Raw genomic sequence first — 50,795 nt, 5'->3', positions numbered from 1 at the left:
GCTGCGGTAACTATCAAACAGTAGAAATTTTCTACCAGGGATTTCATCCGAGCCGATTTTTCGCGTTGTAATTTTTTACACACACCCAGCGAAAGAAAGCGGCAAAGAGCCCCCGGCCAGCTCAAAATGAATGAACTGGCCGGGGGCTTCGCGGATAAGCAGGTGTTTAGTCTTCGACAGGCACGAGCGAGATCTTGCCGCGGTTATCGATGTCCGCGATCTCCACCTCGATCTTGTCGCCGACGTTGACCACATCTTCCACCTTCTCGATGCGCTTGTCGCCGCCGAGCTTGGAGATGTGCACCAGGCCATCACGACCCGGCGTGAGGGACACGAACGCACCGAAAGCAACCGTCTTCACAACGGTGCCCAGGTAGCGCTCCCCCACCTTCGGCTGCTGCGGGTTAGCAATCGCGTTGATCTGCTCAATCGCAGCATCCGCGCTCTCACCGGTAGCAGCAGCAACGTAGATGGTGCCGTCATCCTCGATGGAGATGTCAGCGCCGGTCTCCTCGGTGATCTGGTTGATGGTCTTACCCTTCGGGCCGATGACCTCACCGATCTTGGACACGGGCACGTGCACCGTGGTGATCTTCGGTGCCAGCGGGCTCATCTCATCCGGACCCTCGATGATCTCAGCCATCGTGTCCAGGATGGTCACGCGAGCGTCCTTGGCCTGGTTCAGAGCGTTGGCCAGAACGTCCGACGGGATGCCGTCGAGCTTGGTGTCCAGCTGCAGGGCGGTGATGAAGTCCGGGGTACCGGCAACCTTGAAGTCCATATCGCCGAAGGCATCCTCGGCACCGAGGATGTCGGTCAGGGCGACGTACTTGGTCTCACCATCAACCTCGCCAGAGACAAGACCCATGGCGATACCAGCGACCGGTGCAGCCAGCGGCACGCCAGCGTTGTACAAGGACAGGGTCGATGCACACACGGAACCCATGGAGGTAGAGCCGTTGGAGCCCAGGGCCTCAGAGACCTGGCGGATCGTGTACGGGAAGTCCTCCTTGGACGGGATCACCGGCACGAGGGCACGCTCAGCAAGCGCACCGTGGCCGATCTCGCGGCGCTTCGGGGAACCGACGCGGCCGGTCTCACCCGTGGAGTACGGCGGGAAGTTGTAGTGGTGGATGTAGTGCTTGGAGGTCTCCGGGTGGAGGGAATCCAGCTGCTGCTCCATCTTCAGCATGTCCAAGGTGGTCACGCCGAGGATCTGGGTCTCGCCACGCTCAAACAGTGCGGAGCCGTGGGCGCGCGGGATCAGTTCAACTTCGACGCCAAGGTCGCGGATGTCGGTGACACCACGGCCGTCGATACGGAAGCCCTCGGTGAGGATCTTCTCGCGCACGATCTGCTTCATCAGCGCGTTGTAGGCAGCACGGATCTGCTTGGATGCATCCTCAGCGGTGAAGGAGGACAGGAGGGACTCCTCGATCTCCTCCATGTACTCGTTGGTCGCATCATCGCGCTCAGCCTTGCCCGCGATGGTGAGCAGCTTGGCCAGCTTCTTGGAGGCCTTCTTCTCCACAGCGTCAAAGACCTCGTCGCTGTATGCCGGGAAGAGCGGGAACTCCTGAGCGTCCTTGGCGGTCTTCTCAGCCAGAACGTTCTGCGCCTCGCACAGGGTCTTGATGTACGGCTTAGCAGCCTCCAGGCCCTCCGCGACGGTTGCTTCCGTCGGTGCCGGTGCGCCATCGGCAACCAGCTTCATCACGTTCACGCCAGCGCCCGCTTCCACCATCATGATGGCTACGTCCTGGACCTTGCGGCGGCCCTTCTTCTTCTCAACGATGCGGCCGGCCACAACCATCTCGAAGACAGCCTTCTCATGCTGCTCGTGATTCGGAAACGCGACCCACTGGCCGTTCGGGTGCTTCTCATCAGCGATGAGAGCCATGCGCACACCACCAACGGCGCCGGAGACCGGCAGGCCGGACAGCTGGGTCGCAGCGGATGCGCCATTGATAGCAACGACGTCGTAGTACTCCTCTGGGTCCCAGCTCATCACGGTGATGACAACCTGGACTTCGTTGCGCAGCCCCTTGACAAAGGTCGGGCGCAGCGGGCGGTCAATGAGGCGGCAGGCCAAGATCGCCTGCGTGGACGGGCGGCCTTCGCGGCGGAAGAACGAGCCGGGAATCTTGCCGGCGGCGTACATGCGCTCTTCCACGTCAACGGTGAGCGGGAAGAAGTCGAAGCCTTCGCGCGGCTGGTTGGATGCGGTGGTGGTAGCCAGCAGCATCGTGTCGTCATCGAGGTAGGTGGTCACCGAGCCGTCAGCCTGGCGCGCCAGCTGGCCGGTTTCAAACCGGACGGTGCGGGTGCCAAAGTCCCCGTTGTCGAGGATGGCGGTAGTTTCGGTCACGCCGAATTCCTCATCAACATGGAATTCGACAGAGTTGTCCGGTGTGTGCTTTGTGTTCTTGCTCAACGGATCCCTTTCATGGGTTCGTGGCGGTCGTCGGTGCCGCCGTGGTGAATCTTTTCGTTGCACCCAGGGACACTACCAGCTAGTCACACAAAAAGCCCTATGCACACGAAAAAACGGCCGCCAAAAGTGACGGCCGTTATCCAAGGTTGTCGCGAAGCTAATTGCTTATCGACGCAGACCCAGACGAGCAATCAGATCACGGTAACGCTCAACGTTGTTCTCGCGCAGGTACTTCAGCAGACCGCGACGACGACCAACGAGCAGCAGCAGACCACGACGGGAGTGGTGATCGTGCTTGTGGTCCTTGAGGTGCTCGGTGAGGTTGTTGATGCGCTCGGTGAGCAGTGCAACCTGAGCCTCCGGGGAACCAGTGTCGGTCTCGTGCAGGCCGTACTCCTTGAGGATTTCGGCCTTCTTCTCAGTGGTCAAAGCCATGGGAATTATTCTCCTTGGTTATTTCAGTTCGCATTCATCGGAAATCAGTGGCGGGGACTGCTGCGAACCACAGTCACGCGAGCCGCTACCGAGTTGAAAAGAGTACCGCACCGTGGGCGGAAACTGGTAATCCCACCCGATGATCTAGTGATCTAGCTCTTCTCCGCCAGGCCGGTCAGACGGCGCATGAACTCCTCGAGGAAGCGCTGCTTGTCCACGGCCACGGCGACCTTGGCGGTCTTCGTCTCATCGTTGAGGCGAGTTTCATCACCGATGGTGCGTCCGCGGGTCTCCCCTTCGGTGTCGACCTTGAGGTTGATGTCCAGGGTGGTCACCAGCGACGGGTCGATCGCCACACCAACAGCCAGCGGATCGTGTAGGCCACAGCCACCGAGGTGCGGTGCGGTGGTGTCATAAGCGCCGATGTAGTAATTCGTGGCTGCTGCCAAGAAGTCACCGCCCGGGGTGCCCAGGGCTTCCCACTTCGCGGTCTCAGCGGTGGTGAGAAGAGTCTGCAGCGTGACGTCCAGACCGATCATGGTGATGTCTGCCATGCTGCGGAAGATCGCGTCCGTTGCCTCCGGGTCCTGGTTGACGTTGGCTTCTGCCCACGGGGACACATTGCCTGGGACGGTGAGAGCGCCGCCCATCATGACGATGTGGGCTTTCTCCGCAAACGTCTGGCTCACCTTCGCAGCAGCAGCGATCGTCGTGGACGGGCCAGTGGGGACGATCACGAGCTCATCGCCGTACTTCTCCACCGACTCCACGAGGAAGTCCACCGCGGACTTGGCCTCCACCCGGCGCGTGGGCTCGGGCAGTTCTGCCTCACCGATGCCGTTCTTGCCATGGATGAACTCGGAGATTTCCAGCACCTCGAAGGAATCCTTCGCGCTGGCGTGGCCGGGGCCGGCGAACACCGGAACGTCGGTGCGGCCGAAGAGTTCGAGGATGGCCAGGGTGTTGCGCACACCGGTTTCAACGAGAACGTTGCCGTAGGTGCCGGTCACACCAATGAGGTCTACTTCCTCAGAGCCCAGTGCGTAGGCGAGAGCGAGGGCATCATCGATGCCGGTATCAAGGTCCAGAATCATTTTGCGGGTCATGGCGCCCAAGCCTAACTGGTCATGCCTTAAGCGCGCTCAAGGAGGGTGCGCGTGGTTGCTACGTCGCGCGCCATGTTTTCCAGGAGCTCGTCCACAGAATCAAACTTCACCATGTCGCGCACCTTCGCCACGAATTCCACGCGTGCGAGTCGCCCATACAGATCCGCGTCACGGTCCAGCACGAAGGATTCGACACTGCGGCGCGAATCACCAAAGGTCGGGTTCGTGCCCACGGAGATCGCCGCTGGGTAGCGCACACCCAACTCCATGTCACCGTCAATGGGACTTGTCCCCTCCTCAGGCAGCACGGTGAACCAGCCGGCGTACACGCCGTCACCTGGCACGGCTTCGTTATCGCAGACGTACTGGTTCGCCGTCGGGTATCCCAGCTCACGGCCACCACGTCCAGCGCCGCGCTCCACGCGTGCTGTCACGGAGAAGGCCCGGCCAAGGAAATCAGATGCCTGACCCACATCGCCCTTCTCGAGTGCGTCGCGGATGGAGGTGGAGCAGACGCGGGAGGAGCCGTCGAAAAGCAAAGACACGATGTCCACGTCGACGCCGTATTTTTCACCGAGCTCCTGCATCGTCTGCGCGGTGCCTAAACCGCCTGCACCGAAGGTGAAGTTCTCCCCCACGACCACGCGGGAAGCATGAAGCTTGTCCACGATGACCTGCACGAAGTAATCCTCCGGGCTCTCCCCCGCGAGCTCCTTGGTGAAGTCGATGACCAGCATGTAATCCACGCCGAGCCCTTCGATGAGACGAGCGCGCTCTTCCAGCGGCATGAGCACATCCGGGGTGTACTCGGGGGCGAAGACAGCAACTGGGTGCGGGTCAAAGGTCATCAGCACAGTGGGCACACCAGCGGCGCGGGCACGGTCCACCGCATGCCCAATGAGCTTTTGGTGGCCACGGTGCACCCCGTCGAAGACCCCAATGGTGACCACCGGACCATTCAGACCGGCGGGAACCTCAGCGAGCCCTGACAAAATATCCACTCGCGCTAGCGTAGTGCATAGGGTTAGTCACATGAACCTTGGCCAAAACCCTGATCCTCTGTCCACGTCCGGCATCGTCGTTGTGGACAAACCTGCCGGCATGACCAGCCATGATGTTGTGGCGCGTCTGCGGCGCTTCTTTGGCACCCGCAAGGTGGGGCACGCGGGCACGCTTGATCCGATGGCAACCGGCGTGCTTGTTGCTGGCATTGAGCGGGGCACGAAGCTGCTGGCTCACCTCGTGGCCGATGACAAGGTGTACTCCACCACTCTCCGCCTGGGTGCTGCCACCACGACGGATGATGCGGAAGGCGAGGTCGTCTCACAGGCGGATGCTTCCGCGCTCACTGATGAGGCGATCATGGCTGAAGTCGCCGCGCTCACCGGGGACATCATGCAGGTGCCGTCCAAGGTGTCTGCTATCAAGATCGACGGCAAGCGCGCCCACGAACTCGTCCGCGAAGGCAAAGAAGTGGTCATCCCGGCGCGACCCGTGACAGTGTTCTCCTTCGATGTCTCGGAGATCACCCGCGAGGGGTCTTTCGTGGATGTGCACGCCCGCGTGCACTGTTCGTCGGGCACCTACATTCGCTCGCTCGCCCGCGATATGGGTGAAGCACTCGGGGTGGGTGGGCATTTGACCGCGTTGCGTCGTGAAGCATCTGGGCCCTTCACCCTCGCGCATGCGCGCACGCTCGATGAGCTCGAAGAATCCGCGGCGCTCTCCCTCTCACTCGATGAGGCTTTGACCGCCGCTTGGCCTGTCCTGGAGGTCACGGCGGATGAATACGCGGCACTGGCGATGGGGAAATGGTTTGAACCGCGCGGGCTGAAGGGTGTTCACGCTGCAGTGGGCCCTGATGGCCGCGCTGTCGCGCTGGTCAAGGAGAAGGGCTCTCGCTTATCGACGATCTTCGTCGCTCGCCCTTCCACCCTCTAACGCGCCACCCGCGGCACGAAGGTCCCAGCGCACACATAGCCGCCGCGGACAACCCACCGGCCTTCAATGAACGGCACCGGGGTGGGGCGGGCAAGGATATAGGCGATGAAGGTGCCGTCTGGGCGAATTTCAATCTCCGCGTCCTCAAAACCGAGCCACCGCAACGTCATGGGGAACCACGCCTTGTACGTGGCTTCCTTGGCACAGAACAGCAGGCGGTCAGCCCAGTCCTTGCCTGTTACCTTCTGGGTGTCCACCCAGTGTCGTTCCTGCGAGCGCGCAATCTGATCTAGCACCCCCTCCGGCAGCGCCTGGGCAGGTTCTGCGTCGATGCCGACGGAACGCAATTGGCTCGTCGGCGCTGCCACCGCGATGCGCAGCCCCTCCGTGTGTGTAAGAGAGCCCGTGTACCCCTCTGGCCACAACGGCATTCCCCGCTCACCGCGCAAGATCGCGTGCACGGAATCCACACCGAGTTCGCGCAATGCCTCATGGGCGCACCAGCGCGCGTCGCCGAACTCGCCCTTCCGGGAATCCACAGCGCGACTGACCACGATGCGTTCTTCCGGGTGCAACTCGTGGTAGTTGCTTAAATCCGTGTCACCGTTGCTCTGGTCGGTGTACATGTACACCACGCGGGCAGGCTCGGGGAACAGGTCGCGGTCAATCACTGTTCCACCTCCATCACCGGGAATGGCCACTGCGGGACGTGGCCACGCCTCCGCCACTCATCGGGGTACCCCAAGGAGACCTCGATGTGATCCACCCCGTCATACGTTTCCACCCCTGGCATATGCAGGTGACCATAGATGACAGCGCGGGCGTTATAGCGCTTCGCCCACCCACGTGTGTGCCGGGTGCCGCACCACAAGGCGATCTCACGCCACAGCATCTTGTCCGTTGGCTCCTGGATGAGCGGCCAGTGATTCACCAGGATGGTCTCCCCCTCCACGCGGGAGAGCCGCCTAGTGGTGTACGTCAACCTGTCCCAGCACCACGCGCGGATGTCCACGAATGGGGCGATGGCCACCTCATCAGTAAGCACAATTTCCCGGGCTCGTGCGGAGGCAAGTGCCTCTTCCACGCTCATCATCGGCGCGCGGAAAGAATAGTCATACAGGGTGAATAGCGGCGCGATGGTCACTCCCCCGAACACCGGGTACGGGTCTTCCGGAGTGATCACACCAATGGCGCGCAGCCTGCTGACCAACTGGTCATATTTGTCACGCCCCGTGTAGCGGTCCATGCCACGGCTGAACAATTCGTGGTTGCCGGGCACCCAGATGACCGTGTGGAAGCGATCCACCAGCTGCTGCATCACCTGAACCACAAGTTCGGTGCGTTCTGCTACGTCCCCGGCAACAATGAGCCAATCAGAAGGATCATTCGGCTGGATCTCCTCCAACCGTGGCTGGTTTGCTTTCACCGCCGCATGCAGATCAGAGACCGCCCACAAGGTGGTGGTCCGCTTCTTCCTTGGCCGTTTAATCATCGTGCTTATGTTCCTACCACCGTGCGTGCCCACCGCATGGACTTAAATCGCCACACCACACCAATCAATCGCAAAGCGATCATTGCGGCCAAACCACACCAGATACCCGTGAGCCCCGTTCCTGCCCAGTACGCCACGGCGATACCCGGCAAGAAACCAAAGACCACTGATGCCACCGTGAGGGTGCGCAGAAATGCAGCGTCGCTTGCGCCCAACAGCACGCCGTCGAGCGCGAAGAGCACTCCCCCGGCCACGATCATGGCGATGAGCACCCACCAGGGCACCGCCATGGCGTTAAGCACCGCCTGATCAGAGGTAAAGATCATCCGGATCGCCGGACCACCAACGGCGAAGACAGCCGCCAGAATGAGGGCGAATCCAGCAGAGAGACGAATCACTTGCTTGCCCACATCACGGGCTGTATCCACCCGGCCGGTACCCAATGCAGCGCCGGTGAGGGTCTGCGCGGCGATAGCCAAGGAATCAAGCACCAGCGTGAGGAAGTTCCACAGCTGCAGCATGATCTGGTGTGCTGCGAGCGCTGCTACCCCAACGCGGCCCGCCACAGCCGCGGCGGAGACAAACGCCACTTGGAATGACAAAGACCGCACGATCAGATCACGGCCCAACACCAACTGCTGCTTGATCACGCGCCACTGTGGCTTCCACGACCCGTTGTGTGCGCGCATCAGCGCCACGATGAAGCCCGTAGCCGTGAGCCCCATTCCAATGATATTGGCCACTGCTGAGCCCACCAGCCCGAACTTGGCTACGAGGAACGGCAGCGCAATAGCGCCGGGGATCAGCCCGAACAACGTGAACACGAACGGCAAACGCGTGTTCTGGATACCCCGTAACCAGCCATTACCAGCCATGATCACCAGTGTCAGCGGGATGGCAAAAGCAGCGGTGCGCATCCACCACACCGCCTGCCCCGCTGCCGCAGGATCGTTGGTGAGAAACAGTGCGATCGGCCGCGCGAAGATCCACACCAGCGTGGCCAGAATGGCGCCAACGCCCAGTGCCACCCACGTTGCCTGCACGCCCTCAGCAATGGCTTGGTCTTTCTTGCCCGCCCCATAAAAACGCGCAGACCGCGCGGTAGTCCCGTAGGACAAAAACGTCAACTGCGTGGTCACCGTGGATTGGACAGTGGCGCCTGCCGCCAGTGCAGCGAGTTCCACCGCACCCAGGCGGCCAATCACGGCAGTATCAAGCAGCAAATACAGTGGGTTTGCTGCCAGCACACCTAATGCAGGAAGCGCAAGAGCAAGTACCCGTTTAGCGGTTACTTCTGTCACGGAAGCTCCGACACCGACTTCTGCAGAGCGCTAATCGCATCATCCACAGAACCAGCAACGGAATAGCCAGCAGCCGGGATGTGTCCGCCGCCACCGTGAATCGCGGCCACCTCAGCCACATTCACCACGCTCGAGCGCAATGACACCGACCAGTAGCCCGGATGAATTTCCTTGAACACCACGCCGATATCGCTGCCGGTCAATGCACGGGAATACTCAATGATGGACTCGATCGCGGTCTGGTTCATGTGGCGCAAATGCGCATCATCAATAGCCAAAACAGAGATGGTGTAGCGCCCAGCCGCACGCGTTTCCATCCCCGCCATCACGTCGCCCATGAGCTTCAGGTCATCCGCTGACACCGCATCCATGAGGTCCATCGCAGCGGCACGGGTATCCACACCGTGCTCCATCAACTCGGCAGCGAGGATGTGCATGCGGGAGGTGCCCCAGCGGAAACTTCCGGTGTCCGTGACAAGGCCCGCGTACAGGCAGTACGCAATGTCAGGGGTGAGCTCAACATCCAGGTACGACAGCAGCTCACGAATAATCACCGTCGTCGATTCAGACGGCAACACAAGATTCAGTGCCCCATACCCTGGATTCGACGCATGGTGATCAATCACCACAACGCGTTCTGGATGCGCTGCCAGTTCCTCCTGATACATGCCTGTGCGGTCCAAGGACGCACAATCGGTGGTCACAATCAGGCCTGTTTCCGGCAGCGGCTTCCCCAACGCCACCGTTTCCACACCTGGCACCGTCCGGATATTTTCCGGAAGTTCCACGTTCTGGCCGATGTACACCTTGGCCGGCACATCAAGAGCAGCGAGCGCGTACTTTAGGCCGAAAGCAGAACCTACCGCGTCCGCGTCGGGGCGAATGTGGGTGACAATATGTACCTCATCCGCAGCGCGAAGCTTCTCAGCGACCTCAGTGAAATTACCTTCACCAGGGCCGAACAAGGCCGGGTATTCGGCCTGAATACCACCGGCCATCTACTCGTCCCTCGTCTTATACGGGTCCGCGTCCCCCGCCGGGGTCGCGTTCTTCTTCAGCTCCGCGAGCTCCTCATCGCGGGCGCGAGCACGCGCGAGCAACTCCTCCATGCGGGCCGACGCCTCCGGGACGGTATCCAGCTCAAAAGCCAGCGTCGGGGTGAAGCGCACACCCAACTCATCACCGACGATCTTGCGCAGCTGGCCACGAGCACGGTTGAGGGCCTCAGCAGCCTGGTCATAATCCGGCTCATCTTCAATATTTGCGCCACGCACCGTGTAGTACACAGTTGCGTCGTGCAGATCGCCCGTCACGCGGACATCAGTGACGGTGACCAACTCCAAGCGGCGGTCCTTGACTTGGCGCTCAATGGCGCTCGCCACGATCGTCTGGATCCTCTTCGCCAGTCGTTGTGCACGCGTGTTGTCAGCCATAACGTCACTCCTTTGATGTCAGCAGCAGAACAGGCTCATAGTCTACAGGCCTAAAGAGATCGTCGATAAGCATGTGCTTATCGACGATCTCCTTACAGCCCACACCTACGTCCTTGGTACCTCGACCATTTCGTAGGCCTGAATTTCATCGCCCACCTGGATATCCGGGTAGGACAGGACCATACCGCACTCGTAGCCCTTGGCCACTTCGGTGACATCGTCCTTCTCCCGGCGCAGGGAGGTGATGGTTGCGTCCGGCGTGATCACGTTGCCATCGCGCACGAGACGCAGCTTCGCACCACGTTTGACGCTGCCGGTGGTGACCATACAACCAGCGATGAGACCCACAGCGGATGCCTTGAAGATCTGGCGGATCTCCGCGGTACCCAGGTCGCGCTCCTCGTAGACCGGCTTGAGCATGCCCTTGAGAGCGGCCTCGACGTCCTCGATGACCTGGTAGATCACCGAGTAGTAGCGGATCTCCACGCCCTCCTCGTTGGCTTCCTCCGTCGCCTTGCCATCGGAGCGGACGTTGAACGCCACGATGACGGCGTCCGACGCAGCAGCGAGCGTGACGTTGGTCTGCGTGACCGCACCGACGCCACGGTCGATGATGTTCACATCCACCTCGTCGTCGATCTCGATCTTGAGCAGCGCCTCCTCCAGGGCTTCCACCGAACCGGCGTTGTCGCCCTTGAGGATGAGGTTGAGCGTGTTCGTCTCCTTGAGAGCCTGGTCCAGGTTCTCCAGGGACACGCGCTTCTTCTTGCGCGCCTGCATAGCGGCACGCTGACGGGCGTCACGCTGTGCAGCGATCTGGCGAGCCACGCGGTCATCCTCGACCACGAGCAGGTTGTCACCAGGACCCGGCACACCGTTGAGGCCTTGGACCTGGACCGGGCAGGACGGGCCTGCCTCTTCCACGTCATTGCCCCACTCGTCAACCATGCGGCGGACGCGACCGAAGTTGCCGCCCACCACGATGGAATCGCCGACGCGGAGGGTACCGCGCTGGACGATGACGGTGGACACAGGACCACGGCCACGGTCGAGGTGAGACTCGATGGACAGACCCTGCGCATCCATGTCCGGGTTCGCGGTGAGCTCAAGAGCTGCGTCTGCGGTGAGCAGGACAGCCTCCAACAGCTCATCGATACCGGTGCCGTTCTTCGCAGAGATGTCGATGAACATGGTGTCACCGCCGTACTCCTCCGGCACGAGTTCGTACTCGGTGAGCTGGCCACGGATCTTGTCCGGCTGAGCTTCAGGCTTATCCACCTTGTTCACAGCAACCACGATCGGCAGATCAGCAGCCTTCGCGTGGTTGATAGCTTCCACGGTCTGCGGCATCACGCCGTCATCAGCTGCGACGACGAGGATGGCCAGGTCCGTGGACTTCGCACCACGGGCACGCATGGCGGTAAACGCCTCGTGGCCCGGGGTATCCAGGAAGGTGATCTTGCGTTTCTCACCATCGAGGGTGACCTCAGTCTGGTACGCACCGATGCCCTGGGTAATACCGCCAGCCTCACCGCGGCCAACATTGGCGTTGCGGATGGAGTCCAGCAGGCGGGTCTTACCGTGGTCAACGTGACCCATGACGGACACGACCGGCGGACGCTGCTCAAGCGCTTCTTCGCCGCCCTCGTCCTCACCGAACTGCAGATCGAAGGACTCGAGCAGCTCACGGTCCTCATCCTCAGGGGAGACGATCTGGACTTCGTAGTTGATCTCCGCACCCAGCAGCTGCAGGGTGTCCTCGGAGACAGACTGCGTTGCCGTCACCATCTCGCCGAGGTTGAACAGAGCCTGGACGAGATTCGATGCCTCGGTACCAATCTTCTCTGCCAAGTCAGACAGAGTTGCACCCTGGCGCAGGCGAACGGTCTTGCCGCCACCATCCGGCAGGCGAACGCCACCAACGACGTTCGGTGCGTGCATCTCCTCGTACTCATTACGCTTCTGGCGCTTGGACTTGCGTCCGCGGCCAGGTGCGCCACCTGGGCGACCGAAAGCACCGGCAGTGCCACCGCGACGACCGCCACGGCCGCGGAACCCGCCACCGGGACCGCCAAAACCACCCGGTGCGCCCGGTCCGCCGTGGCCACGACCACGGCCGCCACCGCTGCCACCCTGACCACGGCCACGGCCGCCACCACGTGTAGCAGCACGCGACGGCATCTGGCCTGGGCTCGGCGCATTAGCCATATCTGCCGGGCTCGGTGCGCCCGGACGTGGTGCGCCTGGACGGGGTGCACCTGCACCACGCTGGCCCTGTCCACCCTGGCCGCCCTGGCCACGGCGCTGACCGCCGCCAGCACCGGCACCGCCACCACGGTTGCCACCTGGACGCGGCTGCGGACGCGGGCCACCGGTGTTGGACGAGAACGGGTTGTTGGCCACACGCGGACGGCCACCCGGCTTGGGCATCGGACGCGGCATCGCGGATGCAGCATCGCTCTTTGCAGCCGGTTTCGGCGCTGCAGGCTTCGGGCCTGGCGCAGCCGGCTTGGGGGCAGCAGGCTTTGCAGCCTCTGCCGGTTTCGGTGCAGCCGGCTTCGGCGCAGCTGGTTTCGGAGCGGCTGGCTTCGGCGCGGCTGGCTTTGCGGCAGCCGGCTTCTTCGCCGCTGGTGTCTTCGGGGCCTCTGCAGCCTTAGTGGACGATGCCTTTGCAGGCGCGGGCTTCTTCTCAGCCTTTTCATCCTTCGCGTCGCCGGCAGCGGCACCGCGCTCTTCGTAGAGCGCAATCATCTTCTTCACCACCGGGGGTTCGATGGTGGAAGAAGCAGTCTTGACGAACTCGCCTTCCTCTTTCAGGGTGGCGAGTAGTTCCTTACTTGTTACGCCGAGCTGTTTTGCCAGTTCGTGAACGCGTAGCTTTCCGGGCACGTGTCTCCTCTTGGTCAGGCTAGAGGCGGCACGGCAGCTTGAAGAGCTACGCGAGCGACCTCTAGACGATGGTCATGACGTTCATCGCTGATGCATTTTCTGCTTCATGGTTGAAGACTCATCAGTTCTTTAGTCCTTTTCACTTACTGTTTTGCCAGCCGACATGGTGGTTTCCATATCGGCGATGTACTTGCGTACACGGCTAGTGTCCACTTTCGCAGACACGCGGAGGGCCCGCCCGAAGGCGTGGCGCGATTCCGCCTGCTCACACGCATGGAGGGTGGGAGTAATCCACGCTCCGCGTCCCGGCATTACCCGCTTGGGATCAGGGATAATCTGCGTTGGATCATCTGGATCGACGACGACGCGCAAGAGCTTCGTTGCTGGTAGCAGTTGGCGCGTGGCTATGCACGTGCGAACTGGTTCATGTTTCTTGCTCATTTTCGCTTATCGACGACCCCTACCCCAGCAGTTCTGCCAGATCGAAGCCAATGAACCACCTTACGCCACTTTTGCGTGAACTGTTACTTCGCTTAGTCCGCCTGATCAGCAGTACCCACACCGGAATCCGAGTGGATATCAATCTTCCAGCCGGTAAGGCGTGCCGCTAGGCGAGCATTCTGCCCTTCACGGCCGATAGCCAAGGAGAGCTGGTAGTCCGGCACCGTGACCTTTGCTGTCTGGGCATCATGATCCAGAACTTCCACGCGGATCACCTTGGACGGGGCAAGCGCGTTGCCCACGTACACGGCTGGATCATCGGAGTAGTCGACGATGTCGATCTTCTCCCCCGCCAGTTCTTCCATGATGTTGGTCACGCGGGCACCGCGCGGGCCAATGCAAGCGCCCTTGGCGTTGATGCCCTTGGCCACGCCCTTGACAGACACCTTGGAGCGGTGACCAGCTTCACGGGCAATGGAGACCAGCTCCACTGCCCCATCGGCTACCTCAGGCACCTCAAGTGCGAACAGGCCGCGGACGAGCTCTGGGTGCGTGCGCGACAGATTCACCGTCGTACCCCGCTCACCACCGGAAACACCGACGACGTAAGCCTTCACGCGGTCGCCGTGCTCCAGCTTTTCACCTGGGATCTGTTCCGCCGGAAGCAGAATGCCGTCCTGTGGATCAGCCTCTGTGCCCAACTGCACGACAACAATGCCGCGGGCATTCGCCATCGCATCACGCTGCACGACACCGGAGACAACCTTGCCCTCAAGCTCTGAGTATTCACCAAAAGCGCGCTGCGATTCCGCTTGGCGCAGACGCTTCAGAATGGCGTCGCGCACAGCGAGTGTGCCCACGCGGGAGAAATTCACCGGGGTGTCATCGAACTCAGAAACGGCATTGCCCTCTTCGTCCAACTCGCTGACGATCACCGCGACATCACCGGTTTCGGTATCGATGTCCACGCGTGCCTTGGAGCCCTCATCCGGCTGCGTCGGTGCGATGCCGTCGTTCTTGTGCTCGCGGTAAGCGTGCAGCAGAGCGGCAGCAATGGTTCCCAAGAGATCCTCAACCGGAATACCGGCTTCCTTCTCAATGGATTTCAGCGCTGCAATGTCAATATTCACTTGTCGTCCTTCCCGGTGGTGGAGTCCTCGGCAACCTCGCCGAAAGACTTCTCCGCCAATTCGATCTCTGTTTGCGGCGGAGTGTTGAACTCAATTTCTACCACTGCGCCCGACACATCCGAAATAGGAACCACGCGCACACCGGGTTCACCCTTCTTCACCGGCACGATGAGCACCACCTGCTCCGTCGCCTCATCACACGGCCCTACCCGGAAGGTTTCCCCACCAACCTTGACCAACCGGCCGCGGTTCCGGCGCCAGTGGCGCAGCTCCGTCAGCGGCAGATCAATGCCTGGGGTAGTCACTTCCAGGGTGTAGCCGGCACCGAAGTTGACGGTGCCGCGTTCCTCGGCGTCGTCGAAAAGCTCCGAAAGCTCATTGGACACCTCTTCAAGCTGATCCAGCGTCGGCGCTTCATCACCAGAAACTGCGACGACAACCTGCGACTTCTTGCCAGCCTTGACCGTTTTCACGTTTTCAATGTCAAAGCCGCGCGCGTCAGTGACGGGACGGATGAGATCAGTGAGTTCTTCAACTTTCGGGAATGCCATGCAGGCCACTGTACTTCCCGGCCGGTAGGGTCGACCACGTGAAGTCCCCCCGTCTCGCCATCATCTGCATCGCGGCCGCACTGCCGCTAGCCGCCTGCTCCCCCGTCGACATCTTTGGCCCGCACGCCAACGGCACAATCATGGAGCTGGCCAAGCAGGCCTCCGCCGATCGAATGGATGGCGAGGGCGAGTGGAGCGAACTCCGCGCCACCCACGCGGAACAGCTCCAAGAAGAAGCACGCCGGCTCTGCGGAACCGATGACAGCGGCCAGGTGCCATCCTCGTGCAACGTCACGTACGGCGACACCGACCTGCCCGCTAGCAGTGACGCTCGGGCGCTTGTCACCCAGACCGCTGAAGCCGCGGGCAAAGTCCCCGAAGAATCCCGCGACCTGATCATTGCCCAGGCGATCGATGCTGTCGCGACCGCACAACTCGACATCGAGAACCCGACTCCTATCAACGAGAAGGACACCGACGCGCTCGAGGCAGCACAACAGCTCATCAGCGCTGAGTACGCGGCGGAGTTCGGACTCGACATCGCCAGCGCGTACGCCGATGATGCGCTCCAGGCGCGCATCGATGAGCTGCGTGTGCTCCATGACGCGCGTTTGGCTGTCCTCCATCACGCCTTCCCCAACGCCGAGCTTCCCTCCCGCGAAGCTGGCTATGAGGTGCCTGGCGGTTCACCGACGACGACGGAGGAAGCCGTGGCGTTTGTCGACGCGCTTGAAAGCGACCTCATCACCCGCTGGCGCGCTGCGGCTGCGAACGCGGATTCCCCCGAATGGCGTGAACTAGCCATCCTGCTGGCTGGCCACGCTAGCCGTTGACCAGCTCGCGCACCTTGTCCACGATCTGATCCGCCGGGACCTCCAGCGTTTCACCACCGCGGATACGCAGTTCAATGATGCCGTCGGCGAAAGAACGACCGAGGATCACAATGAACGGCATGCCCAGGAGCTCAGCATCCTTGAACTTGACGCCTGGGGAGACCTTCGGGCGATCGTCGAAAAGCACATCGATGCCGGCCTTCTCGAACTCACCCACGAGGCGCTCACCCTCTTCAAGCGCGGCCGCATCCTTGTTGGCCACGGCGAGGTGCACCTGGTACGGCGCGATCTCCTTCGGCCAGACCAGCCCCTTCTCATCGTGGGTCTGCTCCGCAATCACCGCAAGCATGCGGGTCACGCCGATGCCGTAAGACCCCATCGTCGGCACAGCACGCTTGCCATTCTCGTCGAGGATCTGCACATCCATCGCCTCGGTGTACTTGCGGCCAAGCTGGAAGATGTGGCCCAGCTCAATACCGCGCGCCAGCTTCACAGTGCCGTTGCCGCTTGGCGACGGATCACCTTCCTTAATCTCCGCTGCCTCGATGAACTCGTCCACCTGGAAATCACGGCCAGCCACCAGGCCGACAACGTGCTTCTGCGGCGCATCCGCACCAGTGATCCAGGACGAACCAGCAACCACGCGCGGATCGGCATACACCTTCACGCCGTTGGCATTGAGTGCCTTCGGGCCAACGTAGCCCTTCACCAGGAAGGAATTGTTCTTGAAGTCCTCCTCGCTGGCCAGCTCAAAGGTGGCCGGCTCGAGGGACGCCTCAAGGCGCTTCTCATCCAGCTCGCGGTCACCCGGGATGAGCACACCAGTCAGCTGCGGGCCGACCGGCTTGCCATCCTCATCCACTTGGCGCGGGTCGTTGACCTTCACAACCATGCACTTGAGGGTGTCGGAGGCTTCGACCGCACGCCCGTCGATAAGCACGCCCGCATTATTCGCCCACTCAACGAGTGTGTCGATGGTCTCCGAGGCCGGCGTATCGTGCACGACTGCTTCCGGCTGGCCCTCGATCGGCTGCTCTGCCGGCGGTACCGTCACCACAGCCTCCACATTCGCCGCGAAATCACCCGCGGTGGAGACAACGAACGTGTCCTCGCCGTTATCCGAGTATGCGAGGAATTCCTCGGAGGCGGAACCACCCATCGCACCAGACGTGGCCTGGCAAATTTCATACTTCAGGCCCACGCGGTCAAAGATCCGCTGGTACGCGCCACGGTGCTTCGCGTAAGACTCATCCAGGCCCTCGTCGGACATGTCGAAGGAGTAAGAGTCCTTCATCACGAACTCACGGCCACGCAGAATGCCTGCGCGCGGACGCGCCTCATCGCGGTACTTCGTCTGAATCTGGTACAGCGTCACCGGGAAATCCTTGTACGAGGAGTACAGGTCCTTCACGGCAAGCGTAAACATCTCCTCATGCGTCGGGCCCAGCAGCATGTCCGTGCCCTTGCGGTCCTTCAGACGGAACAGGTCATCGCCGTACTCCGTCCAACGGTTGGTCGCCTCATAAGGCTCACGCGGCAGCAGCGCCGGGAACAGCAGCTCCTGCGCGCCGATCGCGTTCATCTCCTCGCGCACGATCTCCTCAATATTGCGCACGGCCCGCAAACCAAGTGGCAACCACGAGTACACGCCCGGCGCCGCACGGCGGATATACCCGGCGCGCACCAGCAGCTTGTGGCTGGGCACTTCAGCATCGGCAGGGTCTTCGCGCAGCGTGCGCAGGAACAGCGTGGACAAACGTGTGATCATGCCCGTCATCTTAACCCTGCCCGCCGGCATGTAGTTTGGACGGCATGCTGATTGTGCTTCCGCCTTCTGAAACCAAAGCTCCCGGCGGCGAAATGGACGGCATCGACGTGTCCTTTCCTTCCCTCGACCCGATCCGCGACGAGATCATGGATGACCTCGCAGCACTCGAGGTCGATGAGATGATGTCTGCTCTCAAGCTTCCCCCCACCAAGCGCGAGGAAGCCGAAGAGAACCTCGAACTGCGCTCAGCGCCCGTCATGCCCGCCATTTACCGCTACACGGGCGTGCTTTACGACGCGTTGTCCGCCGACACCCTCCCCGACCCCGCCCTAGCACGCCTGGCCATCGGCTCCGCCCTTTTCGGCGTGGTCCGCGCCGGCGACATGATCCCCCGCTACCGGCTGTCCGGTGGCTCCAAGCTTCCGTCTCAGCGCAGTACCCCCACCATGAAAGCCCGCTGGGGCTCTGCGATCACCGACGCTCTGCTCGCCGTGGACGATCTGATCGTGGATATGCGTTCCGGTGCCTACCAGCAGCTCGGCCCCGTTCCCGGCGCAATCACCGTCCGCGTCGAGTCGGTGCAGGAAGACGGCTCCCGGAAGGTGGTCAGCCACTTCAACAAGCATTACAAGGGTGAGCTCGCCCGCGTCCTTGCCACCGCGCCCGACGCCGACTCCGTGACCGACATCGAAGGGGTCGCCGCCATCACCGAAGCCGCCGGCATGACGGTGGAAGTGGACGGGAACCAGCTGACGCTCGTCGTTTAGCTATTGAGCGGTTTGACTATGGCACCTGAAGGCCAAAACTGACCTGGGGTTTTAGGCGTCGTCGCTCGCCATAGTCAAACGGACCCGTTAGCCCTCAATGCCGCCATGACCCCCGCGACGAAACCATCTGGGTCCCGTAACAGGTCTGCCGGCTTCACCCGGCGCACCACATAGCCACTGTTCTGAATCTGCACTTCCCGCTCACGCTCACGCCGGAGGGTCTCCGCGAGCGGCCGATAGGTGGCGTCGTCGTATTTCACTTCTCCGTCGACCTCGATGACAACCCGGCCGATCAGCAGATCTACCAGGTACGGCCCGATAGGGGCTTGGGTGGACGGAGCCAGACCAGCACAAATCAGCAAAGCTCGCGCGTAGCTTTCATACGGCGACTGCGAGTTCGCCACCGCGTGCGCGAGAGCTTTCCGCACCACTGCCACTCCCTTCTTGCCACGCATCGCATCGACGGTGGCTTCCAGTTCATCGCGGGTCGTGGTGCGCGATGCGAGCAGCCAGTCGAATGCCACGAGCCCTTCGGCGAATCCGTGGCGGATAGCAATGTCGACCGCGGTGCGGATAGGCGTGGTCACTGCGAACCCGCCATAGGCTTCGATGTAGCCAATCTCATGTGGTGCAAGGGTGCCGCGGTGGTAGCTCACCCCTTCCGCCCACCGCGACCGTTGTGGCACTCCACCGCTGGGCAGCATGAGCTCCACGGTCTCTTCACTAGTCGCAACAACCCACATGTTGGTCAGCCGCGCAGCCGCACGCCCCGTCAGCACAGCCTTCGGATGGCTGTGTGCCACGGCCGCCGCGCGCAGCCAGCGCTTTTCATAGCTGGTCAACCCACGGTGAACCTCCGCACTAATCGCACGCAGTGCGCTCACTGCCACCATGTGCTCATCGCTTCTTCGCTTATCGACGAGCCCTTCCACCAAACCTATTCCCCTATCCACGTTCATATGTCCCCCTTTAGTGAATCGTTGTTCTCACTTACTTGGACTGCCCTAGACCCCGGTTTGGTTCCCTCCGCGGATAAAGTTGTTCTATGTCCTCCCGAACTATTTATGGTGTCGCCGTCGCTTTTGCGCTGTTCAGCTTCGCGTTGATCGTGCTGAATATTGATGCTGCGCCGGACAATATTCCCGTACACGTGGGACCTGGCGGCGAAGTCAACCGGACCGAGCCGAAGTCCGTGCCCAGCGCCACCTTCGGTGTGTGGTACTCCGTGCTACTCCTCGTGCTCGTGGTGTTCGCCGCACCCCGGCCGGCTATTGCCCACATGCGATTTCCTGTCGCTACCGAGGAACCGGCCATCCCCTTCTCCAACACCGCGGCCGACAAGACTGCCGCCCTGCTCAGCATCACTGAGCGCTCCCTCGCATGGCTGGCGTTGGCCACCGTGGTGCCGATGTGTCTGATGCAGTTCACTCTCACCTTCCCCACCTACCGGGGATACCTCACAGCGACCATCATCCTGCTGATCATCAGCATCATCGCGGCAGCGGGATACACCTATCTTCAGATCTCCCGCTGGCCGAACCAGCTGGAAGCCATGCCCACCGATGATGAGGAGCGCGCCCGTCAGAAGCTCTTCGGCTTCGGCGGTGGCATGGGTTTCTACAACAAACCGAACGATCCGATGGCGGCCTGGGTCTCCCCCTTCAACCAAAGCAAGGTGGATCTGAACTGGGCTCACGCGCCGGTAAAACGGTACATCTACACGATGGTCCTGCTGATCGTGGTTGTAACGGTGGCACCGTTCTTGACCTTCTAGGTGGACTGCATGAAGAAATGGCTTGTAGCTGTGGCAGCAGCCGCCCTCGTTGGTACGGGAGTGATGGTTGCGGATGTCATGCGTGGTGACACGACGGTGGACCGCATCATTGATGGCGACACCATTGATGTCACCATGAAAGGCGAAACGAAACGGGTGAGGCTGCTCAACATCGACACCCCTGAGCTTGGGCGTGACGGTGTGTCCGATGAGTGCTTCGCCCGAGAAGCCAAAGCACGCCTGGAAGAACTTCTGCCTGTCGGCACGAAGGTCTCCTTGGAGTATGACGTTGAGCGACAGGACCGCTACGGGCGCGAGCTGGCTGGTGTGTTCAAGGAGGCCACCTTCATCAATGAGGTGATCGTGCAGGAAGGCTACGCCCGCGCGGTCGTCTTCGAGCCAAATCGGAAGTTCTACGACCGGATCCTTGCTGCGGAGGCCGGCCCGAAGCACAAAAAGTCCGGGATCTTCGGCGCCGGGGGGGGGCTGTTTCGCGCCGGTCCCGCAGGACAAAGAGAAGCTGGAAGCTCTGCAGCAGGATTCAGAAAACTTGGATGATATCGACCTTTCGGATCCGAATCGTCTGCGGGATGCGCGAGAGATCGTGGACCGTATGCGTCACACCGTCGACGAAATGCGAGCCTTCATCCAGCGCGATGAACAAGCCGGTCGCTCACAGAAATTCTTCTACGCCACCGAGCTAGCTGAATTCCTCGACCGCACTGCTGCCCAAGTAGAAGACGCGGAGAAAACTCTGGAGAAGACGGAGAAGAAGGAACAAAAGCGCCAGAGTCGAGAGCAACACGAAGGTGCAGATCGGCTAGTCACGCAATAACCTGGGTAAATATGAGCATCACTCGGGCACAGGAAATTCTCGCGGGCGCCGCGCACATCGAGGTCTTCACTGGCGCTGGCATGAGCGCGGACAGCGGGATCGCTACGTACCGCGACGCGCAAACAGGCTTGTGGGAGAACGTCGACCCACAGGATATGGCGTCCACCGACGCATGGCACAACGACCCGGACACGATGTTCGCGTGGTATTTGTGGCGCGCACGTCTCGCACAAGAGGCGGAGCCGAACGCCGGGCACCTCGCCATCGCGCGCTCACCGAAGACGACAGTGACCACGCAAAATATTGACAATTTGCACGAAAGAGCAGGCAGCACGGAGGTCGTGCACCTGCACGGTTCGTTGTTTGATTTCCGTTGTTCGCTTTGCGACGAACCGTATACCCGCCCCATCCCCTTCCCCGAGCAGCCAGTCGCTGAGATCACCCCGCCGCCCTGCTCGGAATGCGGTGGCCCGGTGCGACCAGGCGTGGTGTGGTTCGGCGAATCCCTTCCGGAAGCAGAGTGGCAGGAAGCAGAACGCCGCATGCGCACGGCTGATGCGGTACTGATCGTGGGCACCTCAGGCGTGGTCTACCCCGCTGCCGGGTTGCCTTTGCTGGCACACGCCAATGAGATCCCGATCATTGAGGTCACTCCCATGCGCACGGACCTATCGCACCTGGCCGAGGTGGTCATCGAGGACACCGCCGCCAATGCCCTGCCCAAGCTCCTGGGCTAGTTGGCGGCGCGCAGCACAGTGAACTTCTGGTTCCGTGCGACCTCAGTAACGCGCCGGAACCGTGCTTCCACTTCCCCGCGGTAGCGCAGGTGTGAATTGTGCACCAGGTACAGCGAACCACCCGGTGCGAGCAATCGCACAGACGCATCAAGTAGGTGCTGCACCAACGTCGCATCGACGGCCGTTCCATCGTGGAATGGCGGGTTGAGCGCGATAGTGTCGAAGGAAGCGTCCGGCAACTGAGAGCCTGCATCATCCCACGTGGCCTCCAGGCCGATAGCGCGGGCGGAGAGCATGGCATCGGCATCGGAGTCAGTCGCCTGGGCATCAAGGCCACGGGTAACGGAGCCGTTGCCACACCCAAGGTCAAGTAGCCTGCCCGGTGAATCAGGCAGGCAAGAACGCAGGAATTCCCCACCACGGTCCGGCTTCGCACCGGAGAACACGCCGCCGATGGCGACGAGACCGTCACCATGCACCGGTGTATAGGTCACAGCGCGAGGCCCGGAAGCAATGAGACAGCGGAATTTCCCGCGACCACGGGACGCCGCAACATTGGTGAAGGATTCCGCGAGCACGCCGTTCATTCCGCGCGAAAGGTGCTTGTTGTTCGCGCCCAGCACGATACGGACCTCATTGAAACCAGCACCGGCAATCGAGCGTGCCAGGTAGTCCAGGCGTGCCAGGGACTTGGGCATCTCCCCGATCGCTACTGCTGAACCAGCGGACCCAGCTAGGAATTCATCCAGACGAACATCGCCGGCGATCACAGCCCCAAGCGAGGCAGCCTGCTGGCTGCGCGAGTAGTCCGAGTCCAGGAACACCACCGACCCACCGGATTCCAAGGCGGTGCGGGTGAGATCCAAGGTGGGGTCGTGGCAGATGAGGGTGGTTGCGGCGCCGTCGATAAGCGCCTCATCCACGATGAGGCTATCCAGTGTGCGCAAGACCTGCGACCTCCCCAATGACATAGGTGGCTGGGTTAGACACATTCTCGCGTTCCATCGTGTCGGCGAGGGATCCGAGCGTGGTGCGGAAGTCACGCTGATTAGCAGTTTCCCCGTCCTGAATGATGGCCGCCGGGGTGTCGGCGGGCAAGGTACGCAGCAACGCCTCCGCAATCGGGCGGGCCTGGCGTACACCCATCACAACAACGATGGTCCCGCCGAGCCGGCCGAGCGCATCCCAATCCACAAGCGAGCGTGGATCATCAGGCGCAAGGTGTCCCGAGACCACCGTGAACGCATGATTCACACCCCGCTGCGTCACCGGAACACCCACTGCTGCGGGCGCAGCTACCGCGCTGGTCACTCCCGGAATCACCTCGCACGGCACACCCGCAGCAGCACATGCCTGCACTTCCTCAAAGCCACGGCCGAAGATGTATGGGTCCCCGCCTTTCAGCCTTGCTACGCGCTTGCCGGCCTGCGCATGGGTGACGATGAGCTCGTTGATCCGCTCCTGGGCCACCTGCTTGGCATAGGGCAGCTTTGCTACATCAATGACCTCTTTGCCCGTCAGATCCAAAAACTCGTCGAGCTGATTCGTTGGGCCAAGGTGATCCGCAAGAATGACATCGGCAGCCTCCAACGCGCGTAATCCGCGCATTGTGAGGAGGTCCCACTCCCCTGGGCCACCACCGACCAACGTGACAGTTCCGTTCATGGGTTCCAAGTCTAGGGTGGTGCACATCAGTAGTGGTAGCGGGCCTGAAGGATGATCAAATCATCGCCGTCCACCAAATAAATGAGCCGGTGTTCCTGCGTGATCCGCCGCGACCACGCCCCCTCAGCACCGTACTTGAGAGGCTCCGGTTTCCCGATCCCCTCGAACGGGTCACGCATAGTGTCCCGGATCAACTGGTTAATACGCTTCAGCGTTTTACGATCCTCCCGCTGCCAATACTGATAGTCCTCCCACGCGTGGGCGACCCACACCAGACGCATTAGTCCTCGATCGCGTGCTCTACGAACTCACCTGCACGTGCCGCTTCGTAAGCATCGAGCACGCGCCGCGCATTCACGGGGGAACGGAAGATGTGAGCGGTCTCTTCCCACGCGGCGTAATCATCCGCCGACATGAGGACCGCGTTGCCGGAACGGGACGTTATTTCCACGACTGAACGATCGTTGTTGACGCGCTCAATGAGTGGGAACAGTGTCCGCCGCGCTTCACTAGCGCTGAGTGCCATGACCCCTCCTTAGTTGTACCGCTTTACCGTACCACACGGTCGGCCTGTCTACGCTGGCCATATGCTCGCTCTGAATCACTCTTTCGCCGACGCACTGCCCTCCATGGTGGCCGAAGCACGCGGCGCGGACTTCCCGGACCCGCAGATCGTGGTACTCAATGAATCGCTTGCGCGTGAGCTCGGCCTTGATCGCGAATGGTTGCGTAGCGAGGACGGTCTTCGCTGGCTCACCGGGGCCAACGGCGGTCACGCCACCGCGTATGCCGGGCACCAGTTCGGCCAGTTCGTGCCACTGCTTGGCGACGGCCGCGCTCTCCTCCTCGGCGACCTCCCCACCGCGGATGGCCGTGTCGAAATCCAGCTGAAAGGCTCTGGCCCTACGCCGTTTTCCAAACCAGGTTCGGACGGCCGCGGGGCGCTCGGCCCGATGCTGCGTGAGTATCTGGTCAGCGAGTTCATGCACGCGGTGGGTATCTCCACAACCCACAGCCTCGCGGTGCTGACCACCGGCGAAACGGTTCTGCGGCAGCAGGGATACGTTCCGGGTGGGATCGTGGTGCGCGTAGCACGCAGCCACCTGCGGATTGGATCGGTTCAGTATGCAGCGGTGCGGTCACCGGAGCTCGTCGAAAAGCTTATCGACGTCGCCGGCTTCGAAACCCCCGAAGACCTCCTAGCAACCGTGATGGAACGCCAGCTCAACCTGGTTGCGCAGTGGATGCGCATCGGCTTTATCCACGGGGTGATGAACACCGACAACGTGGCCCTGTCCGGCGAGACGATCGATTACGGCCCCTGCGCTTTTACGGAGAAGTTCAAGCCTTCGGCCGTGTTCTCCTCCATTGATACCCGCGGCCGCTACGCGTTTGGCAACCAACCGGACATCATGGCGTGGAACCTCACGCGCTTGGCGGAAGCGCTACTTCCGGTAAGCAACGAGGATGCCATGCGCGAAGTCCTCGCGGAAATGGAACCCATCTGGCACCGCGCGTGGGAAAAACACGTGCCTGCCCCGCAGGCGCTCGCTGCCGCAGATGACATGACCACGTACAACCGTGAGCACCACGGTGGGCCGCTGTTCATCCCGCGCAACCGGATGCTTGATCGCGCCATCATGAGTGCTGAACGCGACAGCGACGTGCAGCCATACTTCGAGCTGCTCACCGCCGTGACGGACCCCTATAACGCAGAAGCGGGCTCGACCTGGATGGCCGAGCCCGAGGGGGACGAAGGTGGGCCCTTCGTCACATACTGCGGTACTTAAGCGTTTAGTTGTCCAGCTTCAGTGCTGCCTGGGTCTCTGCCCACTGCTTCTCGTACAGGTCGCGCTCACGCATGAGGGTCTTGCCGTACGTTGGGATCATCTCGTAGAGCTTCGGGCTCCACTCAATCATGCGCTCACCGAAGCAACGCTCAAGCAGCTCGAGCATTGCGGCCGGAGCGATGGACGCACCCGGGGAAGCACCGAGGATGCCCGCGATGGTGCCGGACTGGTCGTTGACCAGGGCGGTGCCGAACTCGAGGGAACCGAAGTGCGGCGGGGTGGCTGGTTTGATGATCTGGACGCGCTGGCCGGCAATGACTGCCTCCCAGTCCTTACCATCAGCGGACGGCATGTACTCGCGCAGGTGATCCACGCGGCCGTCGAAGGACTTGAACACTTCCTCCACCAGGTACTTGACCAGGCCGAAGTTCCAAGCAGCAACACCCAGGTAGGACGGGATGTTGTCCACGCGGATGGACTTGAACAGGTCGAGGTAGGAGCCTTCCTTCAGGAACTTCGGCGTCCAGCCACCGAACGGACCGAAGAGCAGGGACTGCTTGCCGTCAACGACGCGCAGGTCCAGGTGCGGAACGGACATCGGCGGGGCGCCCACCTTTGCCTTGCCGTACACCTTGGCCTGGTGCTTAGCCACGAGCTCCGGGTTGGTGGTACGCAGCCATGCACCCGAGATCGGGAAGCCAGCGTAGCCACGAACCTCCGGCACCTTTGCCTTGCGCAGCAGGTCGAGGGCGTAGCCGCCGGCACCCACGAAGACGAAGCGTGCCTTGGTGGTTTCCTTGGAGCCGGTGTGCAGGTTCTTAGCGGTGACGTGCCAGAAACTGCCCTCACGCTTGATGTCCACGACCTCGTGGCCGTAGCGGACCTCGGTACCCTGCGTCTGAGCGTGGTCGATGAACTGGTTGGTCAGTGCGCCGTAGTTGACGTCCGTACCAGCGTCCACCCAGGAGATAGCCACCGGCTCAGAGTCGAAGTCACGCTGCTCAGCCATGAGAGGCAGCTTCTCAGCGAACTTCTCACGGTCATCGGTGAACTGCATGTCCGGGAACATGTAGTTATCCGACAGCGCCTCGTAGCGGCGCTTCAAGTAATCAATCTGGTCTTGGCCCTGTGCGAAGGACACGTGCGGGACCGGGTTAATGAACTCGGTCGGATCAGTCAGAACACCTTCATTGAGCTGGTGGGCCCAGAACTGACGGGAGACCTGGAACTTCTCATTGATGGCAATCGCCTTGGTCACATCAATGCGGCCGTTCTTCTCCGGCGTGTAGTTGAGCTCACAGAGTGCGGAGTGGCCGGTACCCGCGTTGTTCCACGGGAAGGAAGACTCCTGGGCTGCACCGTCCAGGCGCTCGTAGATGAGCTGGGACCAGGAGGGCTCGAGCTGGCGGATCATTGCTCCCAATGTCGCGCTCATGACACCCGCGCCAATCAGGAGGACATCAACCTCGTCCCCTTTAGAGTGGTTCTTCGCCGTTTGGGGCTGCTTCGTTGACACCTTTTGACCTCTTCGATCTTGTCGCCGTTTTTGCTTTACGTGAATCCTACTCCTCCCCACTATTCCACCCGAATTGCGGTATGGGGCCAAATTGAAATGTCCGCATCGCTCTCACCCCCGATCGCCCTATGATGTGTGACATGAATCTCGACTCCTTGAGCTGGACTACAGATGAACTTGGTAGCAACTACCGTCGCGCCACCATTCCCCTGGGCCCCGACCCCGACAACGAGGGCGATGTGTCTGCAGTGTTGGTGCAATCAGTCCCAGATAAGACGACGGACAAGCCCGCTCTGCTGTGGGTACACGGCATGTCTGACTACTTCTTCCAGGACCACGTGGCGCAGCACTATAAGGAATTGGGCTACCCCTTCTACGCACTGGATCTGCGCAAATGCGGCCGCGCCCACCGCAGCGGTCAACGCTGGCACTACACCACGGACATGCGCTACTACTTCGAGGAGCTCACGGAAGCTACCAAGCTCATCGGCGAGAAGCACGGCAGTGTCATTCCTCTTGCGCATTCCACCGGCGGCCTCATCACCCCGCTCTGGTTGGATCATCTGCGTCGGCATGATCCGACAACGCACGCTCTCGTCGCCGCCCAGGTGCTCAACAGCCCGTGGCTGGATATGCAGTTCCCTTCCTGGGTGGTAGCGGTAGCAACTCCCCTTGTGAATGCCACGGGCAAGCGCTTCCCTTTGTTCCCACTCCCCGCGATCGGTGAGGGAACCTACGGGGAATCTATTTATAAAGGTGCGCACGGTCGCTGGGACTATGACACGGAGAAGAAGGCCATGGGCGGCCACAAGAAATTCCTCGGCTGGTTCCGCGCGGTCATGGTCGCTCAGAAGGACATCCACGAAGGCGCAGTGGACTCCGGCGTGCCCACTCTCACGCTGTGTTCCTCGCATTCGTACCTGAGCAAGCCGTATTCCGCGGCCGCCGATACGGCAGACACGGTGCTCGATGTGAAGCAGATTCAGCACTGGGCACCGCATGTCTCCAGCGCACCTGGTTCCACCACTGCCGTCATTGACGGCGCTCTCCATGATGTTTTCCTCTCCGCCCCACTCGCCCGCCAGAATGCGTTCCGGGAGCTGGACGGGTGGCTGGAGGGGCTCGTCGATAAGCGAAAGGCTCAATAATGACGCACTACGACTACATTGTGCTGGGCTCTGGCTCCGGCAATTCATTTCCCACGCCCGAGTTCGATGACAAGAGCATCGCGCTTATCGACGAAGCCCCGCGCTTCGGCGGCACCTGCCTCAACCACGGTTGCATCCCCACGAAGATGTTTGTCCTCGCGGCGGACACAGCTGACTCAGCTGCGGATTCAGCGCGTCTCAACCTCCAGACCTCCTTTGATGGTGCGGATTGGCCGGCGATCGTTGACCGCGTGTTCACCGACCGCATCGACGCGATCTCGCGCGGCGGCGAAGAGTACCGGCGTGGCGGCGAGTGCCCGAACATTGATGTCTACGACGGCCACGCCGAATTCGTCGGCCCGAAAACAATCCGCACCTCCCGCAATGGCGAACCCGGGGACATCACCGCCGACACCATTCTCCTGGCAGCTGGGTCCCGTTCTTTCATCCCGGATGTCATCGCTGAATCCGGTGTTCCGTACCTGACCAACGAATCCGTCATGCGCCTGCCTGCACAGCCCGAATCCCTGACCATCCTCGGTGGCGGGTATATCGCGATGGAATTCGCGCACATCTTCCAATCCCTGGGCACCCACGTGCGCATTGTCAACCGTTCACCTTTGCTGCGTCATCTGGATGGTGACCTGGCCAAACGCTTCAATGCGCTGGCTACGGAGCGCTACGAAGCGCATCTTGGCCGCACCGTTGCCTCCGCCTTCCACGATGCAAACTCAGTCACGCTCATGCTTGACGACGGCACTGCAGTCACCTCCTCCGCCCTCCTCGTTGCCACCGGCCGTGTGCCCAATGGCGACCGCCTCGGCGCTGCCGCCGGCGGTGTGGAACTGCATGAGGATGGCCGCGTGAAGGTCGACGAGTTTGGCCGCACCACCGCTGAGGGCGTGTGGGCCTTGGGCGATATCTCCTCCCCCTTCATGCTCAAGCACGTGGCGAACGCTGAGTTGCGTGCCGTACGTCACAACATCCTGCACCCCGACGCAATGGTGCCCATGCCCCATGATGACGTGCCGTCTGCGATCTTCACCTCCCCGCAGATCGCCACCGTTGGCCTGACTGAGCAGCAGGCCATCGACGCCGGTTACGACGTCACCTGCAAGATCCAGAACTACGGCGACGTTGCCTATGGCTGGGCCATGGAGGACTCCACTTCCATCGTCAAACTCATCGCCGATCGGCGCACCGCCCGCCTTTTGGGTGCCCACTACATGGGCCCCCAGGCATCCACCCTGATCCAACAAATGATCACCGTGATGGCTTTCGACCTCGACCTGCGCGAAGTCGCCCGCCACCAATATTGGATTCACCCCGCTTTGGGGGAGGTGACAGAAAACGCTCTCTTAGGTCTCGACCTCGAGTTTCCCGAGGTTTAACACGTTTCCATCAGCCGCCGTTTAGGAACCTGAGAACTTCCCTGAGATAATCAAAGGTTCCTCAACAGCCTTTTGTAAAAGCATCTGTTGTTGCGTTAACCTACACTGGTTCCCTGGAAGCGAACCGGGTTCCCACAACGTTCCCGTTCCCCAACTCGAACTAGAAAAGGAATCGTGAATATGCGTAACCTTCGCAACATCGCCCTCGCAGGCGCAACCGCAGTCGCACTGACCTTCGGCGGCACCTCCGTCGCAGTCGCTGCTGATGGTGACATGGCAACCAAGCAGAACCAGTCCTCCACGCAGGACTCCAACAAGGGATCCTCCAAGGAAGGTGCCTCCTGGCAGCACAAGTTCGGCCGCGCCCTCGGCATCGACCCGAAGGATGAGAAGACCTACAAGGTCAAGGGCCAGGACATGTGGGGTGTTAAGAAGGCAGAGGACCTCCCTGACTCTGCTAAGACCCTCTACGGTCTGACCATCGCCCTTGGCGTGTTTGCTGGCCTGACCGCCCTGGCCGCACCGATCTACAACTTCTTCAAGTTCGGCCCGTTCGCTAACTAACTGCGTTCGAACTCCCATCCCCATTTCGATTTCACAGAAAGTAAGGACATAACATGCGCAAGTTCCGTAACGCAGCACTCGCAGCAGCAACCGCAACCGCTCTGACCTTCGGCGGCACCTCCGTCGCAGTCGCTGAAGAGGGCAACCAGGCTCCGAAGGCTCAGACCTCTTCCACCTTCATCTCTGGCTCTACCCGTAATGCTGAAGGCGACGCTCCGCTCGGCGACATCATCAAGGCTTTCTTCCAGGAAGGCCCGAAGGGCGTCGGCAAGCTGACTGGTGCTGACCAGCAGGCTGACTTCACCAAGCTGTGGGGCGCTAACGTCGACGATGAGGGTCAGCCGCAGTGGGCACTCCTGTGGCGCGACGGTGTGAACTGGCTCGGCCTGCTCTCCGGCATCGGCATCGTCATCGCACTGGGCAACGCAGCTCTGCACGAGGGCCTGCTGCCGCAGATCAAGTTCTAAGCACTTCGCAGCACCAATAGCTGCAAGCTAGAAACTTCTAAGAAGACCGCGTACACCGCGGTCTTCTTTTTGTGTTGGCACCCTTGCACCTGCATCCCAGGCAAACCGTGATGAATGAACTCAAATAAACCAGGTGGGCGCATCAGTTTCCGTAAGAATTTGGTGCCCCATCCTGGTTTATTTGAAAACGTTTATTGGGGTTTGCGTTTCGGCGGGGTCCAGCCAAGTTCCTCCTACTTAACCCGGCTTAAACGCCGGGGCCGTATTCATAGGACTATGTGTTTAGCGCTGGGAATCCGGGAGGGTGAGGATCTCGTTGCCGTCCTCGGTGATGAGGATGGTGTGCTCGAACTGGGCGGTGTACTCACCGTCGGTGTTCTGGACGGTCCAGCCGTCGTCCCAGATCTCGTAGTCGAGCCCGCCGAGGTTGATCATCGGCTCGATGGTCAGCGTCATCCCTGGTTCCAGCACGTCTGTGTAGGCATCCGAGTCGTAGTGGAGCACCACCAGCCCATTGTGGAAGGTTGGGCCAACACCGTGGCCGGTGAAGTCCGTGACCACGTTGTAGCCGAAGCGCTTGGCGTAGGACTCAATGACACGACCGATCACGTTAACCTGACGGCCCGGCTTAGCGGCGCGGATGCCGCGCATCATCGCCTCATGTGTGCGCTCAACAAGCAGCTTGTGCTCCTCAGCAACCTCGCCGGCAAGGAAGGTGGCGTTGGTGTCACCGTGGACGCCGTTCTTGTAGGCGGTGACATCGATATTGCAGATGTCACCTTCCTGGATCACGGTGGTGTCCGGGATGCCGTGGCAGACGATCTCATTGAGGGACGTGCAGCAGGACTTCTCAAAACCGCGGTAACCAAGCGTTGACGGGTAGGCGCCGTGGTCGAGCATGTACTCGTGGGCGATGCGGTCAATCTCATCGGTGGTCACGCCGGGGGCGACAGCCGCTCCGGCAGCCTCCAATGCGTTGGCAGCGATGCGGGACGCCTCGCGCATCTTCTCAATAACCTCCGGTGTCTGCACAAACGGTTCGCCAATGTTCTCGGCGACCGTGTCCTTCCAGACGTATTCCGGGCGCTCAATGGAGTCCGGCACAGTGCGGATCGGGGTGGGTTTTCCAGGTGTCAGTTTTCCGCGTGGGTTCATGGGTGCCATGGTAGTCCCGCGGCATGCGGGCTAGGCACCGGCCTCATCAATATTGCGCAGCATCGCGTCCGTGATGCGCACGGCAGCCTCGGATCCACCACCGAGAACGATGAGGGTGGCAAAGGCAATGTCATCATCGCGGTAGCCCGTGAACCAAGAGTGGGAGCCACCGTTGATCTCAGCCTCACCGGTCTTGCCACGGATGTCGCCGCCAGCGCTCATGCCACCAGCAGTACCACCAGGGCTAACCACTGCCTTCATCATTTGCTGCAGTCCCGCCACGGCGTGTGGCTCTAGCTTCGGCGACTGTTCACTCGCCTTGGTTTCCTTGCCCTTGATCAGGTACGGCGTTGGTACCTCACCGCGGGCAGCCGTCGCCGACACGAGTGCCATGCCAAACGGACTAGCTAGGTCGTGGCCCTGCCCGTAGCCGGCCTCGGTGCGGTCAAGCGGCTCCTCACCAACCGGGATGGAGCCAGTCAAGGTATCCAGGCCCATGATGTCGTAGTCCACCCCAAGGCCGAATTGCTTCCCCACGTCCCTCAGCTCCCCCGGCGCCAACTTCGTCGAAATATCCGCAAATGTGGTGTTGCACGAACGGGCGAACGCGGTCTGCAGTGGCACATTGCCAGCACCGGAACCGGCATAGTTGGTCACGATACGCCCGTAGATATTCATCGTTCCCGGGCACGGCACGATGGAATCCGGGTTGAGCCCCTGCTTCTCCAACCCAGCCGCCGCGGAGACTATCTTGAACGTCGAGCCCGGCGGGTATTGGCCCATGAGGGCAAGGTTGCCGTCCTTATCCGCCTCAGGCGTTTGCGCGACGGCGAGGATCTCACCCGTCGACGGACGGATAGCCACAATCATCGCTTTCTGCCCCGCGATCGGCTCAAGGGCCTTCTCGGCTGCAACCTGAACCTTGTGGGAAAGACTGATACCGATAGACGGCGACGGCTTCGCGTCGTGCTTCTCCACGTCCTCGAGCTCGTTGCCGTTCTCATTCACGATCGCGATTTTCCAGCCCGCATCGCCTTCCAAATCACCGCGCACCACTTCCCCGATGCGCGCCATGATGTCCGGCGCAAAACCAGGGTTCGCGTTCACCATCGCAGCTTCCTCATTCAGCCGCACCCCGGGGATGCCTTTCAGCGCGGCATCAGCGACCGCGTGGGCGGTAGCCGGGACCATCGCAACGGAGTACACGCCGGAGGCGGCCTCCAGCTCCTTCTGCAGGTCCCCCGCATCACGCGTGGGCACAGCTTTGTCCACCGAGTGCGCATTCGCCAAAGCGTTAGAGATCGAGATCGCGGTTTCCCCGACGCTGCGCACAGAGCCCTTATCCACGAGCACCCGATACGCCACCCCCGGACTCAACAACGCCACGCCGTCTGAGGACACAACACTCGCCTGCTCCGCCGGAACCGTCCGCAGCTCCAAATGCTGGTTCGCACCCAACCGCGGGTGCAACACAGACGGCTGCCAGCGCACAGTCCACTCCTCGTTGGACTGGGTCAACGTCATCGACGCGTCATAAGTGACGTGCCGGTCACGTGGCAGTGCCCACTCCAAGGTGTAGTGGGCAGTAGCGATGTTCTCTTTTTGGTCGATGTAGTTCAGCGTCGCGGTCAACGCTTCTGCCTGCAGGCCACTGACGGTGGCGGAGGCGGAGTCGGCGGCTTTCTGGGGGACGTCGACAAGCTGCGCAAGAGCCTCATAATCGAAGTCCTGCAGTGCGTCGAGCAGATCCTGCGCCACTGGCTTCGCTGGATTCGGCTTCGGCGTGCACGCGGTCACGCCCAACGCGACAACCAGAACCGCAAACAGCGCAAGGACCCGAGACTTCATCGTTTTACTTCGTCACCTTGACTTCCGCCTTGGCGCCTGCGATCTCCTCGAGGCCTTCCTCTTCCGCAATGCGCATCGCGTGCGCAATCAGCGTTTCGACGATCTTCGACTCCGGCACCGTCTCCACAACCTCGCCCTTGACGAAGATCTGGCCCTTACCGTTGCCAGAAGCGACACCGAGGTCAGCATCGCGCGCCTCACCGGGGCCATTAACGACGCAGCCCATCACCGCTACACGCAGCGGGTATTCCATACCCTCCAGACCGGCAGTGACTTCCTCGGCGAGCTTGTACACATCCACCTGGGCGCGACCACACGACGGGCAGGAGACAATCTCCAGCTTGCGCGGGCGCAGGTTGAGCGACTGGAGGATCTGGTCGCCGACCTTGATCTCCTCCACCGGGTCGGCGGAAAGCGACACGCGGATGGTGTCACCGATCCCCTCGGCGAGCAGCGCGCCGAAGGCCACGGACGACTTAATCGTGCCCATGAACTTCGGGCCCGCCTCGGTGACACCGAGATGCAGCGGGTAATCCGTCTGTGCGGCGAGCTGGCGGTACGCCTCCACCATGAGAACAGGGTCGGAGTGCTTCACGGAGATCGCGATATCACCGAAGCCATGCTCCTCGAACAGGCTGGCCTCCCACATCGCGGACTCGACGAGCGCCTCCGGCGTCGCCTTGCCGTACTTCTCCAGCAGGCGCTTATCCAGGGAACCGCCGTTAACACCAATACGAATCGGGATACCCGCATCGCTGGCAGCCTTGGCTACCTCTTTCACACGGCCGTCGAATTCCTTGATGTTGCCCGGATTAACGCGGACGGCGGCACAGCCAGCGTCAATAGCCGCGAAGATGTACTTCGGCTGGAAGTGAATATCCGCAATAACCGGGATCGGCGACTTCTTCGCAATCGCCGGCAGCGCCTCCGCATCCACCGTCTTCGGGCAGGCGACACGCACAATGTCACAGCCAGACGCAGTCAGCTGCGCGATCTGCTGCAAAGTGGAGTTGACGTCGTGCGTCTTCGTCGTCGTCATCGACTGCACGCTGATCGGGTGATCGGAACCAACACCTACCCCACCCACGAACAGCTGGCGGGTTTTACGACGCGGAGCAAGGGTCGGAGGCGGGCCTTCCGGAATGCCCAAACCGATGGGAAGATTCATAGCCCTAAGACTAACACCGGTTGCCTCAGCCAAAGAGGCGCACTGGGTTGACCACGTCCGCAATAATCACCAACACACCAACAACCAACAAAAGCGCAGCCATCGCGTACGTCACCGGCGCCAGCTTCTGGTAGTTCACCGGCCCACCCGGCGGCAGGCCACGCATGGCGCGTAGGCGATCACGGATTGTTTCGTACAACACCACCGCGATGTGCCCGCCATCCAGCGGCGGCAGCGGGATCAGATTGAACAGCGCCAGGAAGAAGTTCAAGGAGACCAGCAAGAAGAAGAACACTGTCCACATGGAGCGCTCCACGAGCTCACCGCCGGCGCGCGACGCACCGACCACACTGATCGGTCCTTCAACGTCTCGCTCCGCACCGAATATCGACGCCACCACGCCCGGCACCTTGCCCGGGAACGCGATGATCCCCTTCACGGACGCTGACAGCATCTCCCCCGATACACGCGCGGTTGCCGGCACTGCTTCGACCGGCCCGAAGCGCTTCACGGCATCTTCCACCGGCGCGTTGCTCACGCCGATCGCGCCGGCTTCAAAAGCGGTTCCCTCGGGGGTGAGGCGGGTGACGGAGGCAACGGGGACGTCGATAAGCATGCGCTCCCCTGCGCGCTCCACATCAAGCGTGACCGTCTGGCCCGGGCGTGTGAGCACGTACTCGCGGATCTCCACGAAGGTGCGCATCTCCTGGCCGTCGATGGCCAAGATCTGGTCGCCGGGGCGCACTCCCGCTTCACCGGCCGGACCAGGGCCCGTGCAGTCGGCGACCGTCGTGGCATCCACCTGGTCAGACGTGCACGACACCTCTCCCACCGTCGGGGTGCGATCTGCGTATGGGTTCGGAATGCCGGACGAGACTGCCAGTAGGTACAGCACCATGAACCCGAGAAACAGGTTCATCACAATGCCACCGCTCATCACTGCGACCCGCTGCCACCACGGCTTGCGGTACATCGCGTGCGGCTCCTCTTCGGGAGTGAGCGAATCCATCGCGGTCATGCCGGCGATGTCGCAGAACCCGCCGAACGGCAGCGCCGCAATGCCGTACTCTGTCTCCCCCTTCTTCACGGACACGAGCTTCGGCCCGAACCCCACGAAGAAACGGCGCACTCGCATGCCAAAGGCTTTCGCCGTGAGCATGTGTCCTGCCTCGTGCAGCGCAATCGACACAGCAATACACAGCGCGAAGGCCACGATGCCCAGGATGAATGCTCCCACGAACTGCCTTTCCGTCCGGCGCTACGCGCTGATGGTTTTAACCCGCTCCACTGCGCGGGCACGGGCCTCGGTTTCCACGGCCACGATGTCGTCGAAGGATGACGGTACCACCGCGAACTCCGACGCCGAATCGAGCACGAAGTCGATGGTGTCCACGATCTGCGGAAAGCGAATCTTTCCGGCGAGGAAGGCTGCGGCCGCTTCTTCGTTAGCAGCGTTGTACACCGCCGGGAAAGTGCCGCGGGCGCGGGCCACCTCACGTGCAAGGCGGACTGCGGGGAACGCCTCCTCATCGAGTGGCTCAAAGCGCCAGTCCATGGCTTGGGTGAAGTCGAGCTTCGGCTGGACGTCCGCCACGCGGTTCGGCCATGCAAGGGCATGCGCGATGGGCATCTTCATTGACGGCGGCGAGGCCTGCGCGATCGTCGCGCCATCCACGAAGGTCACCATGGAGTGCACGATGGACTGCGGGTGCACGGTCACGTCGATGATGTCTGGGGAGATGCCAAAGAGCAGCGTCGCCTCGATGAGTTCAAGGCCCTTGTTCACCATCGTCGCGGAATTCAGGGTGTTCATCTGCCCCATCGACCACGTCGGGTGCGCGGCCGCCTGCGCGGGGGTGGCGTCCCACATCTGCTCGCGGGTTTGCCCGCGGAAAGGCCCGCCGGAGGCGGTGAGCACGAAGCGCTCCACGTCCCCGGCACGGCCCGCGCGCAAACACTGCGCCATCGCGGAGTGTTCCGAATCGACGGGGACGATCTCGCCGCCGCGCGCCATCACAATGTCACCGCCCGCGACGAGGGATTCCTTGTTCGCCAGCGCCAGCACCGCGCCGCTATCCAAGGTGGCCAGTGTCGAAGCAAGACCCAACGAGCCGACGAGCGCATTCAACACAACGTCCGCATGAGCGGTGCGCACCAGCGTTTCCGCGGCCGCGTCGCCACGCAAGACCTCGCCGCCGAGCTCACGGCTGACTTCTTCAGCGGCTTCTTGCTTAGCGACGCCAACCTGACCCGCCTCCAGCCCCCACTCCCGAGCCTGTGCCACGATGGTGGCCGGGTCCGACCCGGCAGCGGAAATACCAACCACTTCAAAGGCGTCGGGATTATCCCGAATCACCTCCAGGGCCTGCGTACCGATGGAACCTGTGGAACCCAAAATCACAACTTTGCGCACCGTTTCATTCTCACACAGAGCGGGCAAAAATCGCCGTGGGGTCATACTAAGGGTGAGGTTCGGGGTGTTTCGGGGGGATGAATCGGAAACACAGCACCACGTGTGCCAAAATAGGGGCATTGACTCTTTTCCCTAACCCGTGTCAAGGAGTTTGTTGTGAGCGCTAAGGATGACGCACCCCAGGTCTACAACGGTGTTTCCGAGGCTGATGTGCCTTCCGCCAAGTGGGGCTGGTCTGAACTGACCCCGAAGACCATCCAGATCGCTGGCTGGGTGTCCGTGGCTTTCCTCATTGCCTACAACTTCGGCAACCACCAGGGCCATGTTGAGACCATTTGGCTCATCGCACTGGCTGTCCTCATTGCTCTCGGCCTCGTGCTGTTTGCCATCCGCCCGGAGCTGTCCCAGGTCCGCACCGTCACCGCCTTCAACCAGCCGGTCGGCTACCAGGAGAAGGACTGGACCGAACTCCAGCGCACCATGACCGGCCCGTACGCTGAGCTTACCGACGGTCAGCTGCGCGCCCTCAACATCGAGCCGGAAGCCTTCCGCGCTTCCCAGCAGGGCCGCCACGAGCTCAGCAACTAATTAACGCTAGCTCCCCTCGGGCAAAGCTTTAACCCCAGTCAGCACATGCTGGCTGGGGTTTGTTCTGTTCTGAAGAAGTTAGGCTTCGGCCTTTTCGTCGGCGGCGAGCTGGCCGCACGCCGCGGCGATTTCTTGGCCCTTGGTGTCACGCACCGTGCACGTCACGCCCTGGGCGATGACGCGGCGAACAAACTCGTCCTGACGCTCACGCGGGGAGGCATCCCACTTCGATCCCGGTGTCGGGTTCAGCGGGATGAGGTTGACGTGGACGAGGGGGCCCAATGCGTCGTGAAGCTTCTTGCCCAGCATGTCCGCGCGGAAATCATGGTCATTGATGTCGCGGATCAGTGCGTACTCGATGGACACGCGACGGCCGGTTTGGTCCGCGAAGTATCGGGCGGCGTCCAAGACGTCGGCAACGGAGAAACGGTTGTTCATGGGGACGAGGGTGTCCCGGAGCTCGTCATCAGGCGTGTGCAGCGAGACGGCGAGGGTGACGTTGAAGCCTTCGTCCGCGAGCTTGCGAATCGCAGGCGCGAGCCCCACCGTGGACACGGTCACGTTGCGCTGGGAGATGCCAAAGCCTTCCGGCGCCGGCGAAATGATCTGACGCACCGCTTGCACCACGCGGTTGTAGTTCGCCAGCGGCTCCCCCATGCCCATGAAGACCACGTTGGTCAGACGGCCACCTTCAGCCTCCATCATGGCCGCGGCTTCACGCACCTGGTCGACGATCTCCGCCGTGGACAGGTTACGGTCCAACCCGCCCTGGCCGGTCGCACAGAATGGGCACGCCATACCGCAGCCGGCCTGGGAGGAAATGCAGAGAGTCGCGCGGCCCGGGTAGCGCATGAGGACGGATTCCAACAGGATGCCGTCGTGAAGCCGCCACAAGGTCTTGGTGGTGTCACCGTTATCAGTCTCCACCTTGCGTACGGGGGTGAGCAGGCGCGGGAACAGTGCTTCCTTGACTGTCTCACGCTGGGCCGCGGGCAGATCCGTCATCGTGGACGGGTCCGCCTCATAGCGGCCGTAGTAGTGGCGCGCGATCTGGTCGGCGCGGAACTTGGGCAGGCCAAGCTCCCCGAGCGCGGTAATGCGTTCTTCGACGGTCAGGTCCGCGAAGTGCTTCGGTGGCATGCCGCGCTTGGGGGCCAGCAACTGGATCTTTGGAAAATCACTCATGACGTGGCCCATTGTGCCCGGTTTGGCACCGCATAGCCAATTTTTACAGCACGACGACGCTCATCAGCAGCCACGTCGCGGCTGCCGCAGGCAACAGCCCGTCAACCCGATCCATCATTCCGCCGTGGCCAGGCAAGATCGCGGACATGTCCTTGATTCCCAGCTCACGCTTGAATTGGCTTTCCACCAGGTCCCCCAAGGTGGCGCAGACAACGGTACCGAGGCCGAAGACAAGTCCTGCCCACCACTGCGTGTCCAACAGGTACATGCCCGTGAGCACACCCGTCACCGCACCGAAGAGGACGGAGCCAGCAAAGCCTTCCCAAGACTTCTTCGGGCTCACTGCCGGTGCCATCGGGTGGGAACCGAAGAGAACTCCAGCGGTGTACCCACCCACATCGGAAGCGACCACGCACGCGATGAACGTGATGATGAAGAACCCACCTGATACCCCCGGCGCCTCGAGACGGGAAATCATGGCAGCGAACGCGGCGAACATGCCGATCCACACGAGGACAAAAATGTTCACCGCGGTATCACGCACATAGTTCCGTGGCGCCGTATCCGGCCCATGGAAGAACAGGCGCGCAAACATGAGCGCCAGAACACTCACGGTGAACGTGGCCAGCAAACCGGTGTATCCAAACGGCCAGGTAGACACGATCATGCACAGGCCCAGCACGATGCTGGCAAAGCGGTACACCCCAAAACCATGCTCACGCAGGCGGGTGAAGGTCTCCCACATCGCCAGCGCGGCGGCCACGCTGACGACGGGGTACCACATCACGGGCCCGACATAGATGGAGACGAGCACCAAGGCGACGAGTACCACGCTCGTGGCAATGGCCACGGGCAAGTTGCGCCCCGCCGAGTTCTTCGGCTTAGGCAGGTGCACCCGGCGCTGGTGTGGGTTATCGATGCTGTCCGTCACGGAATTTAGACCTCGAGGAGCTCTGCTTCCTTCTTGCCCACCAGGTCGTCGATCTGGTCGACATACTTAGCGGTGACCTTGTCCAGCTCCTTCTCCGCTGCAGTGACTTCGTCCTCGCCTGCGTCGCCGTCCTTCTGAATCTTCTTCAGTGCATCCATGCCGGAGCGACGGACATTGCGGATAGCAATCTTGCCGTCTTCGCCCTTGGCCTTAGCCTGCTTCACCAGGTCGCGGCGACGCTCCTCGGTGAGCTGCGGGATGGTCACGCGGATGACATGGCCATCATCGGTCGGGTTCACGCCGAGGTCGGAGTTGCGGATCGCGTTCTCAATCTCGCCCATGGTGGACGGGTCAAACGGCTTGATCAGCAGCATGCGCGGTTCCGGCACGGAGATGGTGGCCATCTGGTTGATCGGGGTGAGTGCACCGTAGAACTCAGCCATGACACCGTTGAACATGGCGGGGTTAGCGCGGCCAGTGCGGATGGTCACCAGCTCGGAGCGGGTGTGCTCTACAGAGTTGGTCATGCGCTCTTCGGCGTCAAGCAGTACGTCGTCGATCATGGGGGTGTTCATCCTTTCATCGCGCGCGTTGTGCGCGCCGTTGTCGTGTACTAACTTAGCAGCCGCTTCTACACTGATCTCCACGATGCATCCTGCTTTTACTTACCTCGACGATTCTGTGCGCCCCCGCCCTGTTGGCCGGCTGGCGGGTTGGGTGATTCCTGCGAAGGATTTGTCGGATGTTGCGGGGATGCCCACCACGATGGGGAACCCCGCGCGCGAGTACGTAGCGCGCACGACATCGCAGTTTCTCAGCAAGCTGCAACACCAGGGCGCGGCCATCAATGGCAAGACCGTCACCGCGGAATTGGGTGCCACGGTGTACGCGGAGCGCGTGCCTGAGCTTGTGTCCCCGGCCTATCCAGGTGCTACGCCGGGTGGTTCTTCCTCGGGTGCCGCGGTTGTCGTTGCTGAAGGCCTGCATCGCGCGGCTCATGGCAGTGATGCGGGTGGGTCCCTGCGCGTGCCCGCCGCCGCGTGTGAGGTCGTGAGTTTCAAGCCTTCCGGCAGGGGCACGGTCGACGGGTTCTTAACCCGCACGGTCGCAGATCAACTCACTCTTCATCGGCTCACCCCGCATGCTTATCGACGTCTCCGCCTCGGCATCTGCACCTCCCCCCTCTTCACCCCCGGCGCACCCGTGGATGAGAAGCGCATCGCGGTGGTGGAGCGCGCGGGGGAAGTGTTGGAGGCTCTAGTGGGCGTCGATAAGCATGTGCTTAAACCGTTCTCTGGCGCTGAGCGTGCGTTTGGCTACTTCCGTACTCTGATCACCCATAAATTTGCGGACGTGGACCCGGCGGACAGTGAGTATGTGGCGTGGCTGCGCCGTGAGGGCCGGGCATTGACTCCGGGCGATGTGACCCTGGCTCAGCAGCAAGCAGCGGGCTTGGCCACGCATGTGGCTGCGCAGTGGGACGTGGATGTCCTGCTGACACCGACGATTGCGACGGACCCGCCCGCGGTGAACTACTTCCCCGGTTTGTCTCCGGCGGACAGTTTCATGGCGCAGACCGAATGGACACCATGGTGTTCCTTGTTCAACCTCACAGGCGGGCCTGCCATTGCGGTGGGGCCTGTTCACCTAGGCGGGCTGACCGTGGATGATGCGACGGTGCTCCAGCTGGCGCAGGCCATTGAGCCGGTTGTGCGTCAGTGGCGCTAAAGCGCGCGTACTAAGACCGCGCCCAGGAAGACCAGGATGAGGCCAAGCACGCGGTTTGTTTGAAGCAAGGTCTTCGGGCTGCCGAAGAGACCGAAGCGCTCGATGAGCTGACCACACATGATGGTGCCGGCGAGCTGGCCGACAACCGTTGCACCGGTACCGATGATCGGTGCGAGAGTTGCCATGCCCACAACGAAGATCGCGCCGAACACACCGCCGAGCCACATCCACCACGGGCCCGGCTCGATAGGAGACAGCAGTGCCCTGCGGGAAGAGCTGAAGGTCAGGCTGAGGAGCAACAGCAGAGTTGCCCCGACCACAAGGTTGACGGCGCCCGCTTGAATGGAGCTTCCCAGGACGGTGCCCAGATACCCATTGGCCGCGGTTTGGGTGGCGGAGCACATGCCCATGAATACGCCGAAGGCACGCCAGCCCCACAAGGAACCGCCTCCCGCATGGCCACTTACCCCGCCGCCGCTCCTACGCCCCAGTACGTGAATACACAAAATGCCGGCAACAACCACCACTGCGCCAAGGAAACGCAGCGGACTGGCCGCCGTCTGCGGCGCACCAAACAGGCCGAACTGGTCGATAGCCAAGGCCATGATCACTTGGCCCAGGATCGGAATGACCACGGTTTCCACGCTGCCCAGCTTGGGAAACAGCACGACGCTGCCAGTGAGGAACACGGTGCCCATCACACCGCCAATCCACACCCACCACGGCTCCGCGGCAGCAGCCGCGAAATCCCAATGGAAACCTGTTGTGGCTACCGCCAGGGACACCGCGCAGAGAAACGCGATGCTGAACGAGTAAAAGCTCGTCGGAAGAGGTGCGCCCACGCTCGCGCGCAGGCGACTATTCACGGCGGTCTGGGCAGGGATGACCGCCCCCACCGCCATCGCGGCGAGAATAAGCATTACTGCACGAGGGTGCCGATGCGCTCCCCCGCAACCGCCCGCGCAATATTGCCTTCCTTGAGCAGGTTGAACACCAAGATCGGCATGTTGTTGTCCATGCAGAGGCTGAACGCGGTGGCGTCAGCGACCTTGAGGTCTTTCTCCAGTGCCTCACGCGGGGAGATCTCGGTGAACAGTTCCGCGTCCGGGTTGGTGCGTGGGTCATCGGAGTACACACCGTCCACAGCCTTAGCCATGAGCAGAACGTCACACCCAATCTCCAGTGCACGCTGTGCTGCGGTGGTGTCGGTGGAGAAGTACGGCATACCCATACCTGCTCCGAAGATGACTACGCGGCCCTTCTCTAGGTGGCGGGATGCGCGCAGCGGCAGGTACGGCTCCGCCACCTGCGCCATGTTGATCGCGGTCTGCACACGGCAGTCCACGCCCTCCTGCTGCAGGAAGTCCTGCAGCGCCAGGCAGTTCATCACGGTGCCCAGCATGCCCATGTAGTCCGACCGCGCACGGTCCATGCCGCGCTGCTGCAGCTGCGCGCCGCGGAAGAAGTTACCTCCACCGATCACCACAGCGATTTCGGTGCCGCCACGGGCAACCTCGGCGATCTGCTTGGCCACACTTTCAACCACATCAGGGTCAATGCCGACCTTGCCGCCACCAAACATCTCACCACCAAGCTTCAGCATCACTCGCTTGTAGCCTGTACGCATGGGTGCCGTGGCTTCGGTCACGTTTGTCAACTCCTTTGAAAAGGGGATCAGATACACTCGGCGACAATCTTACGCTGCCGGAGGAAAAGGACCCAGATGCGCGTCAAACTCACCACTGCTGCCCTCTCCTGTGTGCTTTTAACCGCCTGCGGCACACACCCGGAGCAGCACGCGCTGCAGGACGCGTTGGCAGAACACGCGGCTGACGCTTCTGTCACGCTGCATGTCAGCGACGTTTATCCCAACGCCTCGCAAGTCCTCCTTGTTTGCCCGTACGCGGGCCACGCTGCAAATGACACCCTCGGCACTCGGGTGTTTCGCAACTATGAGGACTCATACGACTCCACCAACTGGGTACTCGTCCAAAAACCCAACGGCAAAGTGTCAAAGGTGGCTTTGGAACGATCCCAGGTCGACTTGTGTGCAGGCGACGCCGAGGCAGTGTTAGCGCTAAACCCGGATGCGCAAATGCGGTTTGAGAGGCGGGACGGGGTGTGGGCGCTGAGACGTCGATAAGCAAAAAGCCCCAGGCGAACCTGGGGCACATGCTGCGTTAGGGCTTTGAGCTAGGGCTTAAGCCTGGCCAACCTCGAAGCGGACGAAGTCCTTGACCTCAATGCCGTTCTCCTCAGTGAACTGACGGACGGTCTTCTTGGAGTCAGCCAGGGACGGCTGCTCGAGCAGAGCAACGTCCTTGAAGAAGCCGCCGAGACGACCCTCGACGATCTTCTCGATAGCAGCTTCCGGCTTGCCCTCGTTGCGGGTGATCTCTTCCTGAACTGCGCGCTCCTTCTCCACGACGTCAGCCGGGATGGAGTCCTTGTCCAGGAAGCGAGCCTTCATAGCAGCGATCTGCAGAGCAACCTGGTGTGCTGCCTCAGCGTTGTCACCGGTGTAGGACACGAGCACGCCCACTGCCGGCGGCAGGTCTGCAGCCTTCTGGTGCAGGTACTTAGCGATGTTCTCGCCCTCAACGGTAGCCGCACGACGCAGCTCGAGCTTCTCGCCGATCTTTGCGGACAGTGCCTGCAGGACATCAGCAGCGGTCTCGCCGTTGACGTCAGCGCCAGCGAGCTCCTCAACGGAGTTAGCCTTCACAGCGGCTGCAGCGTCAGCGATCTGCTGAGCGATCTGTTTGAACTCGTCGTTCTTAGCCACGAAGTCAGTCTCAGAGTTGATCTCAACGATGGTGTTGCCGGAGACAGCCACCAGGCCCTCGAGAGCGTTGCGCTCAGCGCGCTTGCCCACGTCCTTTGCACCCTTGATGCGCAGGATCTCAACGGCCTTGTCGAAGTCGCCGCCGGACTCCTCCAGTGCCTTCTTGCAGTCGAGCATGCCGGAGCCGGTGGTTTCGCGCAGCTTCTTCACGTCTGCAGCGGTGTAGTTCGCCATAGTGGGGCGACCCTCCTCGTGGTGGTTAATCAAAGTATGTAAAAGGACAGTTGCCAGCGTAGTGGACACATGCCGGTCCGGCATGCCCAGCTCGCTAGAGCCAACTGTGTTGTGAGGAAAACCCCCGTGCCCGGGCGTCCGTCACAGCCTCATGTGAGGCGGGGCGGGGCGCTTGTGTCGGACGCGGGGGTTACCTTATGAGGTCTGGCCTCAGCTTAGTTTTCGGAAGCTGCCTCAGCTGCCGGTGCTTCAGCTGCTGCCTCAGCCTGCTCTGCTGCCGGTGCGTCGCCTGCTGCTTCGCGTGCCTTAGCCAGTGCACGCTCTTCGCGCTGCTGCTTACCAGCAACAACTGCCTCACCGATGATGTGGGTGAGCAGCTTGACGGAGCGGATTGCGTCGTCGTTGCCCGGGATCGGGTAATCAACAACATCCGGGTCGCAGTTGGTGTCCAGGATTGCGACAACCGGGATGCGCAGCTTCTGTGCCTCAGCGACAGCGATGTGCTCCTTGTTGGTGTCCACGATCCAGAGTGCGGACGGGGTCTTGGACATGTCGGAAATACCGCCCAGGACGCGCTCCAGCTTGGTGCGCTCGCGGGTGAGCATGAGGATTTCCTTCTTGCCGCGACCTGCGTAGCCGTCCTCGGCTGCGTCCATGGCCTGCAGTTCCTTCATGCGGGCGAGGCGCTTAGACACGGTCTGGAAGTTGGTCAGCATACCGCCGAGCCAGCGGTGGTTGACATACGGCATGCCCACGCGCTCTGCTTCTTCCTGGACCGGTTCCTGAGCCTGCTTCTTGGTGCCCACGAACAGGATGGTGCCGCCGTGTGCGACGGTCTCCTTGACGAATTCGTATGCCTCATCGATGTAGGTCAGCGTCTGCTGCAGGTCGATGATGTAGATGCCGTTGCGGTCGGTGAAGATGAAGCGACGCATCTTCGGGTTCCAACGACGCGTCTGGTGGCCGAAGTGCACACCTGCGTCGAGGAGTTCACGCATGGTTACGACTGCCATGGGAATGTCTCCTTTGGAGTAAATGATCTCGGTTTCTTGTCTTGTTGTGTGGGTTTGCCCCACACCCTGGCGGTGAGCCGGACTCGCACCTTCCGTGGAATCAAAAAATTTTCCGTGGACGTGGAACCGCCCGCAGATAATTCACGGAAGGACCGGTGCAAGTGACGGCGCCTGCTTCACTGCCCCTATCGAAGATAGGCTGTGACCAGGCATTTTCACCGCGCGTAGTCAACTCGCCCGAATGGACGCGTTGCTGCCGTGTAAGTCTACATTGCTCCAGCGTATGCGCCAATTTACGGCGCGCACCTGTGGATAACTTCTCGTTTTCCACAGGCCCTTTTCGCTTATCGACGCACCCCCTCCCCCACATCCCCCACAATCGAACCCATGACTACTTTTCAAAAAGTTTTAGCAACACTCACAGTCGTATGTGTCGGAAGCGCCGCCCCCGCGTGGGCCTATGTGGATCCCACAACGGGCGCCACGACTGCCACGCGGGTGACACGGGGCGCGGATATTCCGGAGAAGAACTGGATGCCCGGCCACCGTGGCGTCGACCTAGCAGCACGACCCGGCCAGGACATCTTGGCGGCCGAGGACGGCGTGGTGGCATTTGTCGGCGTGATTGTTGGGGTGCCGGTGATCTCCATCGACCACGCCGATGGCATTCGCACGACGTATCAGCCGGTGTTCCCCACCGTGGCGGTTGGGGATTCTGTCCGCGAAGGGCAGCCGATTGGCCGGATGGCGCCACCGAATGGGGACCACGACGGGCTGCATTGGGGCGCCAAGACCGGCCCGGATGCCTACATCAATCCGCTGTCTCTGTTGGAAGCCCCGACTATTCGTCTTAAGCCCGTGGATGGGCTTGGTCGTACACCGATTTCAAGCGTTGCGCGCTGACGTGGGTGTAAATCTGCGTGGTCTGCAAGGAGGAATGGCCTAATAGTTCCTGCACGACGCGGAGGTCCGCACCACCTTCCAGCATGTGGGTGGCAGCACTGTGGCGCAGCGCGTGCGGGCTTAAGTCACTATCACCAGTGCGCTGGGCGGCGCGTTCGACAACGCGACGCACCTGGCGCACATCAATGCGCCCACCGCGGGAGCCCAGGAACAAAGCGTGGCCGGCTGTCCCCTCTTTATTCTTGGCAGCCAGCTCACCCCGGCGCGTCAGCCACGCGTTGAGCGCAACCTGGGCATTGTCCCCAAAGGGAACGACGCGCTGTTTATTACCCTTGCCGGTGACCTTGGCCAGGCCACGACCAAGATCGACATCATCCACATCAAGGCCGGTGAGTTCGGAGACGCGCATGCCTGTGGCATACAGCAGCTCGAGCATCGCCCGGTCGCGGGCTGCCTCAGGCCCATCGGCATCGGGGTTGATCTGCGCCTCGACGAGTTCCCCGGCGCGCTTCGGGCTCACCACATCGGGTAGGTGGCGGTTGATCTTGGGTGTGACCAGGCGGGCAGCCACATCGGATTCAAGATGGCCGTGTTCATAAGCCCAGGTGGAAAACGCCCGCGCAGCAGCGGTGCGTCGCGCCATAGTGGAGCGCGCCAGCCCGGCGCGCACGCCCGCAGCGAGCCAGGAGCGAAGGGTGGGGAGGGTGAAATCGTCGAAAAGCGGGGCGATTTCCGCGAGTGACCGTAAGTCACTGCGGTAGCCCTTGACCGTAGCTTCAGAGCGGCCTTTCACCAGGAGAGCGTGGTCAGCGAAGTCATCGATGGCTGCTTCAAGTTGCGTCATCGTGCCCTCCTGCCGTTCGTTGCTCTCCTGGCAGTATAAGACCGCTCGGTATTTCGGGCTTAGCCGTTGATGATGTGCGGGTAGGCCAGGCCCTTGAGGCCCTCGGTGCCGAACTCCACGCCGTAGCCGGAGGCCTTGATCCCGCCGAAGGGCACGCGCGGGTCCACCGCACCGTGGCTGTTGATCCAGGTAGTGCCTGCCTCCAGATGTGCGGCGACGTCCAGCGCACGCTCGCGGTTGGAGGACCAGACGGAAGAACCCAGACCCACGTCGAGCTTGTTGGCCTGCTCAATGGCCCAGTCCAGGTCCGTGTATTTCACGATCGGCAGCGCGGGGCCGAACTGCTCCTCCACGACCAACGGGTTGTCCGGGTCAATGTCCGTAACCAAGGTGGTGGGATAGAAGTAGCCCGGCGCGTCATAGTCGGGGTCACCGCCCAGCAAAACGCGGGCGCCTGAGTCCTTGGCAGCTGTGACGAGTTTGTCCACGATGTCGAACTGCTGCTTGTTCTGCAGCGGGCCGAGCACGTTCTCTTCTTCCAGGCCCACTCCCATCGGGGAGGCCTGCGCTACTTCGACGAGGGCTTCACAGACAGCGTCATACAGCGACTCCGGTACGTACACACGCTTCATCGCCGCGCAGGTCTGGCCGGTGTTAATGAAAGCACCCCAGAAGAGGTCGCCGGCGATCTCCTTCGGGTCAGCGTCATCCAGCACGATGCCCGCGTCATTGCCGCCGAGCTCCAGCGTGAGGCGGGTGAGGCTATCCGCGCTGGCCTCCACAATCTTCTTGCCGGTGGCAGTGGAACCGGTGAACATGATCTTGTCTACGCCCTCGTGCGTAGTCAGCGCCGCGCCAACCTCACCGGTCCCAGTGACAACGTGGAGAACCCCCTCCGGCAGCACGGAGTTCACAATCTCAAGCAGTCCCAGCACGGACAGCGGGGTGTACTCAGATGGCTTTACGACGACCGCGTTGCCCATTCGCAACGCCGGCGCAATCTGCCAGATGGTGATCATCATCGGCCAATTCCACGGGCCAATAGCGCCGACGACACCGAGCGGGCGGTAGTTGACGGTGGCCGTGATGTCATCATCCACCGCGGTGTAGTTGGGGTGCTCGAAGGAGGCAGTGGCATTCAGCCACCCGGCGCAGGCACCGACTTCGAAGCGGGCATTCGGACCGTTCAGCGGCTTGCCCTGTTCGCGGGAGAGCAACTCCGCGAGGACCTCTGCATTGGCCTCGATGGCGGCAGCCGCCTTCGTGAGCAGCTCGCAACGCTCTTCATCGCTCAGCTTGGCAAAGTCCTTCTGCGCCACGCGTGCAGCATCAACTGCAGCGTTGAGGTCCTCAACGGTGTTCTCCGGCGCGCGGCCAACAACCTCACCGGTGGCGGGGTTGAGGATGTAGCGCCCACTTTCGTCCGTAATGGCGTTGAGCAGATCAGCGTAGGTAGCAAACTGAGTCATGAGATCTCCTTGTGAATAGGTCGTGGGCCCGCAAGCAAAGACCACAGAAAACTTTTGTCTCGGATACTACCGTTGCCACGCGGCATGGTTTGGCTCTCAATGAAAAACTGCTCCCCGTAGGGAGCAGTTCACTTTTCAGCTAGGCGGGTATCTACGCGCTATCGGCCCTTTCCCACATCTGGCCCTTCCGGATCACTAGCCCTTTGTTGTTCAGGTCCATGAGCAGGTGAACCGTAAGCCCGATGGTGAAGCCGCATGCTTGGGCGACCTCCGCAGCTTCCAGTCCCCCTGTGTCCGCGAGCGGAAGCGAGTCATAGACCCGCAGCTCATTGCGGGAGAGCTGCTGGACGGCGTTGGCGGCATAGTCGATCTCATACTGGCCGTCTACATCCGTGGTGCCGATGGGGCTGAGTTTCTCGTGGGCATCATCGGCGCTTAACACCATCGCTGCACGCTCATCGCGGATGGCCAGATTCGTGCCCAAAGATCCCGGACCCAGAATTGGCCCCGGCACCGCCATGCCCACCCGGTTGAACACTTCCACCCACTTCAGGGTGTTCAGGGCGCCTGAGCGAAACGCTGCTTCCACCACGATCGTGCCCTGTGTCAGCGCCGCAACGAGCCGGTTCCGAGTGAGGAAGCGATGGCGGTCCGGGGTGATCCCGGGCGGGTATTCCGTGACAATCGCGCCACCCTCATTGGCAATCCGCGTGAACAACTGCTCATTGCGCCGCGGATACACCTGACCAGCACCACACGCCGCGACAACGACGGTAGCCCCGCCCTCATCCAATGCGGTGGAATGCGCAACCGTGTCAATGCCCAAGGCCCCACCAGACACGATCGTGTGCTGGTGCCGCGCGAGCCCCTTGCACAGATCCGTCGTGGCGTGATGCCCATACGCAGAGGCCGCACGCGTACCCACGATCCCCACCGAACTGGCAAAGAGCTGCGCCAGGTTCGTGTTCCCCCGCACCCACAGAGCATGGGGCGCATAGGCATCGGGTGGCAGTTTGATCACATCCCCGTTTTCGTCCCGCTCGCGTCGCGCCTCCTTGGCGCGGACTGCTTCAAAGGAGGCTGCAATCTCATCATGCGGCCATTCCGGTGATTCGGGAGTGAGCAGCGCGTAACCTTCCCGTTCTGCCACCGCGAGATCTTCAGCGGGCTGATCCCACGTGTACCGCGATTCAGTCGCCGGACCCAAGTCACCGAGCCAACTCGCGCGAGTGCGAATGCCGTGCGCGAGCTCATCCGCATCGCGCCCCGCATCAAGCAGCGCCAACAAGTGGCGGTTTGGGCCTTCCACCACGCGGTTCAGGTATGCCCAAGATTCAAGCGAACTCATGCTGCCACCCCCTGCTGTTCCTCTTCACGCAGGTTCAGCGCGTCCATCACCTCAGACAGCCGCGGCTGATCCACTCCGGCAAGATCCGCCAGCGTCCACGACAGGCGGAGCAGGCGATCCACCCCGCGTTGAGTGATGTGCCCTTTGGACAAGGCTCTGCTGATCACGCCCATGCCGTCTTCTGCCACAGGGAAGTCACGCCGCAGTACTGCGCCGGGGACGCGGCCATTTGTCGTCATTGGTAATCCCGCTTTCGCCCACCGCCATTGGGATCGGTCCCGCGCGGCCAAGACGCGCTCCGCAATAACAGCAGAGGATTCCTGGTCCGCTGCCGTGACCACACCACCCACCGAGGTGGTGGTCAGGCTGATATCAATGCGGTCCCGCAAAGGCCCCGACAGGTTGCGCAGGTACTTGGCGCGTTCGCCAGAAGAGCACGTGCATTTCGCCGCATTGTCCACGCCACACCGGCAGGGATTCGCAGCCATGATCAGCTGGAAATTCGCCGGATACACCACCACCCGGCGCGCACGTGACAGCTGGACTTCGCCTTTCTCCAACGGCACGCGCAGGGCGTCAAGAGTGCGGGCGTCGATCTCACTGACCTCATCGAGAAAGAGCACCCCATGATGAGCGTGGCTCACCGCACCGGGACGCGGAATGCCAGAGCCGCCGCCAATCAAGGCAGCTCTGCCTAACGACGGATGCGGTGCCACAAACGGCGCCCTCATGATCACCTCACCGGAGGAATGACCGGACACTGAATGAATCGCGG

Annotated in this window: 52 protein-coding genes (1 of these 52 cut by a window edge); 16 read left to right on the top strand and 36 right to left on the bottom strand. The window is 61.7% G+C overall.

Annotated elements, in window-relative coordinates:
- Positions 1-166: 166 nt before the first annotated feature.
- The 4 genes from L8U60_RS02585 to L8U60_RS02570 form a co-directional block, all read right to left on the bottom strand.
- The gene (locus tag L8U60_RS02585) at positions 167-2,434 is read right to left on the bottom strand and encodes a polyribonucleotide nucleotidyltransferase (protein ID WP_269964830.1); all 2,268 of its coding nucleotides are present in this window, start codon (positions 2,432-2,434) and stop codon (positions 167-169) included.
- Positions 2,435-2,599: 165 nt separating this feature from the next.
- Positions 2,600-2,869 carry a 30S ribosomal protein S15 gene (gene rpsO / locus L8U60_RS02580; protein WP_269964829.1) on the bottom strand — a complete coding sequence of 90 codons (270 nt, stop codon included), beginning with the start codon at positions 2,867-2,869 and terminating at the stop codon, positions 2,600-2,602.
- A gap of 152 nt (positions 2,870-3,021) precedes the next feature.
- Positions 3,022-3,975 (bottom strand): nucleoside hydrolase, encoded by a 954-nt coding sequence (locus tag L8U60_RS02575; RefSeq protein WP_269964828.1) that lies wholly within the window; start codon positions 3,973-3,975, stop codon positions 3,022-3,024.
- Positions 3,976-4,001: 26 nt separating this feature from the next.
- The gene (locus L8U60_RS02570) at positions 4,002-4,976 is read right to left on the bottom strand and encodes a bifunctional riboflavin kinase/FAD synthetase (RefSeq protein WP_269964827.1); all 975 of its coding nucleotides are present in this window, start codon (positions 4,974-4,976) and stop codon (positions 4,002-4,004) included.
- A 31-nt stretch (positions 4,977-5,007) separates the two neighbouring features.
- On the opposite strand from L8U60_RS02570, the gene truB reads away from it, so the two are divergent.
- Entirely contained in the window at positions 5,008-5,916 is a 909-nt protein-coding gene (gene truB, locus L8U60_RS02565; RefSeq protein ID WP_269964826.1) for a tRNA pseudouridine(55) synthase TruB, read from the top strand.
- On the opposite strand, the gene L8U60_RS02560 is transcribed toward truB, so the two are convergent.
- The 9 genes from L8U60_RS02560 to rimP all read right to left on the bottom strand — a co-directional run bounded on the left by L8U60_RS02560 (position 5,913) and on the right by rimP (position 15,153).
- Positions 5,913-6,587 (bottom strand): 4'-phosphopantetheinyl transferase family protein, encoded by a 675-nt coding sequence (locus L8U60_RS02560; RefSeq protein WP_269964825.1) that lies wholly within the window; start codon positions 6,585-6,587, stop codon positions 5,913-5,915. The two genes, truB and L8U60_RS02560, sit on opposite strands and share 4 nt — an antisense overlap.
- Positions 6,584-7,408: a metallophosphoesterase family protein gene (locus tag L8U60_RS02555; protein WP_269964824.1), complete on the bottom strand. Its 825-nt coding sequence runs from the start codon at positions 7,406-7,408 to the stop codon at positions 6,584-6,586. Before L8U60_RS02555 ends, L8U60_RS02560 begins: the two co-directional genes overlap by 4 nt.
- 5 nt (positions 7,409-7,413) lie before the next feature.
- Positions 7,414-8,655, bottom strand: coding sequence for an MATE family efflux transporter (locus L8U60_RS02550; protein WP_269964823.1), 1,242 nt, complete (start codon positions 8,653-8,655; stop codon positions 7,414-7,416).
- A gap of 50 nt (positions 8,656-8,705) precedes the next feature.
- Positions 8,706-9,707, bottom strand: coding sequence for a DHH family phosphoesterase (locus L8U60_RS02545; RefSeq protein WP_269964822.1), 1,002 nt, complete (start codon positions 9,705-9,707; stop codon positions 8,706-8,708).
- Positions 9,708-10,142: a 30S ribosome-binding factor RbfA gene (rbfA, locus tag L8U60_RS02540; protein WP_269964821.1), complete on the bottom strand. Its 435-nt coding sequence runs from the start codon at positions 10,140-10,142 to the stop codon at positions 9,708-9,710. It lies immediately after the preceding gene.
- A 105-nt stretch (positions 10,143-10,247) separates the two neighbouring features.
- Positions 10,248-13,031 carry a translation initiation factor IF-2 gene (gene infB, locus L8U60_RS02535; RefSeq protein ID WP_269964820.1) on the bottom strand — a complete coding sequence of 928 codons (2,784 nt, stop codon included), beginning with the start codon at positions 13,029-13,031 and terminating at the stop codon, positions 10,248-10,250.
- Positions 13,032-13,160: 129 nt separating this feature from the next.
- The gene (locus L8U60_RS02530) at positions 13,161-13,472 is read right to left on the bottom strand and encodes a YlxR family protein (protein ID WP_269964819.1); all 312 of its coding nucleotides are present in this window, start codon (positions 13,470-13,472) and stop codon (positions 13,161-13,163) included.
- Between the two features lie 92 nt (positions 13,473-13,564).
- On the bottom strand, positions 13,565-14,602 hold the full coding sequence (gene nusA / locus L8U60_RS02525; protein ID WP_269964818.1) for a transcription termination factor NusA: 1,038 nt from the start codon (positions 14,600-14,602) through the stop codon (positions 13,565-13,567).
- A complete protein-coding gene (gene rimP / locus L8U60_RS02520; protein ID WP_269964817.1) occupies positions 14,599-15,153 on the bottom strand; it encodes a ribosome maturation factor RimP in 555 nt (184 codons plus the stop codon). The genes nusA and rimP overlap by 4 nt, the downstream gene beginning before the upstream one ends.
- 38 nt (positions 15,154-15,191) lie before the next feature.
- On the opposite strand from rimP, the gene L8U60_RS02515 reads away from it, so the two are divergent.
- Positions 15,192-15,986: a DUF4439 domain-containing protein gene (locus L8U60_RS02515; protein ID WP_269964816.1), complete on the top strand. Its 795-nt coding sequence runs from the start codon at positions 15,192-15,194 to the stop codon at positions 15,984-15,986.
- Here L8U60_RS02515 and L8U60_RS02510 read toward each other — a convergent pair.
- Positions 15,976-17,754, bottom strand: coding sequence for a proline--tRNA ligase (locus L8U60_RS02510; protein WP_269964815.1), 1,779 nt, complete (start codon positions 17,752-17,754; stop codon positions 15,976-15,978). The two genes, L8U60_RS02515 and L8U60_RS02510, sit on opposite strands and share 11 nt — an antisense overlap.
- 44 nt (positions 17,755-17,798) lie before the next feature.
- Here L8U60_RS02510 and yaaA point away from each other — a divergent pair, with 44 nt between their 5' ends.
- Positions 17,799-18,521, top strand: coding sequence for a peroxide stress protein YaaA (gene yaaA / locus L8U60_RS02505; RefSeq protein ID WP_269964814.1), 723 nt, complete (start codon positions 17,799-17,801; stop codon positions 18,519-18,521).
- A 74-nt stretch (positions 18,522-18,595) separates the two neighbouring features.
- On the opposite strand, the gene L8U60_RS02500 is transcribed toward yaaA, so the two are convergent.
- Positions 18,596-19,474, bottom strand: a complete 879-nt coding sequence (locus L8U60_RS02500; protein WP_269964813.1) for a DUF559 domain-containing protein — start codon at positions 19,472-19,474, stop codon at positions 18,596-18,598.
- A 92-nt stretch (positions 19,475-19,566) separates the two neighbouring features.
- On the opposite strand from L8U60_RS02500, the gene L8U60_RS02495 reads away from it, so the two are divergent.
- The 4 genes from L8U60_RS02495 to L8U60_RS02480 are packed head-to-tail and all read left to right on the top strand — an operon-like array spanning position 19,567 to position 21,867.
- Complete coding sequence (locus L8U60_RS02495) at positions 19,567-20,295, top strand: hypothetical protein (protein WP_269964812.1); 729 nt, start codon at positions 19,567-19,569, stop codon at positions 20,293-20,295.
- A 9-nt stretch (positions 20,296-20,304) separates the two neighbouring features.
- Positions 20,305-20,853, top strand: coding sequence for a thermonuclease family protein (locus L8U60_RS02490; RefSeq protein ID WP_269964811.1), 549 nt, complete (start codon positions 20,305-20,307; stop codon positions 20,851-20,853).
- Complete coding sequence (locus tag L8U60_RS02485) at positions 20,846-21,130, top strand: hypothetical protein (protein ID WP_269964810.1); 285 nt, start codon at positions 20,846-20,848, stop codon at positions 21,128-21,130. The genes L8U60_RS02490 and L8U60_RS02485 overlap by 8 nt, the downstream gene beginning before the upstream one ends.
- Before the next feature lie 11 nt (positions 21,131-21,141).
- Positions 21,142-21,867 carry an NAD-dependent deacylase gene (locus L8U60_RS02480; RefSeq protein WP_269964809.1) on the top strand — a complete coding sequence of 242 codons (726 nt, stop codon included), beginning with the start codon at positions 21,142-21,144 and terminating at the stop codon, positions 21,865-21,867.
- Here the strand turns inward: L8U60_RS02480 and L8U60_RS02475 are convergent.
- Genes L8U60_RS02475 through L8U60_RS02460 form a run of 4 tightly spaced genes read right to left on the bottom strand, consistent with a single transcriptional unit; the run spans position 21,864 to position 24,058 of the window.
- A complete protein-coding gene (locus L8U60_RS02475; RefSeq protein ID WP_269964808.1) occupies positions 21,864-22,814 on the bottom strand; it encodes a class I SAM-dependent methyltransferase in 951 nt (316 codons plus the stop codon). The genes L8U60_RS02480 and L8U60_RS02475 overlap by 4 nt on opposite strands.
- Positions 22,798-23,532 carry a uroporphyrinogen-III C-methyltransferase gene (gene cobA, locus L8U60_RS02470; RefSeq protein ID WP_269964807.1) on the bottom strand — a complete coding sequence of 245 codons (735 nt, stop codon included), beginning with the start codon at positions 23,530-23,532 and terminating at the stop codon, positions 22,798-22,800. Before cobA ends, L8U60_RS02475 begins: the two co-directional genes overlap by 17 nt.
- Before the next feature lie 26 nt (positions 23,533-23,558).
- Complete coding sequence (locus L8U60_RS02465) at positions 23,559-23,813, bottom strand: Txe/YoeB family addiction module toxin (RefSeq protein ID WP_076598803.1); 255 nt, start codon at positions 23,811-23,813, stop codon at positions 23,559-23,561.
- A complete protein-coding gene (locus L8U60_RS02460) occupies positions 23,813-24,058 on the bottom strand; it encodes a type II toxin-antitoxin system Phd/YefM family antitoxin (RefSeq protein ID WP_269964806.1) in 246 nt (81 codons plus the stop codon). Before L8U60_RS02460 ends, L8U60_RS02465 begins: the two co-directional genes overlap by 1 nt.
- 61 nt (positions 24,059-24,119) lie before the next feature.
- On the opposite strand from L8U60_RS02460, the gene L8U60_RS02455 reads away from it, so the two are divergent.
- Positions 24,120-25,322 (top strand): protein adenylyltransferase SelO family protein, encoded by a 1,203-nt coding sequence (locus L8U60_RS02455; protein ID WP_269964805.1) that lies wholly within the window; start codon positions 24,120-24,122, stop codon positions 25,320-25,322.
- 4 nt (positions 25,323-25,326) lie between these two features.
- On the opposite strand, the gene mqo is transcribed toward L8U60_RS02455, so the two are convergent.
- A complete protein-coding gene (gene mqo, locus L8U60_RS02450) occupies positions 25,327-26,757 on the bottom strand; it encodes a malate dehydrogenase (quinone) (RefSeq protein WP_269964841.1) in 1,431 nt (476 codons plus the stop codon).
- A gap of 221 nt (positions 26,758-26,978) precedes the next feature.
- Here mqo and L8U60_RS02445 point away from each other — a divergent pair, with 221 nt between their 5' ends.
- The 4 genes from L8U60_RS02445 (at position 26,979) to L8U60_RS02430 (ending at position 30,408) form a co-directional block, all read left to right on the top strand.
- On the top strand, positions 26,979-27,986 hold the full coding sequence (locus L8U60_RS02445) for an alpha/beta hydrolase (RefSeq protein WP_269964804.1): 1,008 nt from the start codon (positions 26,979-26,981) through the stop codon (positions 27,984-27,986).
- A complete protein-coding gene (gene mtr, locus L8U60_RS02440; protein WP_269964803.1) occupies positions 27,986-29,377 on the top strand; it encodes a mycothione reductase in 1,392 nt (463 codons plus the stop codon). The genes L8U60_RS02445 and mtr overlap by 1 nt, the downstream gene beginning before the upstream one ends.
- Positions 29,378-29,557: 180 nt before the next feature.
- Positions 29,558-29,941, top strand: coding sequence for a hypothetical protein (locus L8U60_RS02435; protein ID WP_269964802.1), 384 nt, complete (start codon positions 29,558-29,560; stop codon positions 29,939-29,941).
- Between the two features lie 53 nt (positions 29,942-29,994).
- Entirely contained in the window at positions 29,995-30,408 is a 414-nt protein-coding gene (locus L8U60_RS02430; RefSeq protein WP_269964801.1) for a hypothetical protein, read from the top strand.
- A gap of 282 nt (positions 30,409-30,690) precedes the next feature.
- On the opposite strand, the gene map is transcribed toward L8U60_RS02430, so the two are convergent.
- Genes map through dxr form a run of 5 tightly spaced genes read right to left on the bottom strand, consistent with a single transcriptional unit; the run spans position 30,691 to position 37,037 of the window.
- Complete coding sequence (map, locus tag L8U60_RS02425; protein ID WP_269964800.1) at positions 30,691-31,563, bottom strand: type I methionyl aminopeptidase; 873 nt, start codon at positions 31,561-31,563, stop codon at positions 30,691-30,693.
- 30 nt (positions 31,564-31,593) lie between these two features.
- Positions 31,594-33,411, bottom strand: coding sequence for a penicillin-binding transpeptidase domain-containing protein (locus tag L8U60_RS02420; RefSeq protein WP_269964799.1), 1,818 nt, complete (start codon positions 33,409-33,411; stop codon positions 31,594-31,596).
- Positions 33,412-33,415: 4 nt separating this feature from the next.
- Positions 33,416-34,579 (bottom strand): flavodoxin-dependent (E)-4-hydroxy-3-methylbut-2-enyl-diphosphate synthase, encoded by a 1,164-nt coding sequence (gene ispG, locus L8U60_RS02415; RefSeq protein WP_269964798.1) that lies wholly within the window; start codon positions 34,577-34,579, stop codon positions 33,416-33,418.
- Between the two features lie 25 nt (positions 34,580-34,604).
- Positions 34,605-35,816 (bottom strand): M50 family metallopeptidase, encoded by a 1,212-nt coding sequence (locus L8U60_RS02410; RefSeq protein ID WP_269964797.1) that lies wholly within the window; start codon positions 35,814-35,816, stop codon positions 34,605-34,607.
- A 21-nt stretch (positions 35,817-35,837) separates the two neighbouring features.
- Entirely contained in the window at positions 35,838-37,037 is a 1,200-nt protein-coding gene (dxr, locus tag L8U60_RS02405; protein ID WP_269964796.1) for a 1-deoxy-D-xylulose-5-phosphate reductoisomerase, read from the bottom strand.
- 111 nt (positions 37,038-37,148) lie between these two features.
- Between dxr and L8U60_RS02400 the strand changes: the two genes are divergently transcribed.
- Positions 37,149-37,580, top strand: coding sequence for a DUF2631 domain-containing protein (locus L8U60_RS02400; RefSeq protein WP_269964795.1), 432 nt, complete (start codon positions 37,149-37,151; stop codon positions 37,578-37,580).
- Between the two features lie 78 nt (positions 37,581-37,658).
- On the opposite strand, the gene rlmN is transcribed toward L8U60_RS02400, so the two are convergent.
- The 3 genes from rlmN to frr are packed head-to-tail and all read right to left on the bottom strand — an operon-like array spanning position 37,659 to position 40,259.
- A complete protein-coding gene (rlmN, locus tag L8U60_RS02395; RefSeq protein WP_269964794.1) occupies positions 37,659-38,765 on the bottom strand; it encodes a dual-specificity RNA methyltransferase RlmN in 1,107 nt (368 codons plus the stop codon).
- 43 nt (positions 38,766-38,808) lie between these two features.
- A complete protein-coding gene (locus L8U60_RS02390; RefSeq protein WP_269964793.1) occupies positions 38,809-39,696 on the bottom strand; it encodes a phosphatidate cytidylyltransferase in 888 nt (295 codons plus the stop codon).
- Positions 39,697-39,701: 5 nt separating this feature from the next.
- On the bottom strand, positions 39,702-40,259 hold the full coding sequence (frr, locus tag L8U60_RS02385) for a ribosome recycling factor (protein ID WP_269964840.1): 558 nt from the start codon (positions 40,257-40,259) through the stop codon (positions 39,702-39,704).
- Positions 40,260-40,344: 85 nt separating this feature from the next.
- On the opposite strand from frr, the gene L8U60_RS02380 reads away from it, so the two are divergent.
- On the top strand, positions 40,345-41,424 hold the full coding sequence (locus tag L8U60_RS02380) for an amidase family protein (protein WP_269964792.1): 1,080 nt from the start codon (positions 40,345-40,347) through the stop codon (positions 41,422-41,424).
- Here L8U60_RS02380 and L8U60_RS02375 read toward each other — a convergent pair.
- Positions 41,421-42,344 (bottom strand): DMT family transporter, encoded by a 924-nt coding sequence (locus L8U60_RS02375; protein WP_269964791.1) that lies wholly within the window; start codon positions 42,342-42,344, stop codon positions 41,421-41,423. The genes L8U60_RS02380 and L8U60_RS02375 overlap by 4 nt on opposite strands.
- Positions 42,344-43,051 carry a UMP kinase gene (gene pyrH / locus L8U60_RS02370; protein ID WP_274708420.1) on the bottom strand — a complete coding sequence of 236 codons (708 nt, stop codon included), beginning with the start codon at positions 43,049-43,051 and terminating at the stop codon, positions 42,344-42,346. The genes L8U60_RS02375 and pyrH overlap by 1 nt, the downstream gene beginning before the upstream one ends.
- A gap of 96 nt (positions 43,052-43,147) precedes the next feature.
- Here pyrH and L8U60_RS02365 point away from each other — a divergent pair, with 96 nt between their 5' ends.
- Positions 43,148-43,567: a hypothetical protein gene (locus L8U60_RS02365; RefSeq protein WP_269964789.1), complete on the top strand. Its 420-nt coding sequence runs from the start codon at positions 43,148-43,150 to the stop codon at positions 43,565-43,567.
- A 57-nt stretch (positions 43,568-43,624) separates the two neighbouring features.
- Here the strand turns inward: L8U60_RS02365 and tsf are convergent, their stop codons facing one another.
- Positions 43,625-44,443 (bottom strand): translation elongation factor Ts, encoded by an 819-nt coding sequence (gene tsf, locus L8U60_RS02360; RefSeq protein ID WP_269964788.1) that lies wholly within the window; start codon positions 44,441-44,443, stop codon positions 43,625-43,627.
- 215 nt (positions 44,444-44,658) lie between these two features.
- The gene (rpsB, locus tag L8U60_RS02355; protein ID WP_269964787.1) at positions 44,659-45,456 is read right to left on the bottom strand and encodes a 30S ribosomal protein S2; all 798 of its coding nucleotides are present in this window, start codon (positions 45,454-45,456) and stop codon (positions 44,659-44,661) included.
- A 387-nt stretch (positions 45,457-45,843) separates the two neighbouring features.
- On the opposite strand from rpsB, the gene L8U60_RS02350 reads away from it, so the two are divergent.
- The gene (locus L8U60_RS02350; RefSeq protein ID WP_269964786.1) at positions 45,844-46,359 is read left to right on the top strand and encodes a M23 family metallopeptidase; all 516 of its coding nucleotides are present in this window, start codon (positions 45,844-45,846) and stop codon (positions 46,357-46,359) included.
- Here L8U60_RS02350 and L8U60_RS02345 read toward each other — a convergent pair.
- From L8U60_RS02345 to L8U60_RS02330, 4 genes are all read right to left on the bottom strand, one after another.
- Complete coding sequence (locus tag L8U60_RS02345; RefSeq protein ID WP_269964785.1) at positions 46,307-47,203, bottom strand: tyrosine recombinase XerC; 897 nt, start codon at positions 47,201-47,203, stop codon at positions 46,307-46,309. The two genes, L8U60_RS02350 and L8U60_RS02345, sit on opposite strands and share 53 nt — an antisense overlap.
- A gap of 59 nt (positions 47,204-47,262) precedes the next feature.
- On the bottom strand, positions 47,263-48,672 hold the full coding sequence (locus tag L8U60_RS02340; protein WP_269964784.1) for an aldehyde dehydrogenase family protein: 1,410 nt from the start codon (positions 48,670-48,672) through the stop codon (positions 47,263-47,265).
- Between the two features lie 151 nt (positions 48,673-48,823).
- Positions 48,824-50,020, bottom strand: coding sequence for a DNA-processing protein DprA (dprA, locus tag L8U60_RS02335; RefSeq protein WP_269964783.1), 1,197 nt, complete (start codon positions 50,018-50,020; stop codon positions 48,824-48,826).
- Positions 50,017-50,795: the 3' portion of a YifB family Mg chelatase-like AAA ATPase gene (locus L8U60_RS02330; RefSeq protein WP_269964782.1), read on the bottom strand. The gene runs 742 nt beyond the window's last position; only the last 779 of its 1,521 coding nucleotides appear in the window; its start codon lies off the right edge, out of view; the stop codon is at positions 50,017-50,019. The genes dprA and L8U60_RS02330 overlap by 4 nt, the downstream gene beginning before the upstream one ends.

The organism is Corynebacterium meitnerae, from assembly GCF_027570075.1.
Lineage (GTDB): Bacteria > Actinomycetota > Actinomycetes > Mycobacteriales > Mycobacteriaceae > Corynebacterium > Corynebacterium meitnerae.
This window is presented reverse-complemented; position numbering and strand designations above follow the sequence as displayed.

Bases quoted from the DNA above. Each gene is read 5' to 3' on its own strand.
- rpsO (WP_269964829.1), bottom strand. From the start codon at position 2,869: ATGGCTTTGACCACTGAGAAGAAGGCCGAAATCCTCAAGGAGTACGGC.
- L8U60_RS02575 (WP_269964828.1), bottom strand. From the start codon at position 3,975: ATGACCCGCAAAATGATTCTGGACCTTGATACCGGCATCGATGATGCC.
- truB (WP_269964826.1), top strand. From the start codon at position 5,008: ATGAACCTTGGCCAAAACCCTGATCCTCTGTCCACGTCCGGCATCGTC.
- L8U60_RS02555 (WP_269964824.1), bottom strand. From the start codon at position 7,408: ATGATTAAACGGCCAAGGAAGAAGCGGACCACCACCTTGTGGGCGGTC.
- L8U60_RS02545 (WP_269964822.1), bottom strand. From the start codon at position 9,707: ATGGCCGGTGGTATTCAGGCCGAATACCCGGCCTTGTTCGGCCCTGGT.
- rbfA (WP_269964821.1), bottom strand. From the start codon at position 10,142: ATGGCTGACAACACGCGTGCACAACGACTGGCGAAGAGGATCCAGACG.
- L8U60_RS02530 (WP_269964819.1), bottom strand. From the start codon at position 13,472: ATGAGCAAGAAACATGAACCAGTTCGCACGTGCATAGCCACGCGCCAA.
- rimP (WP_269964817.1), bottom strand. From the start codon at position 15,153: ATGGCATTCCCGAAAGTTGAAGAACTCACTGATCTCATCCGTCCCGTC.
- L8U60_RS02510 (WP_269964815.1), bottom strand. From the start codon at position 17,754: ATGATCACACGTTTGTCCACGCTGTTCCTGCGCACGCTGCGCGAAGAC.
- yaaA (WP_269964814.1), top strand. From the start codon at position 17,799: ATGCTGATTGTGCTTCCGCCTTCTGAAACCAAAGCTCCCGGCGGCGAA.
- L8U60_RS02495 (WP_269964812.1), top strand. From the start codon at position 19,567: ATGTCCTCCCGAACTATTTATGGTGTCGCCGTCGCTTTTGCGCTGTTC.
- L8U60_RS02490 (WP_269964811.1), top strand. From the start codon at position 20,305: ATGAAGAAATGGCTTGTAGCTGTGGCAGCAGCCGCCCTCGTTGGTACG.
- L8U60_RS02480 (WP_269964809.1), top strand. From the start codon at position 21,142: ATGAGCATCACTCGGGCACAGGAAATTCTCGCGGGCGCCGCGCACATC.
- cobA (WP_269964807.1), bottom strand. From the start codon at position 23,532: ATGAACGGAACTGTCACGTTGGTCGGTGGTGGCCCAGGGGAGTGGGAC.
- L8U60_RS02465 (WP_076598803.1), bottom strand. From the start codon at position 23,813: ATGCGTCTGGTGTGGGTCGCCCACGCGTGGGAGGACTATCAGTATTGG.
- L8U60_RS02460 (WP_269964806.1), bottom strand. From the start codon at position 24,058: ATGGCACTCAGCGCTAGTGAAGCGCGGCGGACACTGTTCCCACTCATT.
- L8U60_RS02455 (WP_269964805.1), top strand. From the start codon at position 24,120: ATGCTCGCTCTGAATCACTCTTTCGCCGACGCACTGCCCTCCATGGTG.
- mqo (WP_269964841.1), bottom strand. From the start codon at position 26,757: ATGAGCGCGACATTGGGAGCAATGATCCGCCAGCTCGAGCCCTCCTGG.
- L8U60_RS02445 (WP_269964804.1), top strand. From the start codon at position 26,979: ATGAATCTCGACTCCTTGAGCTGGACTACAGATGAACTTGGTAGCAAC.
- mtr (WP_269964803.1), top strand. From the start codon at position 27,986: ATGACGCACTACGACTACATTGTGCTGGGCTCTGGCTCCGGCAATTCA.
- L8U60_RS02435 (WP_269964802.1), top strand. From the start codon at position 29,558: ATGCGTAACCTTCGCAACATCGCCCTCGCAGGCGCAACCGCAGTCGCA.
- L8U60_RS02430 (WP_269964801.1), top strand. From the start codon at position 29,995: ATGCGCAAGTTCCGTAACGCAGCACTCGCAGCAGCAACCGCAACCGCT.
- map (WP_269964800.1), bottom strand. From the start codon at position 31,563: ATGAACCCACGCGGAAAACTGACACCTGGAAAACCCACCCCGATCCGC.
- L8U60_RS02420 (WP_269964799.1), bottom strand. From the start codon at position 33,411: ATGAAGTCTCGGGTCCTTGCGCTGTTTGCGGTTCTGGTTGTCGCGTTG.
- ispG (WP_269964798.1), bottom strand. From the start codon at position 34,579: ATGAATCTTCCCATCGGTTTGGGCATTCCGGAAGGCCCGCCTCCGACC.
- dxr (WP_269964796.1), bottom strand. From the start codon at position 37,037: ATGACCCCACGGCGATTTTTGCCCGCTCTGTGTGAGAATGAAACGGTG.
- rlmN (WP_269964794.1), bottom strand. From the start codon at position 38,765: ATGAGTGATTTTCCAAAGATCCAGTTGCTGGCCCCCAAGCGCGGCATG.
- frr (WP_269964840.1), bottom strand. From the start codon at position 40,259: ATGATCGACGACGTACTGCTTGACGCCGAAGAGCGCATGACCAACTCT.
- L8U60_RS02380 (WP_269964792.1), top strand. From the start codon at position 40,345: ATGCATCCTGCTTTTACTTACCTCGACGATTCTGTGCGCCCCCGCCCT.
- L8U60_RS02375 (WP_269964791.1), bottom strand. From the start codon at position 42,344: ATGCTTATTCTCGCCGCGATGGCGGTGGGGGCGGTCATCCCTGCCCAG.
- pyrH (WP_274708420.1), bottom strand. From the start codon at position 43,051: ATGCGTACAGGCTACAAGCGAGTGATGCTGAAGCTTGGTGGTGAGATG.
- L8U60_RS02365 (WP_269964789.1), top strand. From the start codon at position 43,148: ATGCGCGTCAAACTCACCACTGCTGCCCTCTCCTGTGTGCTTTTAACC.
- tsf (WP_269964788.1), bottom strand. From the start codon at position 44,443: ATGGCGAACTACACCGCTGCAGACGTGAAGAAGCTGCGCGAAACCACC.
- rpsB (WP_269964787.1), bottom strand. From the start codon at position 45,456: ATGGCAGTCGTAACCATGCGTGAACTCCTCGACGCAGGTGTGCACTTC.
- L8U60_RS02350 (WP_269964786.1), top strand. From the start codon at position 45,844: ATGACTACTTTTCAAAAAGTTTTAGCAACACTCACAGTCGTATGTGTC.
- L8U60_RS02345 (WP_269964785.1), bottom strand. From the start codon at position 47,203: ATGACGCAACTTGAAGCAGCCATCGATGACTTCGCTGACCACGCTCTC.
- L8U60_RS02340 (WP_269964784.1), bottom strand. From the start codon at position 48,672: ATGACTCAGTTTGCTACCTACGCTGATCTGCTCAACGCCATTACGGAC.
- dprA (WP_269964783.1), bottom strand. From the start codon at position 50,020: ATGAGTTCGCTTGAATCTTGGGCATACCTGAACCGCGTGGTGGAAGGC.